Origin of the sequence: Pseudomonas sp. NPDC090208, assembly GCF_044746785.1 — a bacterium.
In the GTDB taxonomy this organism is placed as follows: Bacteria; Pseudomonadota; Gammaproteobacteria; order Pseudomonadales; family Pseudomonadaceae; genus Aquipseudomonas.
The window spans coordinates 1-57,671 of sequence record NZ_JBIVCU010000008.1 but is presented as its reverse complement, the minus strand read 5'-3'; the positions used below and the strand labels follow the sequence as shown (position 1 = coordinate 57,671).

40 protein-coding genes and 2 pseudogenes (1 of these 42 running past the window's edge) are annotated in these 57,671 nt (G+C 61.9%); 24 read left to right on the top strand and 18 right to left on the bottom strand.

Translation table 11 applies throughout. The features are described from left to right. Positions 1 to 1,898, bottom strand: partial view of a TonB-dependent siderophore receptor gene (locus ACIPL0_RS14990; RefSeq protein ID WP_400598223.1) — the 5' portion only. 208 nt of this gene lie to the left of the window's left edge; the window shows 1,898 of its 2,106 coding nt (coding positions 1–1,898); the start codon lies at positions 1,896 to 1,898; its stop codon lies beyond the left edge, outside the window. Positions 1,899 to 2,126: 228 nt separating this feature from the next. On the opposite strand from ACIPL0_RS14990, the gene ACIPL0_RS14985 reads away from it, so the two are divergent. From ACIPL0_RS14985 to ACIPL0_RS14975, 3 genes are all read left to right on the top strand, one after another. Then, positions 2,127 to 2,660, top strand: a complete 534-nt coding sequence (locus tag ACIPL0_RS14985) for a sigma-70 family RNA polymerase sigma factor (RefSeq protein ID WP_400598221.1) — start codon at positions 2,127 to 2,129, stop codon at positions 2,658 to 2,660. Continuing rightward, on the top strand, positions 2,657 to 3,634 hold the full coding sequence (locus ACIPL0_RS14980) for a FecR domain-containing protein (RefSeq protein ID WP_400598219.1): 978 nt from the start codon (positions 2,657 to 2,659) through the stop codon (positions 3,632 to 3,634). Before ACIPL0_RS14985 ends, ACIPL0_RS14980 begins: the two co-directional genes overlap by 4 nt. A gap of 87 nt (positions 3,635 to 3,721) precedes the next feature. Then, the gene (locus ACIPL0_RS14975) at positions 3,722 to 6,253 is read left to right on the top strand and encodes a TonB-dependent siderophore receptor (protein WP_400731546.1); all 2,532 of its coding nucleotides are present in this window, start codon (positions 3,722 to 3,724) and stop codon (positions 6,251 to 6,253) included. Between the two features lie 142 nt (positions 6,254 to 6,395). Here the strand turns inward: ACIPL0_RS14975 and ACIPL0_RS14970 are convergent, their stop codons facing one another. Continuing rightward, positions 6,396 to 6,620: a hypothetical protein gene (locus ACIPL0_RS14970; RefSeq protein ID WP_400598216.1), complete on the bottom strand. Its 225-nt coding sequence runs from the start codon at positions 6,618 to 6,620 to the stop codon at positions 6,396 to 6,398. Here ACIPL0_RS14970 and ACIPL0_RS14965 point away from each other — a divergent pair. The 6 genes from ACIPL0_RS14965 (at position 6,619) to ACIPL0_RS14940 (ending at position 18,493) form a co-directional block, all read left to right on the top strand. Then, a complete protein-coding gene (locus ACIPL0_RS14965) occupies positions 6,619 to 8,646 on the top strand; it encodes a TonB-dependent siderophore receptor (protein ID WP_400598214.1) in 2,028 nt (675 codons plus the stop codon). The two genes, ACIPL0_RS14970 and ACIPL0_RS14965, sit on opposite strands and share 2 nt — an antisense overlap. Before the next feature lie 263 nt (positions 8,647 to 8,909). Then, positions 8,910 to 10,151, top strand: a complete 1,242-nt coding sequence (gene mexE / locus ACIPL0_RS14960) for a multidrug efflux RND transporter periplasmic adaptor subunit MexE (RefSeq protein WP_400598213.1) — start codon at positions 8,910 to 8,912, stop codon at positions 10,149 to 10,151. Positions 10,152 to 10,163: 12 nt separating this feature from the next. Further along, positions 10,164 to 13,355: an efflux RND transporter permease subunit gene (locus tag ACIPL0_RS14955; protein ID WP_400598210.1), complete on the top strand. Its 3,192-nt coding sequence runs from the start codon at positions 10,164 to 10,166 to the stop codon at positions 13,353 to 13,355. Then, positions 13,355 to 14,752, top strand: coding sequence for an efflux transporter outer membrane subunit (locus tag ACIPL0_RS14950; protein WP_400598208.1), 1,398 nt, complete (start codon positions 13,355 to 13,357; stop codon positions 14,750 to 14,752). The genes ACIPL0_RS14955 and ACIPL0_RS14950 overlap by 1 nt, the downstream gene beginning before the upstream one ends. Positions 14,753 to 16,665: 1,913 nt before the next feature. Further along, complete coding sequence (locus ACIPL0_RS14945; protein WP_400598206.1) at positions 16,666 to 17,763, top strand: tetratricopeptide repeat protein; 1,098 nt, start codon at positions 16,666 to 16,668, stop codon at positions 17,761 to 17,763. 367 nt (positions 17,764 to 18,130) lie between these two features. After that, complete coding sequence (locus tag ACIPL0_RS14940) at positions 18,131 to 18,493, top strand: histone-like nucleoid-structuring protein, MvaT/MvaU family (RefSeq protein WP_400598204.1); 363 nt, start codon at positions 18,131 to 18,133, stop codon at positions 18,491 to 18,493. Between the two features lie 412 nt (positions 18,494 to 18,905). On the opposite strand, the gene ACIPL0_RS14935 is transcribed toward ACIPL0_RS14940, so the two are convergent. Further along, positions 18,906 to 19,457, bottom strand: coding sequence for a DUF4946 domain-containing protein (locus tag ACIPL0_RS14935; protein WP_400598202.1), 552 nt, complete (start codon positions 19,455 to 19,457; stop codon positions 18,906 to 18,908). 150 nt (positions 19,458 to 19,607) lie between these two features. On the opposite strand from ACIPL0_RS14935, the gene gloA reads away from it, so the two are divergent. Continuing rightward, positions 19,608 to 20,135, top strand: coding sequence for a lactoylglutathione lyase (gene gloA / locus ACIPL0_RS14930; RefSeq protein ID WP_400598201.1), 528 nt, complete (start codon positions 19,608 to 19,610; stop codon positions 20,133 to 20,135). Between the two features lie 214 nt (positions 20,136 to 20,349). Here the strand turns inward: gloA and ahpF are convergent, their stop codons facing one another. The 5 genes and pseudogenes from ahpF to galU form a co-directional block, all read right to left on the bottom strand. After that, the gene (ahpF, locus tag ACIPL0_RS14925) at positions 20,350 to 21,912 is read right to left on the bottom strand and encodes an alkyl hydroperoxide reductase subunit F (protein ID WP_400598200.1); all 1,563 of its coding nucleotides are present in this window, start codon (positions 21,910 to 21,912) and stop codon (positions 20,350 to 20,352) included. A 137-nt stretch (positions 21,913 to 22,049) separates the two neighbouring features. Then, positions 22,050 to 22,613 (bottom strand): alkyl hydroperoxide reductase subunit C, encoded by a 564-nt coding sequence (gene ahpC / locus ACIPL0_RS14920; protein ID WP_400598199.1) that lies wholly within the window; start codon positions 22,611 to 22,613, stop codon positions 22,050 to 22,052. A 587-nt stretch (positions 22,614 to 23,200) separates the two neighbouring features. Continuing rightward, positions 23,201 to 24,862: pseudogene (locus tag ACIPL0_RS14915) on the bottom strand (response regulator); the annotation flags it as partial. Positions 24,863 to 24,999: 137 nt separating this feature from the next. Continuing rightward, complete coding sequence (gene gorA / locus ACIPL0_RS14910) at positions 25,000 to 26,355, bottom strand: glutathione-disulfide reductase (RefSeq protein ID WP_400598198.1); 1,356 nt, start codon at positions 26,353 to 26,355, stop codon at positions 25,000 to 25,002. Positions 26,356 to 26,492: 137 nt separating this feature from the next. Further along, complete coding sequence (galU, locus tag ACIPL0_RS14905) at positions 26,493 to 27,335, bottom strand: UTP--glucose-1-phosphate uridylyltransferase GalU (RefSeq protein ID WP_400598196.1); 843 nt, start codon at positions 27,333 to 27,335, stop codon at positions 26,493 to 26,495. Between the two features lie 391 nt (positions 27,336 to 27,726). Here galU and ACIPL0_RS14900 point away from each other — a divergent pair, with 391 nt between their 5' ends. Next, positions 27,727 to 28,008 (top strand): hypothetical protein, encoded by a 282-nt coding sequence (locus ACIPL0_RS14900; protein WP_400598195.1) that lies wholly within the window; start codon positions 27,727 to 27,729, stop codon positions 28,006 to 28,008. Positions 28,009 to 28,015: 7 nt separating this feature from the next. Here ACIPL0_RS14900 and ACIPL0_RS14895 read toward each other — a convergent pair whose 3' ends face one another. Further along, the gene (locus ACIPL0_RS14895; protein ID WP_400598194.1) at positions 28,016 to 28,372 is read right to left on the bottom strand and encodes a hypothetical protein; all 357 of its coding nucleotides are present in this window, start codon (positions 28,370 to 28,372) and stop codon (positions 28,016 to 28,018) included. Between the two features lie 169 nt (positions 28,373 to 28,541). Between ACIPL0_RS14895 and ACIPL0_RS14890 the strand changes: the two genes are divergently transcribed. The 3 genes from ACIPL0_RS14890 (at position 28,542) to alkB (ending at position 29,799) form a co-directional block, all read left to right on the top strand. Further along, positions 28,542 to 28,850, top strand: a complete 309-nt coding sequence (locus ACIPL0_RS14890) for a DUF1883 domain-containing protein (protein ID WP_400598193.1) — start codon at positions 28,542 to 28,544, stop codon at positions 28,848 to 28,850. Positions 28,851 to 28,913: 63 nt separating this feature from the next. Further along, positions 28,914 to 29,093 (top strand): hypothetical protein, encoded by a 180-nt coding sequence (locus tag ACIPL0_RS14885; protein ID WP_400598191.1) that lies wholly within the window; start codon positions 28,914 to 28,916, stop codon positions 29,091 to 29,093. Between the two features lie 28 nt (positions 29,094 to 29,121). Beyond that, positions 29,122 to 29,799 carry a DNA oxidative demethylase AlkB gene (gene alkB, locus ACIPL0_RS14880; RefSeq protein ID WP_400598471.1) on the top strand — a complete coding sequence of 226 codons (678 nt, stop codon included), beginning with the start codon at positions 29,122 to 29,124 and terminating at the stop codon, positions 29,797 to 29,799. A 184-nt stretch (positions 29,800 to 29,983) separates the two neighbouring features. On the opposite strand, the gene ACIPL0_RS14875 is transcribed toward alkB, so the two are convergent. The 4 genes from ACIPL0_RS14875 to gnd form a co-directional block, all read right to left on the bottom strand. Beyond that, complete coding sequence (locus ACIPL0_RS14875) at positions 29,984 to 31,795, bottom strand: glycoside hydrolase family 15 protein (protein ID WP_400598190.1); 1,812 nt, start codon at positions 31,793 to 31,795, stop codon at positions 29,984 to 29,986. Between the two features lie 240 nt (positions 31,796 to 32,035). After that, positions 32,036 to 32,854, bottom strand: coding sequence for an HAD family hydrolase (locus ACIPL0_RS14870; RefSeq protein ID WP_400598189.1), 819 nt, complete (start codon positions 32,852 to 32,854; stop codon positions 32,036 to 32,038). Further along, positions 32,851 to 34,374, bottom strand: coding sequence for a glucose-6-phosphate dehydrogenase (gene zwf / locus ACIPL0_RS14865; RefSeq protein WP_400598188.1), 1,524 nt, complete (start codon positions 34,372 to 34,374; stop codon positions 32,851 to 32,853). The genes ACIPL0_RS14870 and zwf overlap by 4 nt, the downstream gene beginning before the upstream one ends. A gap of 12 nt (positions 34,375 to 34,386) precedes the next feature. Then, entirely contained in the window at positions 34,387 to 35,364 is a 978-nt protein-coding gene (gene gnd / locus ACIPL0_RS14860) for a phosphogluconate dehydrogenase (NAD(+)-dependent, decarboxylating) (RefSeq protein WP_400598185.1), read from the bottom strand. Between the two features lie 312 nt (positions 35,365 to 35,676). Here gnd and ACIPL0_RS14855 point away from each other — a divergent pair, with 312 nt between their 5' ends. Together ACIPL0_RS14855 and ACIPL0_RS14850 are read left to right on the top strand one after the other, a co-directional pair. After that, the gene (locus ACIPL0_RS14855; RefSeq protein WP_400598183.1) at positions 35,677 to 35,850 is read left to right on the top strand and encodes a DUF6026 family protein; all 174 of its coding nucleotides are present in this window, start codon (positions 35,677 to 35,679) and stop codon (positions 35,848 to 35,850) included. Positions 35,851 to 36,178: 328 nt separating this feature from the next. Next, positions 36,179 to 37,924 (top strand): phosphoethanolamine transferase CptA, encoded by a 1,746-nt coding sequence (locus ACIPL0_RS14850; protein WP_400598182.1) that lies wholly within the window; start codon positions 36,179 to 36,181, stop codon positions 37,922 to 37,924. A gap of 1,329 nt (positions 37,925 to 39,253) precedes the next feature. Here the strand turns inward: ACIPL0_RS14850 and ACIPL0_RS14845 are convergent. Then, the gene (locus ACIPL0_RS14845; protein ID WP_400598179.1) at positions 39,254 to 40,801 is read right to left on the bottom strand and encodes a transporter associated domain-containing protein; all 1,548 of its coding nucleotides are present in this window, start codon (positions 40,799 to 40,801) and stop codon (positions 39,254 to 39,256) included. 400 nt (positions 40,802 to 41,201) lie between these two features. Further along, complete coding sequence (locus tag ACIPL0_RS14840; protein ID WP_400598178.1) at positions 41,202 to 41,693, bottom strand: GNAT family N-acetyltransferase; 492 nt, start codon at positions 41,691 to 41,693, stop codon at positions 41,202 to 41,204. Positions 41,694 to 42,306: 613 nt separating this feature from the next. Here ACIPL0_RS14840 and glgA point away from each other — a divergent pair. The 6 genes from glgA to glgX all read left to right on the top strand — a co-directional run bounded on the left by glgA (position 42,307) and on the right by glgX (position 53,328). Next, positions 42,307 to 43,893 (top strand): glycogen synthase GlgA, encoded by a 1,587-nt coding sequence (glgA, locus tag ACIPL0_RS14835; protein WP_400598176.1) that lies wholly within the window; start codon positions 42,307 to 42,309, stop codon positions 43,891 to 43,893. Positions 43,894 to 43,919: 26 nt separating this feature from the next. Further along, positions 43,920 to 45,731 (top strand): malto-oligosyltrehalose trehalohydrolase, encoded by a 1,812-nt coding sequence (gene treZ / locus ACIPL0_RS14830; RefSeq protein ID WP_400598174.1) that lies wholly within the window; start codon positions 43,920 to 43,922, stop codon positions 45,729 to 45,731. Further along, on the top strand, positions 45,721 to 47,790 hold the full coding sequence (malQ, locus tag ACIPL0_RS14825; protein WP_400598172.1) for a 4-alpha-glucanotransferase: 2,070 nt from the start codon (positions 45,721 to 45,723) through the stop codon (positions 47,788 to 47,790). The genes treZ and malQ overlap by 11 nt, the downstream gene beginning before the upstream one ends. Further along, the gene (locus tag ACIPL0_RS14820; protein WP_400598170.1) at positions 47,787 to 50,573 is read left to right on the top strand and encodes a malto-oligosyltrehalose synthase; all 2,787 of its coding nucleotides are present in this window, start codon (positions 47,787 to 47,789) and stop codon (positions 50,571 to 50,573) included. Before malQ ends, ACIPL0_RS14820 begins: the two co-directional genes overlap by 4 nt. A 17-nt stretch (positions 50,574 to 50,590) precedes the next feature. Beyond that, positions 50,591 to 50,977: a DUF2934 domain-containing protein gene (locus ACIPL0_RS14815; protein ID WP_400598168.1), complete on the top strand. Its 387-nt coding sequence runs from the start codon at positions 50,591 to 50,593 to the stop codon at positions 50,975 to 50,977. Between the two features lie 164 nt (positions 50,978 to 51,141). After that, positions 51,142 to 53,328 (top strand): glycogen debranching protein GlgX, encoded by a 2,187-nt coding sequence (glgX, locus tag ACIPL0_RS14810; RefSeq protein WP_400598167.1) that lies wholly within the window; start codon positions 51,142 to 51,144, stop codon positions 53,326 to 53,328. Positions 53,329 to 53,678: 350 nt separating this feature from the next. Here glgX and ACIPL0_RS14805 read toward each other — a convergent pair whose 3' ends face one another. Continuing rightward, positions 53,679 to 53,942 (bottom strand): PDC sensor domain-containing protein, encoded by a 264-nt coding sequence (locus ACIPL0_RS14805; protein WP_400598470.1) that lies wholly within the window; start codon positions 53,940 to 53,942, stop codon positions 53,679 to 53,681. Positions 53,943 to 54,236: 294 nt separating this feature from the next. Then, positions 54,237 to 54,824 (bottom strand): annotated as a pseudogene (locus tag ACIPL0_RS14800) (methyl-accepting chemotaxis protein); the annotation flags it as partial. Between the two features lie 507 nt (positions 54,825 to 55,331). Between ACIPL0_RS14800 and ACIPL0_RS14795 the strand changes: the two are divergent. Continuing rightward, a complete protein-coding gene (locus ACIPL0_RS14795) occupies positions 55,332 to 55,871 on the top strand; it encodes an ester cyclase (RefSeq protein WP_400598165.1) in 540 nt (179 codons plus the stop codon). Between the two features lie 106 nt (positions 55,872 to 55,977). Continuing rightward, on the top strand, positions 55,978 to 56,907 hold the full coding sequence (locus ACIPL0_RS14790; RefSeq protein ID WP_400598163.1) for a LysR substrate-binding domain-containing protein: 930 nt from the start codon (positions 55,978 to 55,980) through the stop codon (positions 56,905 to 56,907). Between the two features lie 497 nt (positions 56,908 to 57,404). Here the strand turns inward: ACIPL0_RS14790 and ACIPL0_RS14785 are convergent. Next, positions 57,405 to 57,671, bottom strand: a 267-nt coding sequence (locus tag ACIPL0_RS14785) for a hypothetical protein (RefSeq protein ID WP_400598161.1), incomplete at its 5' end; no start/stop codon positions are given.

The following is a 57,671-nucleotide window of genomic DNA, read 5'->3' as shown; positions in this document are numbered from 1 at the left end:
CGGTCAGCCACATGGCGGACACCCAGCCCCAGGCCCAGGCCGTTGAGTTGGCCGTCGTGGAACTCGTAGACGTTCAGCAGGTTGTAGCTGCTGCGCGGAATGTTGGCCAGACGGGTGCCGGTCTCCAGCGAATTGTCCTTGACCACTTCGGCGTCCACCCAGGAATAACCACCGAGCACGCGCCACTCTGGCGTGATGTTGCCGGCCACATTGAGGTCGAAGCCACGGCTGCGCACGCGGCCGGCCGCCACGCTGTAGTTGGAGTCGACGGGGTCGAGGGTCAGCACGTTGTCCTTGATCGTATGGAAGATGGCGGCGTCGACGGTGAGTTGGTCGTCCAGCGTCTTCCACTTCACGCCCAGTTCGTAGGACTTGCCTTCTTCGGCATCGAAACCGCCGCCCTGACGCGACGCACCGGTGTTGGGCTTGAACGACTCTGAGTAACTGCCGTACAGCGCAACATCCGGCGTCAGGTCGTAGACCAGACCGTAGCGCGGGGTGACGGCACTCTCGCTTTTGTTCCAGTCCACCGAGTTGGGCAGCTTGTTGTCGTAGTCGTGCTCGTCACGCTCGATCCGCGCGCCCACCAGCAACTTCAGCCGCTCGGTCAGGCGCATCTGGTCCTGGACGAAGGCTGCCGTGCTTTTGAGCTTTTCGTGGTCATGGGTGGTGGTACGGGTCAGCGCAGGCCGTGGCTGGCCCAGCACCGGGTTGAAGATGTCGATCGGGTACGCGGTCAGCGCGCCGCTGGAGCGCAGGATGATCGACGTGTAGTCGTACTCCTCGTATTCCAGACCGGTCAGCAGGGTGTGTTCGATGCTGCCGGTGTTGAAGGTGCCGGACAGGTTCAGTTGATAGTCCTGATCGTTCCAGTCCAGCTTGCGCCAGTTGAAGTTGCGCCCCAGCGTGCGACCGTCGGCCTGTATGCCGTTGGCTTCCACCGCATTGCCCTTGAGCTGGCCATCGAGCCACTGCACGCCGCCGCTCAGCTTCCAGTTGTCGTTCAGCTGGTGCTCGAAGCGCAGCTGGCTGACGTTGTTGTCGTTGTGCAGCAGGTTGTCCGAGCCTTTTTCCCACACGTAGGTGTCGCGGCTGCCGACGCCGATCTGGCTGCCGTAGTGGGTGTTGCCGCGGTCCAGCGGATGGTTGTTGCGCATGTAGTCACCTTCAAAGGTGATGCGCGTGTCGTCGGTGGCCTGCCATTCGATCACCGGGGCCACGTCGTAACGCTCGGTCTCGACATGATCGCGGAACGAATCACCGCCCTCGCCCAACAGGTTCAGGCGATAGGTCAGGGTTTTCGCATCGTTCAGCGCGCCCGTGGTGTCGAGGGTGCCGCGGTACATGCCCTGATCGTCCATCTGCCCGCCGATGGTGGTCTTCTGCTCGACTTCAGGCTGCTTGGTCACCACGTTGAAGGTGCCGCCCGGGTCGCTGCGGCCGTACATGGTGGCGGCCGGGCCACGCAGGATGTCGACGTGATCGATGGTGTTGGCGTCTGGCGCGTTGGGGTAGCCACGGTTGACCGGGAAGCCGTTGCGGTAGAACTCGCCCGTGGTGAAGCCGCGAACGGTGTAGGTGGTCAGCCCCTGCCCGCCGAAGTTGTTGGCCCGGCCGATGCCGCCACCGTAGTCCAGCGCATCCTGCAAACGGGTGACGTTGCTGTCTTCCAGCACTTTGCGGGGGATGACCGACACCGATTGCGGCACTTCGTGGATGTCGGTCTCGGTTTTGGTCGCGCTGGACGTGCGCGTGGCACGGTAACTGTCGCCCTCGTCGCCTGCCAGATGGCTGGCCTGAATATCGATGGCGGGCAACGCCATTTCTTTCGAATCGGCAGCCCATACAGCAGGGGAAAAAACGTTAAGCAGGCACAGCGAAGTCAACGCGTAGCGCATCAAAAAACTCTCGGATGTTGGTATACCAAAAAACGTGTCGCGCATGATACAGAGAGTCCTGCGGATTTCTACATCTTTATGCAAATCGTTTGCATTACCGACATCGAATGACCGTCCAGCCAACCCTCCCGGCCACGTGCCATCACTGCAGTTGCCCTGTAACGGGCTTATCGCTTATCTTGATAAGAGTTCGCATTTGCGAATCCTTCAATATTCGCACGGCCCTTCATGACTCTACATATCGCCTGCGCCCATCGCGCCAAAGTGGCAAGCCTCTACGTCGAAAACCACAGCTGGATCCAGCACTGGATCGCCCGCCGTCTGGGTAACGCCAGCGATGCGGCGGAACTGGCGCAGGATGTGTTTGTGCGCCTGCTCGCCAAACCCCGCGAGTTCGAAAGCGACGCGCATGCGAAGGCGTATCTGAGCCGCGTCTCGCTGCATTTGTGCGTGGATTTCTGGCGGCGAAAACAGCTGGAGCGCGCCTGGGCCGAAGCGCTGGCACAACTGCCGGAGAGCCATTGGCCGTCGATGGAACATCAGGCGATCATTCTGGAAACCCTCGGGCAGTTGCAGGACATGCTGGAACGCTTGCCGCCCCGGGTCGCCGAAGCCTTCACCCTGTCGCAACTGCACGGCATGGGTTATCGCGAGATCGCCCTGCATCTGGGCGTGACCGAACGCTCGGTGACCAAATACATCGCCCAGGCCATGTTCAGTTGCGCGCTGCTTGAAGCGGAACTGGACGGTGCCCTGAAGTGAGCGAAGGTGCCGCGATCGACCACGCCACGCTGGAATGTGCCGCGCAGTGGTATGCCCTGCTGCAAGCCTCGCCCGACGATGCCGCGCTGCGCATGCAGTGGCAGCAATGGCTGGAGCAAGGCCCGGCACAGCGACTGGCGTGGGGTTATGTCGAGCGCGTCAGCCAGCGCTTCGACGGTCTGCGTCAGCAAGGGCCGGCCGCTCATCAGACGCTGACCGGCCTGCGTGCCCACGAGCACTCGCGGCGTCAGTTGCTGAGCCGCTTCGGCCTGCTGGCCGGCGTCGGCGTGCTCGGCTGGCTGGGTTGGCGCAGCGCTGGCCTGGACCGGCTGCAGGTCCTTCGCGCGCAGTACAGCACCTCGGTCGGCGAACGTCGCAGCGAGCAGTTGAGCGACGGCACTCGGCTGTGGCTCAACACCGGCACAGCGCTGGACGTGCGCTTCGAGGCCGACACTCGCGACCTGATCCTCTATGCCGGCGAAGTGCTGATCGAAACCGGCCATGGCGACAGCCGACCGTTGCGCGTACGCAGCCGCGAAGGGTTGCTGGAACCGCTGGGCACGCGCTTCAGCGTTCGCGAAAACGACGCGGCCACGCAACTGAACGTGTATCAGGGCGCGGTGCGGATCACCTGCCGCGACAGCCGCCAGAGCCTCACCGTGCAGGCCGGGCAACAAGTGCAGTTCGACCCTCGACAGCCAGCTGTGGTGACCCGGGCCGAAGCCCGGCGTGAAGCCTGGAGCCGTGGTTTGCTGCTGGCCGAGGACATGCCGCTGGGGCAGTTCCTTGCCGAGCTGGGCAGCTATCGCCGCGGCCATCTGGGCGTTGACCCGGCCGTGGCCGACCTGCGGGTCATGGGCAGCTTTCCGCTGGCGGACACCGACAAGGCACTGGCGCAACTGGAAGAGGTGTTGCCGGTGCGCGTGCAGCGTCGTTTCGACTGGTGGGTCAGCGTCGTGCCCCGGCTGCGGTGAAATTTTTTTCGGTCAGGCGTTCCGGTTTTCCGTGCTCATTCGGATTAACAGGAAACACCCCTGTTCACCGGACGCCAAGGAACCGGAATGCCACGCCACAACCAGCACTTTCCCAGCCGCCCTGCCCCCCTGTTTTTCGCCATCGCCCTGAGCCTGAGCACTGTCGGTTCACTGGCCTTGCCCGGCGCCGCCATCGCCAGCGAGACGCAACGTCAGTCTTTCGACATCCCCGTCGGCCCGCTTGCCCAGCGCCTCAACGAACTGGCCGCACAGACCGGCCTGCTGCTGGCCGCCGATGCCAACCTGACCCGAGATCGTCAAAGCCGGGCCGTCCACGGCACCTACAGTGCCGAGGAGGCGCTGGAAAGAATGCTGGCCGGCAGCGGCCTCACCGCTCAACGCAATGGCGACCGCTACCAACTCGTCCCCGCTGCGCAAGCGGCGACCACGCTGGAGCTGGGCGAAACCACGATCATGGGCCAGGGCATGGGTCAGGCCACCGAGAACACCGGCTCCTACACACCGGGGCTGACCAGCGTCGGTTCCAAGACCCCGTCGTCGCTGAAGGAGACGCCGCAATCGGTGTCGGTCATTACCCGTCAGGTCATCGAAGATCGCCAGTTCAGCGACATCAACGACGCCATGAAGGCCGTGCCGGGCGTGACCACGCAAAACAACACCTTCCGCATCCAGGACTTCTACTCGCGCGGCTTCCCGATCCAGAACATCCAGCTCGACGGTGCGGCGCCCATGGCGCTGGGCACCACCGCCGGCAGTTTCTATGCCTCGAACATCTATGACCTCGCCGAGTTCGACCACGTCGAAGTGCTGCGTGGCTCCAGCGCGCTGTTCGGCGGCACCGGCGATCCGGGCGGCATCATCAACCTGGTGCGCAAGCGTCCGCTGGATTTCTACCAGCTCAAGTTCAGCGCCTCCGCCGGCAGCTGGGACAACTATCGCAGCGAGCTGGACGTGACCGGCCCGCTGGGTTTCGATGGCAAATTGCGCGGCCGCATGGTGATGGCCTACCAGGACCGCCAGTACTTCGTCGACAACCGGGGCACGGAAAAACCGCTGGTGTACGGCGTGCTCGAAGCCGACGTCAGCGACGACACCATGCTCACCGCCGGCCTGCGCTTCAATGAAGTCCACGAAACCGGCACCGCCTCTGCCCTGCCGCGCTACAGCAACGGCGCCGACCTGGGCCTGCCGCGTCACACCGGGCTGTCGACCAAGTGGGCGTACGCCGACGGATATTCCCGGGAATACTTCGCCAAACTCGACCATCGCCTGAACGACAACTGGAAGCTCAACCTCAGCTACACCAACATTTACGACACCATCGACACCAACAACGCGACCACCCTGGGCTCGGTCAACCCGGTCACCGGCAGCGGCGTCACCCGCTACGGTACCTACGTCACCCAGTGGAGCGAGCAGAACCTGTGGGATGCCAACCTCTCCGGCGACTTCAGCCTGTTCGGCCTGAACCACCGTCTGGTGGTCGGCGGCGACTGTCAGGACATCGACAGCCGCTGGCAGGGCACCGGTCGCTTCACCACCGCCGGCGGTGCGGTGAACGTGTTCGATCTCGACTCGACACCGTGGAACGACCCCGGCGCCCGGCCGATCTTCAGCCGTGACTACAAGCCCAACAGCCAGACCCAGTACGGCCTGTACACCAACCTCAATCTGCAGCTGGCCGAGCCGCTGCACTTGATCGTCGGCGCCCGCGCGCAGCGCTACAAATTCGACCAGACCTACCAGACCGCCAACGCCACCGGCACGGTGTGGACCCAGCAGTCGCGGGTCGATATGCACGAGCCGACCAAGGTCACGCCCTTCGCCGGCATCGTCTATGACCTGACCGACGAATGGGCGGCCTACGCCAGCTATGCCGAGATCTTCAAACCGCAGCAGAACCTGCTCGCCGGCCCGGCCACGTCCGGCAGCCCGCTGGACCCGATGACCGGCAAGACCTACGAAACCGGCCTCAAGGGCGAACTGTTCGGTGGCGCGGTCAACACCAGCATCGCGTTGTACTACACCAAGCGCGAAGACCAGGCGGTGCAGGACGCCCGCTACCCGCTCAGCCAGGTGCTGTTCGGCGGCAACTGCTGCTACGTCAACGGCGGCGAGACCATCAGCAAAGGCATCGACATGGAGGTGTCCGGCGAAATCCTGCCGGACTGGATGCTGATGGCCAGCTACACCCTCAACCTCAACAAGAACCGCGACACCGGCTCGGCACTGAGCACCATCACGCCCAAACACATGGCCAAGCTGTTCACCACCTATCGTTTGCCGGGCGCACTCAACGACTTCCGCGTCGGCGGCGGTGTGGACATGCAGAGCGCCACCCACGTCAGCGGCACCGCATCGACCTACGACAGCCTGGGCAACGTGGTGCAGAGCGACGTGCCGTTCGAGTACAAACAGGGTGGCTACGCGATCTGGAACGCGATGGTCGACTACCGCATCGACGAGCACTGGAACGTGGCACTCAACGGCAACAACCTGTTCGACAGAACCTACTACCAGACCGTCGGCACCTCGACCTATGGCAACTCTTACGGCGACCCGCGCAACTTCATGCTGACCGTGCGAGCGACCTATTGAGGCGGTGAACCGACCCGGCCAAACGCCGCCAGGGGTGAAAAAAGAAGGCGAGACACGCAACGTGTCTCGCCTTGTTGTTTTGCGCAGGAGTCAAACCTCCCGCCATCGCGCGGACCAGACCGGTTGCAGCCCGAAATACCCTTCAAGATCCCCCCTGCCCCGGCAAACCATTCAGATGGCGGCCAAATGTGAAAAAATCGTCAAGAATTTGTTGTAGATACATCTGGTTATGCTTCTCATCTTCATTCAGAATTGCGATTCCTATCCACTCATCAGGAATCTCGATAGTGAATCCGCGTTTCCCCGCCTCATTCTTGTTCGTCGGTGCCGTCAGCGTTCTACCTGTGGCCCATGCTGTCGATGACATGACGCTCCCCGCAACGCAAATTCAGGACACTGCTGCTCAGGACGACGCGCAGAGCGAGGGGTACGTAGGGAAACCCGCTTCAAGCACCACCAAGCTGGGGTTGAGCAACCGGGAAACGCCGCAGGCGATCACCACCATCACCCGCGCGCAGATGAACGACTACAAGACCAACAGCGTCAAGGACGCCCTGCGTTCCGCGCCGTCGGTCACCGTCGAGCAAAGCGAAACCGACCGCACCGAGTTCACCTCGCGGGGTTTCGAGATCAACAGCTTCGAATTCGACGGCATGAACATGCCCTTCACCCAGACCATCCTCAACGGTGACCTGGACATGGCCGAATACGAGCAGATCGACATTCTTCACGGCGCCAACGGTTTGATGAGTGGCACCGGCAACCCGTCGGCCACCGTCAACTTCGTGCGCAAGCGTCCGACCCGCGACTTCCAGGCGCAGATCAACACCAGCGTCGGTTCGTGGGACAGCCGTCGTGTCGACGTGGATGTTTCCGGGCCACTGACCGACAGCGGCAACGTGCGCGGTCGCTTCATTTATGCCCACGACAAGGGCAATTCGTGGATGGACCGCTACAGCCACGAAAAGAACGTCGCCGCAGGCCTCCTGGCATTCGACCTGTCCGACGCCGACACCGTGACCGTGGGCTTCTCGCAGCACAACAGCGACTCCAACGGCAGCACCTGGGGCAACCTGCCGCTGGTGGACAGCAACAACAACCCGATCCACTACTCCAGCCGCAGCTCCAACGTCGGCCAGCCGTGGTCGTACTGGAACATCCACACCCAGCGCGTGTTCGCTGAACTCAAGCATGATTTCGGCAACGGCTGGAACGCCACCGTGACCGGCACCGGCATCACCGAGTACCAGGACACCAGCATGCTCTACGTCGCCAGCGTCACCGATGACGACGCGCTGGCGTTCGCCGCGAACACCTCGGGCCGCTCCCACCAGTTGATCGGCGAGGCGAAAGTCTCCGGCCCGTTCAGCCTGTTCGGCCGCGACCACGAAATCACCTTCGGTGCCAGTTATGGCCGCACCCACCAGAAGGCGCGCGAGTACGATGCCGCCGAGGCCGGCTATTACAACACCTCGTTCTCCAGCATTCTGGCGGGCACCGAAACGCCGCCGCAGTTCATCTACACCAGCGACCTCAACACGCAGAACATCATCGACCGGCAGAAGAGCCTGTTCGCCGGCGCCCGCTTCAGCCTGGCGGACGACCTGCACTGGATCGCCGGCGCACGCATGCTCAGCACCGACGGCACCGGTGACAGCTACGGCGTCGACCACGCCCAGCGCGAACACGGCAAGGTCACGCCGTACACCGGCCTGGTGTACGACCTGAACCAGGACTGGAGCCTGTACACCAGCTGGACGCAAATCTATAACCCGCAATTCGGCATCGTCGGTGTCGACGGCAAAGGGCTCGATCCCCTCGAAGGCAAAAGCCTGGAAGCCGGCGTCAAAGGCAGCCTGCTGGACAATCGCCTGAACGTCACCGCGGCGGTGTTCAAGACCCAACAGAGCAACGTGCAGTCCGCCGACTTCATTCAGGTCGGCTCGCAATTCCGCTATTTCACCGAAGACGTCAAGAGCCACGGTGTCGAGCTGGAAGCATCCGGCGAAGCGCTGCCGGGCCTCGACGTGCTGGCGGGTTACACCTACGTGCGCATCGACGATGACGACGGCGACAAGACCCGCCGGTTCATTCCGACCCACAGCTTCCATGGCATGGCGACTTACCGTCTGCCAGGGCTGCCGCAGGCACGGATCGGCACCCGTGTCAGCTGGCAGAGCGGCATTCAGAACACCACCAACAGCGTCATTCGCCAGAATGCCTACGCGCTGGTCGATCTGATGGCCAGTTACGACATCGACAGCCACTGGAGCACGGCGCTGAACCTCAACAACGTCACCGATCACAAGTACCTGACGTCGTTGTACAGTGGCACCGCCAGCAACTACGGCGCGCCGCGCAACGTCACCGCGTCGCTGAGCTGGAAGTACTGATTTCACCCGCTGTCGATGGTCGTGAGCCGCCGTTTCGGGGGCTCATGCCAGCCTGATTTGCCCTCCCCGAATACGCTGATCCGGCATGCGTGCTGCCATCACCTCGTCACATTGTTCTGAGTTGAGCCCTATGGCTTGGTCTAGAGCGGTTCTCGCCGCTCAATATCATTCCCGCTGATATTTACCTTCGTCGTATTCGATTCGTGCAATAAAACCCCCGGGAACAGAATCCGCCAATCTCAATAACATTGGCGGATTTTCCCATGGTTCAGTCACTTACTCCTTTGCGCTTCCCCCTTGCCATGCTGGCGCTGGTGGTGATCAGTGCGTGCGGCCGGACCCCAGAAGCGACCGTTGCTCCATCGGCGGCCAAGGTCAATGTGGCCAAGGTGCTCGAACAGCCGGTCAACGAATGGGATGAAGTAACCGCGCGTCTTGAGGCGCCCGAAACCGTGCAGGTCCGTCCGCGGGTTTCCGGGCAGATCGATTCGGTGGCATTCACCGACGGTGAGCTGGTGAAGAAAGGCGATCTGTTGTTCCAGATCGACCCGCGTCCGTTCGAGGCCGAAGTGCATCGTCTGGAAGCACAACTGCAACAGGCCAAGGCCGCGTCGGTACGCAGCAACAACGAAGCCCAGCGTGGCGAGCGTCTGCGCACCAACAACGCGATTTCCGCAGAACTGGCTGACTCGCGGACCACCACCGCCCAGGAGTCCAAGGCAGCCGTGGCGGCGATCCAGGCGCAACTCGATCTGGCCCGTTTGAACCTGAGCTTTACCCGCGTCACCGCGCCGATCACCGGCCGCGTCAGCCGCGCGGAGATCACCGCCGGCAACATCGTCACCGCCGATCAGTCGATCCTCACCAGCCTTGTGTCGACCGACAAGGTCTACGCCTACTTCGACGCCGACGAACGTGTGTTCCTCAAGTACAACCAACTGGCTCGCGACGGCAAACGCGGCGCGACCACGCCGGTGTACATGGGCCTGTCCAATGAAGCCGAAAACCCGCACCTGGGCCAGATGAACTTCGTCGACAACCAGGTCAACCCGCGCACCGGCACCATCCGTGGCCGCGCCGTGTTCGACAACAGCAAGGGCGAATACACCCCGGGTCTGTATGCGCGTCTGAAACTGGTCGGCAGCGGCACCTACACCGCCATGCTGATCAAGGACGAAGCCGTCGGCACCGACCTTGGCAAGAAATTCGTGCTGGTCGTCGACAAGGACAACAAGGCCACTTACCGCAACGTCGATCTGGGGCCGAAGCTGGAAGGCCTGCGCATCGTGCGCAGCGGTTTGCAGAAAGATGACCGCATCGTCGTCAACGGCCTGCAGCGCGTGCGTCCGGGCTCGCCGATCGACCCGCAGGACACGCCAATGGCCAGCGCCGAGACACTCGCCGCCCTGCAACAACAACGTCAGGCACTTGAGGCCAGCAACGCACCGAAGGCTCAGAGCAAACTGGACGCCAAGGTCGCCGCTGCAGCTACCCCACGCGGTTAAGGGACAGACTCGATGAATTTTTCCAGCTTCTTCATTACCCGGCCGATCTTCGCAGCGGTGCTATCGCTGCTGATCCTGATCGGCGGCGCGATCTCGCTGTTCCAGCTACCGATCAGCGAATACCCGGAAGTCGTGCCGCCGACCGTGGTCGTGCGTGCCAACTTCCCCGGCGCCAACCCTAAAGTCATCGGTGAAACCGTGGCCGCTCCCCTGGAGCAGGCGATCACCGGCGTCGAGAACATGCTCTACATGTCCTCGCAGGCCACCGCCGACGGCAAACTGACCCTGACCATCACCTTCGCCCTGGGCACCAACCTGGACACCGCGCAGGTACAGGTGCAGAACCGTGTGACACGGACCGAACCGAAGCTGCCTGAAGAGGTGACGCGCATCGGTATCACCGTGGACAAGGCCTCCCCCGACCTGACCATGGTGGTCCACCTGACCTCGCCGGATCAGCGCTACGACATGCTCTACCTGTCCAACTACGCCGTGCTCAACATCAAGGATGAGCTGGCGCGGCTGAACGGTGTCGGCGACGTGCAACTGTTCGGTATGGGCGACTACTCGTTGCGTGTCTGGCTCGACCCGAACAAGACTGCGTCGCGCAACATCACCGCCACCGACGTGGTCAACGCGATCCGCGAGCAGAACCGTCAGGTCGCTGCCGGTCAGCTGGGTGCCCCGCCCTCGCCGAGCGCCACCAGCTTCCAGATGTCGATCAACACCCAGGGCCGTCTGGTCACCGAGGAAGAGTTCGAAAACATCATCGTGCGCTCCGGCGAAAACGGTGAGATCACCCGCGTCAAAGACATTGCCCGGGTCGAACTCGGCTCCAGCCAGTACGCCCTGCGCTCGCTGCTGAACAACCAGCCGGCGGTCGCCATCCCGATCTTCCAGCGTCCAGGCTCCAACGCCATCGACATTTCCAACGAAGTGCGCGATGAAATGGAACTGCTGAAGAAGAACTTCCCGGAAGGCATGGACTACAGCATCGTCTATGACCCGACCATCTTCGTGCGCGGCTCCATCGAGGCGGTGATCCACACCCTGTTCGAAGCGCTGATCCTGGTTGTACTGGTGGTGATTCTGTTCCTGCAGACCTGGCGTGCCTCGATCATCCCGCTGGCCGCCGTGCCGGTGTCGCTGATCGGTACGTTCGCGGTGATGCACCTGTTCGGCTTCTCGCTCAACGCCCTGTCGCTGTTCGGGCTGGTACTGGCCATCGGTATCGTCGTGGACGACGCCATCGTGGTGGTGGAGAACGTCGAGCGGAACATCGAACTCGGCCATCAGCCGATGGAAGCCACCAAGATCGCCATGAGCGAAGTGACCGGTCCGATCATCGCGACCGCGCTGGTACTCTGTGCGGTGTTCGTACCGGCGGCGTTCATCTCCGGTCTGACGGGACAGTTCTATAAACAGTTCGCGTTGACCATCGCCATCTCGACGGTGATCTCGGCCTTCAACTCGCTGACCCTGTCGCCGGCGCTGGCTGCCGTGCTGCTCAAGGGCCACGACACCCCGAAAGACGGTTTCTCGCGCTTCCTCGACAAGCTGCTGGGCGGCTGGCTGTTCCGTCCGTTCAACCGCTTCTTCGTCAAGGCGAGTAACAAGTACGTCGGTACCGTCGGCCGCGTGATCCGCATCAGCGGTGTGGCCCTGGTGGTCTATGCCGGTCTGATCGTGCTGACCTGGCTGGGCTTCACCACCACGCCGACCGGTTTCGTGCCGCAGCAGGACAAGCAGTATCTGGTCGCCTTCGCGCAACTGCCGGATGCCGCCAGCCTGGACCGCACTGAAGCGGTCATCAAGGAAATGTCCGACATCGCCCTGAAACAACCGGGTGTGGCCAACTCCGTCGCCTTCCCTGGCCTGTCGATCAACGGTTTCACCAACAGCCCGAACTCCGGCATCGTGTTCACCCCGCTCAAGCCGTTCGACGAGCGCAAGGACCCGAGCGAGTCGGCCGGTGCCATCGCTGCTGCGCTGAACCAGAAGTTCGCCGGCATTCAGGACGCCTACATCGCGATCTTCCCGCCGCCGCCGGTACAGGGCCTGGGCACGATCGGCGGTTTCCGTCTGCAGATCGAAGACCGTGGCAACCTGGGTTATGACGAGCTCTACAAAGAGACGATGAACATCATCACCAAGAGCCGCAGCGTGCCGGAACTGGCTGCCCTGTTCACCAGCTACACCGTGAACGTGCCGCAAGTGGATGCTGCCATCGACCGTGAAAAGGCCAAGACCCATGGCGTGGCGATCAGCGACATTTTCGACACCCTGCAGGTCTACCTCGGTTCGCTGTATGCCAACGACTTCAACCGCTTCGGCCGGACCTATCAGGTCAACGTGCAGGCTGAACAGCAGTTCCGTCAGGACGCCGAGCAGATCGGTCAGTTGAAGGTGCGCAACAACCTCGGCGAGATGATCCCGCTGGCGACGCTGATCAAGGTCACTGACACCTCGGGCCCGGACCGCGTGATGCACTACAACGGCTTCATCACGGCAGAGATCAACGGCGCAGCCGGCCCTGGCTACAGCTCGGGTCAGGCGCAGGCGGCAATGGAAAAACTGTTGAAGCAGGAACTGCCTAACGGCATGACCTTCGAGTGGACCGACCTGACCTACCAACAGATCCTGTCGGGCAACACCGCGCTGCTGGTCTTCCCGCTCTGCGTACTGCTGGCGTTCCTGGTACTGGCGGCCCTGTATGAAAGCTGGAGCCTGCCGCTGGCGGTCATCCTGATCGTACCGATGACCCTGCTGTCGGCCATTGCCGGCGTGATCATCGCCGGTAGCGACAACAACATCTTCACCCAGATCGGCCTGATCGTACTGGTGGGCCTGGCGTGCAAGAACGCGATCCTCATCGTCGAGTTCGCCAAGGACGAACAGGACAAGGGCAAGACTCCGCTGGAAGCCGTACTGGAAGCCTGCCGTCTGCGTCTGCGGCCGATCCTGATGACCTCCGTGGCGTTCATCATGGGCGTGGTGCCACTGGTGCTGTCCAGCGGTGCCGGTGCCGAGATGCGTCATGCCATGGGCGTGGCGGTGTTCTCCGGCATGTTGGGCGTGACCTTCTTCGGTCTGCTGCTGACCCCGGTGTTCTATGTCCTGATCCGTAACTACGTGGAACGCAAAGAGGCCCGCAAAGCGGCCAAGGCTCAGCGCGTTCAGTCGATTTCTCCGGAGGCTCATTGATGAAGGCTGCAAAACTGTTCCTGCCGAGCCTGCTGGTGATGGCGCTGGCGGCCTGCACCGTCGGCCCGGACTATAAAAAGCCGGACACCGCGGCGGCCGATATCCAGGCCGCCGCCCAGGGCAACTACGACCGCAGCCGCACCGAGACCATCTGGTGGCAGCAGTTCGAAGACCCGACCCTGAACAAGCTGGTCGCCCAGTCACTGCAGGGCAACCGTGAATTGCGCGTGGCCTTCGCCCGTCTCAAGGCGGCCCGCGCCATCCGCGACGACATCAGCAACGACGCCATGCCGGTGGTGACCAGCCGTGCCAGCAGCCAGATCGGCCGAGCCCAGGTGCCGGGTGAAACCGAGCACCGGGTCAACCAGGAACGCTACGACCTGGGCCTGGACATGGCCTGGGAAGTCGACCTGTTCGGTCGCATCCAGCGTGAACTGGAAGCCAGCGAAGCCGACCAGCAGGTGGCCGAAGCCAACCTCTATCAGTTGCAGGTGACGATGATCGCCGAACTGGTGGATGCCTACGGTCAACTGCGCGGCGCGCAACTGCGTGAAGACATTGCCCGGGCCAACCTGAAAAACCAGCAGGAATCCCGTGGCGTCACCGTGCAGCTGCGTGACGAAGGCGTCGGCAACGAGATCGACGTGGTACGTGCCGATGCACGTCTGGCGGCGGTCGAAGCGACCATTCCGCAGTTGCAGGCCGAACAGATTCGCGACCGTAACCGTATCGCCACCCTGCTGGGCGAGCGTCCGGAAGCCATGACCGTTGACCTGAGCCCGGCGAAGCTGCCGGCGATCTCCAAGGCCCTGCCGATTGGCGATCCGACCAAGCTGCTGGAAAACCGTCCGGACGTGCGCAGCGCCGAGCGGCAACTGGCGGCGCAAACCGCGCGGATCGGCGTGCAGACTGCCGATCTGTTCCCTCGGGTCAGCCTCAGCGGCTTCCTTGGCTTCACCGCCAGCCGTGGTTCGCAGATCGGTTCGGGCGCGGCACAGGCCTGGGGCCTCGGCCCGAGCATCACTTGGGCGGCGTTCGACCTCGGCAGCGTGAAAGCGCGGATTCGCGGCGCCAACGCCGATGCCGAAGGCGCGCTGGCCAACTATGAGCAGCATGTGTTGCTGGCGCTGGAAGAAACCGAAAACGCCTTCAGCGATTACGACAAGCGTCAGCAGCGTCTGGTGTCGCTGGTACGCCAGAGCGAGTCGAGCCGCAAGGCAGCGGATCTGGCCAATATCCAGTACCGCGAAGGCACGGCGGACTTCCTCGTGTTGCTGGATGCCGAGCGTGAGCGTCTGGCGGCGGAAGACAGCCAGGCTCAAGCGGAAATCGAGTTGTATCGTGGCATCGTGGCCATCTACAAAGCGCTGGGTGGTGGCTGGCAGCCGAACGCCTGATCGTTTGCAATCCTGCGGCGTCGCTTACCGGCTGCGCCGTACGAGCCCCGGACTCACAAGGCCCGGGGCTTTTTTATCGGGGGCTGAAACCGCCCTCTCCCGCGCCCGACTGTAGGAGCGCGCTTGCCCGCGATCGGCGAGGCACTCGTCGTAAAACCTGTGCACTCGGTTCGTCTGATGTACTGATGGTCTGCTAACGCAGCCCTGTTTCGCCTTCGGCGAGTCACGCGGAGCTGGCTTGTCCTGCGAGCGGCGACGAAGTCGTCGTAAAACCTGTGCACTCGGTTTGTCTGGTCTTGCGCTGTAGCTGCTAACGCAGCTGGTTTCGCCTGACGGCGAGTTACGCGGCCCCTTGTAGGAGCTGGCTTGTCCTGCGAGCGGCGACGCAGTCGTCGTAAAACCTGTGCACTCGGTTTGTCTGGTCTTGCGCTGTAGCTGCTAACGCAGCTGGTTTCGCCTGACGGCGAGTTACTTGGAAAAGCCCCAAGTAACCAAAGGCTTCTTACCCCGCCATACGGTGCCTCGCCTTGGCTCGGCATACCCTCACTCCGGCAATGCTCCGTGGGCACGCCGCGAATGGGCCATCCATGGCCCACGCGGCTCTCGCGACATCCTGTCGCTCGACCCACTGCGCATCGCCTGCGTTCGGCCTTCTGGGATGGGGCCCCAAGATCAAAAACAGATCAAAAGCCAGGCAAAAGCTGGCGCTCCCCCTGTAGCAGTCCGGCTTGCCGGCGGTTGTGATCTTTCGGGCGCCACCGCCGGCAAGCCGGACTGCTACAGGTTTTGGCGGTGTACTGAGACTTGCCAGACACCCTAAAACCTTGTGGGAGCGAATTCATTCGCGATGCGATGTTCCTGACGATGATTTCGTTTCGCCTGGATGATCATCGCGAATGAATTCGCTCCCACAGTAGATTGATCGCACAACCAGACGGCTACGGATCAACGCCCCGCTCTCCACTTCTGCTTCTGGCCGAAGGCCGTGGGAGGGAGCCCTGCTCGCGATCGGCAACGAAGTCGTCGTGAATCCTGTGCATACGGTGCGTCTGACGGATTGCATTGGCTGCTAACGCAGCCCTGTTTCGCCTGGCGGCGAGTTGCGTAAACCTGTAGGAGCGTGGCTTGCCCGCGACCGGCGACGCAGTCGTCGTAAAACCTGTGCCCTCGGTTTGTCTGGTCTTGCGCTGTAGCTGCTAACGCAGCTGGTTTCGCCTGGCGGCGAGTTACTTGGAAAAGCCCCAAGTAACCAAGGGCTCTCTACCCCGCCATACGGCACCTCGCTAATGCTCAGTGTACCCGCACTCCGGCAATACTCCGTGGGCCCGCCGCGAATGGGCCATCCATGGCCCACGCGGCTCTCGCGACATCCTGTCGCTCGGCCCACTGCGCATCGCCCGCGTTCGGCCTTCTGGGACGGGGCCCCAAGATCAAAAGCTGAAAAGCAAAAGCCAAGCGAGCGCGTTCCCTGTAGGAGCGGGCTCGCCCGCGAAGGCATCCTCAAGATCACCACCACCGGCAAGCCGGACTGCTACAGGTTTTGGCGGTGTACTGAGACTTGCCAGACACCCTAAAACCTTGTGGGAGCGAATTCATTCGCGATGCGGTGTTCCTGACGATGAATTCGTGTCACCTGGATGATCATCGCGAATGAATTCGCTCCCACAGTCAGTCGATCACACAGCCAGACGGCTACGGATCAACGCCCCGCTCTCCACTTCTGCTTCTGGCCAAAGGCCGTGGGAGGGAGCCCTGCTCGCGAAAGCGATCTGGCAAGCGCCTCTCTCTCTCGCAGGCCGGAACGCTATCTGTCAGCACAACGAATTTTCCTTCAATCCCGCTGTCAGAAATTGCCGTTTGACACCTGCCCTTCACTCCCCGAAGCTTCCCCGCACGCAAAAACGGATTTTGTCATGTCGAAAGCGTCTGTACCGCGCACTCCCAGCCAGATCAAGGCCCGCCGTCGCTGGCAGGTAGCGATTGCGCTCGCGTTGGTGCTGGGACTCATCGGCATGGGCCTGCTGGTGCGCAGCTGGCGTGCGCCGCCTCCGCCACCGGTGGTCAATCACAGTTACAGCGAAGCGCTGGAGTTGGCGCACAACGGCAAACCGGGCGCTGCGCGAATTCTGTATCAGCAGCTCAGCCGCACCGATCTTTCGGACATCCGCCGGGCCGGGTTGTTGGCCGAGCTGGTCAATTACCCGAGCACACAAGCCTTGCGAATCCTGCGCGGCGATCTCAAGCGCCCTGCTCCGTTGATCCAGCAGGCGGCCATCGACAGCGTGGTGGCCATGGTGCCCGAAGCGCAACGCAGCATGCTGATCGGCCCTTCGCTGGACGACCCCGACAGCGGCGTGCGTTTTTGTGCCGTGCGCGCGTTACTGGGCCTGTCGCCCGATGATCTGGGCCTGTATTACAGCGGCCTGCAAGAGGTCGCCGAACAATACGAAAAAACCCTGACCAGCCAGCCGCCCAACGGACAAAGCCAGTTGCAACTGGCCAACCTCTACATCAACCGCGGCGCCATCGATAAAGCCTTCGACGCACTGGCGCTGGCCCTGAAGCTGGAACCGCACAACATCGAAGCCGGTCTTGCCCAAGTGCAACTGCTTGACCGGCAAGGCCAGACCGATGCGTCTCGCGAACAACTGGCGCGCCTGCTGGAAAAACATCCGCAATCGTCGCTAGTGCAGCACGCGTTGGGTAAATGGCTGTTGCGCCACCAGCAAAATGAATATGCATTGCTGGCACTGGCCAAGGCCGTGGAACTGGAGCCGGAGAACACCGCTTATCGCTACGACCTGGCGTTGACGTTGCACGATCTGCAACAGCAAGAGCCGGCGCAGCGACAGCTGGAAGATATCCTGCAGCGCCAACCAGCCAACCGTCGCGCACGCATTCTGTTGATCGCTTACTGGAAAGAAACAGGCCAGCTACAGAAAGTGCAGGTGTTGCTCGCCGAACTGGAGCAGTTGAATCCCGACGATCCGGCATTGCAACAGGGGCTCTAGGCTTTCCAGCGAAGGGCTTTCAGCACGCCGCGATATTTTCCGATATAGATATAGTTTCAGAAATTACTTACACGGGTTTTCACCTGACACGGCAAATTTTGTCAGATCACGTTATCTACACATTGCTCTTCCATATAACAAATGCACGCAGGCTATTTTCCCGGTCGAAAAAAACGTGCATTATTTACCCCCGTTACACATCACAACTACCCCGAACAGGAAGAAAGTGCCTCTGTCGACGGTCACTGTTTCGTTCCTTCAGACGCTTAAGGTACCGGGGTAGTACACAATGAGCAAAGCAACGCTGTTTACCTACGTGTTGCCTGCATTGGGCTGACAGCAGCCGTTTACCGCCGGAGTACTATTTTTGTCCAGACTTGCCGAATTTCGCGCCGCAGAAAAAGCCCTTCAGGAACAGCTGGCTCAGCTGGAAAGCCTGAAGAACGATGCCGGACTTAAAAAGGAGATTGAATTCGAGCAGAAGCTGCAGGCTTTGATGAGCACCTACGACAAGAGCCTGCGCGACGTCATCGCCATTCTCGATCCGAACCCGTCGGCCACCACCGCTGCACCGGCCGGTCCAAAGCGCCGCCGCGCCCGCGTGGTCAAGGTCTATCAGAACCCGCACACCGGCGAGCTGATCGAAACCAAAGGCGGCAACCACCGCGGCCTGAAAGCCTGGAAAGAACAGTACGGTGTTGAAACTGTCGATTCCTGGCTGCGCGGCTGATTGGCCCAACGGCGACAGTAATACCTGTAAAGAGCCCCGTTTTTCGGGGCTTTTTTATATATGTGCTATTAATCGAATGATTCGGCCAGCCGTGGCTGATCGGAAATATCCATGGCTGCATTGTTGCAGCGCGACGTGTCGGCCATCGCCACCGGATATACATGTGACGCACACGACGGCGTTAATGTGTCATGTCTGCGCAACAATCACCGGCGTATCAAGGAATGCAGCGCTGTTATAACTATCCGCACAAAGCGACACTATCAGCCGATAACGACAGGCGATGGCCACTGGGGTACCTCTTCACATTTTTTTCACATCGTTTTCTACAGGATGAAGGCTGCTAAAGGACTAGCGCCCCAATGCCCGCTTCGGCGGGCTTCTTTATGCTCGTCACTCCCGAATTGTCGACTCAGGGACTGCTGTTGAGCCTGAGGCTGTCCCGAATCCGCAGCACTTCATCCTTGTTCGCCGCATAACCGTCTGCCGATCCGGCATACGACAACGACCATGCCGTTTCCCGATTCGCCGCCGCCACCAGTGTCTGGGTCATGACGTGCGCACCGTTCTGGGTAATGGTGCAAGTGGTCTCCATGGCCGGCACTTCGCTCAACGTGCTCTCCTTCATCTGCGTGCAGACACTCTGAAAGCCGCCGCGCACGAAATTGACCTGCACCGCCTTGCGCATTTCCAGCAACACGCCCTGCACGTTGACCGCGTGACCGGCCTGCAGACGGGTCTGGGTCAGCTCGACGACCATGGCCGGGTCGCCGTTGGCGTCGTTTTTCACCGCGCGCTGGCGGATCTGCACGGACGGTCGATCGGCGCTGGCTTCCTGCTGTGGCATGGACTCGACTTCCCAGTCGCTGGGCCAGACGATCATCGCGTCGGCCGCGGTTGCGCTGTTCAATCCCGCCCAGCACAGGGCACCGGCGAGGATCAGAGGGCGAAAGCTGGAAAACATGGTCATTACCTGAACGTCGAGCCGCAAAGTGTGAGCCAGAGACGCCCGGCCCACAAGGCCCGGGGCGGGTTTCATGCACATTCGGGTTTGGCTCGGGCAACATGTCCCCGTATCATTCGGTGACATTTACAGGATTACCCGGAGACATCCATGAGTCTGCACGAACTGAACACTTTCCCCGGCGTCACCGCGCAACCGGACGCTGCCACGGCGCAATTCGTGTTCAACCACACCATGCTGCGAGTCAAGGACATCACCGCATCGCTGGACTTCTACACCCGCGTACTGGGCTTCAGCCTGGTCGAGAAGCGCGACTTCCCGGAAGCCGAATTCAGCCTGTACTTCCTGGCGCTGGTGGACAAGGCACAGATCCCGGCAGACGACGCCGCGCGCAACGTCTGGATGAAAGGCATCCCCGGCATTCTCGAACTGACCCACAACCACGGCACCGAGAAAGACCCGGCGTTCAGCTACCACAACGGCAACACCGACCCGCGCGGTTTCGGTCACATCTGCATTTCGGTGCCTGACGTGCAAGCGGCTTGCGCGCGTTTCGAAGAGCTGGGCGTGGACTTCCAGAAGCGCCTGAGCGACGGCCGCATGAAGAGCCTGGCGTTCATCAAGGACCCGGATGGCTACTGGGTCGAGATCATTCAGCCGATGCCGCTGGCCGAATAATCCTTCGCCGGACTGGTCACTGGTTCTGGCCGAAGGCCGTGGGAGCCGGCTTGCTGGCGAACGCATCAGGTCAGCCAACATGGCGTTGAATGAAACATCGCATTCGCCAGCAAGCCGGCTCCTACAGGTTCGAGAGCATTGCGAATCTGCTGAAAACAAAAAACCTCATGATTGCTCATGAGGTTTTTTTGTTTTCAAACGGCTCACGCCATTATCACGCCGGAGCGCTGGTGCGGATCAGGTGGTCGAAGGCGCTGAGGGAAGCCTTGGCGCCCTCGCCCACCGCGATCACGATCTGCTTGTACGGCACGGTGGTCACGTCGCCGGCAGCGAACACACCCGGGATCGAGGTTTCACCACGCTGATCGACCACGATTTCGCCGCGTGGCGACAGCTCGATGGTGCCCTTGAGCCATTCGGTGTTCGGCAGCAGGCCGATCTGTACGAAGATACCTTCCAGCTCGACAGCGATTTCCTCACCGCTCACGCGGTTCTTGTAGCGCAGACCATTGACTTTCTGCCCGTCGCCGGTCACTTCAGTGGTCTGGGCGCTGGTCAGCACGGTGACGTTCGGCAGGCTGTTGAGCTTGCGTTGCAGCACCGCATCGGCACGCAACTGACCGTCGAACTCCAGCAGGGTCACGTGGGACACGATGCCGGCCAGGTCGATGGCCGCCTCGACGCCGGAGTTGCCGCCGCCGATCACCGCCACACGCTTGCCTTTGAACAGCGGGCCGTCACAGTGCGGGCAGTAAGCCACCCCCTTGTTGCGGTACTGCTGCTCGCCAGGCACGTTCATTTCGCGCCAGCGGGCACCGGTGGCCAGAATCACGGTCTTGCCTTTGAGCACACCGCCGCTGGCGAATTTGACCTGGTGCAGTTCGCCATCCTTGCCAGGGATCAACTGATCGCCACGCTGCAGGTTCATGATGTCGACTTCGTACTGTTTGACGTGCTCTTCCAGGGCAACGGCCAATTTCGGGCCTTCGGTGTGCTGAACGGAGATGAAGTTCTCGATGGCCATGGTGTCCAGCACCTGACCGCCGAAACGCTCTGCAGCCACACCCGTGCGGATGCCTTTACGAGCGGCGTAGATCGCCGCAGCCGAACCGGCCGGGCCACCGCCGACCACCAACACGTCAAAGGCTTCTTTGGCGTTGAGCTTCTCGGCCTGACGATCACCGGCGCTGGTGTCGATCTTGGCGAGGATTTCTTCCAGGCCCATGCGGCCCTGGCCGAACAGTTCGCCGTTCAGGTAGATGCTTGGCACCGACATGATCTGACGGTCACTGACTTCCTGCTGGAACAGGCTGCCTTCGATGGCAACGTGTTCGACGTTCGGGTTGAGCACGGCCAAAAGGTTCAGCGCCTGGACCACGTCCGGGCAGTTCTGGCAGGTCAGCGAGAAGTAGGTTTCAAACTTGAACGCACCGCTCAGGGCACGGGCCTGTTCGATGGTTTCTTCGCTGGCCTTGGACGGGTAGCCGCCGACTTGCAGCAGTGCCAGTACCAGCGAGGTGAATTCGTGGCCCATGGGCAGGCCGGCAAAACGCAGTTTGATGTCCTGGCCCGGGCTGTTCAAGGCGAAGGACGGTTTGCGTGCATCGTTGCCATCGGTGTTGAGGGTGATGCGGTTGGAGCTGCTGACGATGTCATTGAGCAGGGCCAGCATTTCCTGGGATTTCGCGCCGTCATCGAGGGACGCGACGATCTCGATCGGACGGGTGATCCGTTCCAGGTACGACTTCAATTGTGCTTTGAGGTTGGCGTCCAACATGATCCGGCTTCCTTTTCACTTTCGGGGGGCAAAAAAAAACGCCCAGGCGGCGACCGCCCGGGCGTTTTTTGGGGGCGATGCGGTTTACTTGCTCAAGAGCTCATCGCTCCCGGTCCTGCGACAAATCCCATAGGGACTTAGATCTTGCCGACCAGGTCCAGGGACGGAGCCAGAGTGGCCTCGCCTTCTTTCCACTTGGCTGGGCAGACTTCGCCCGGGTGAGCAGCAACGTATTGAGCAGCCTTGATCTTGCGCAGCAGCTCGGAAGCGTCACGGCCAACGCCGCCGTCGTTCAGTTCAACGATCTTGATCTGACCTTCAGGGTTGATCACGAAAGTACCGCGGTCAGCCAGGCCAGCTTCTTCGATCAGCACGTCGAAGTTGCGGGAGATGGTCAGGGTCGGGTCGCCGATCATGGTGTACTGGATCTTGCCGATGGCTGGCGAGGTGTTGTGCCAGGCAGCGTGGGCGAAGTGGGTGTCGGTCGAAACGGAGTAGATTTCAACGCCCAGGTCGCGGAACGCAGCGTAGTTGTCAGCCAGGTCTTCCAGTTCAGTCGGGCAGACGAAGGTGAAGTCGGCTGGGTAGAAGAACACCACAGACCATTTGCCTTTCAGGTCAGCGTCCGACACTTCGACGAAAGCGCCGTTCTTGAATGCAGTGGCTTTGAACGGTTTAACTTGGCTGTTGATGATGGGCATCGGGTGAATCTCCTTGGGTTGTAGAAGCGGGTTAAGAATTCGATGGGGAGGATACTACTGACAATCGCCGGTGATGGCTCATTGGCAAAGCTCATGCTGACGATTGGTTTTCACTATCAACGTACGTAATTAATAGAAGAAACCTGTGACAGGTTTTCGCGTGCGCCGGTAGGCACATGGTCTGTCTGACGTTCTGTATCCCGATGAGTTCACCGCGTCCGTAGCAGCCTGGCTTGCTGGCGGTGGCAATTTCAAGACCGCTGCCGCCGGCAAGCCGGGCTGCTACGGGTTGCGATGCTTGATCAAAGCCCCAAGGACACCACAAAACTGTAGGAGTGAGCTTGCTCGCGATAGCGTCCTTCCAGTCACTGCTGCACCGACTGCGCCACCGCCTTCGCGAGCAGGGCTCCCTCCCACAAGAGCAATCCGCAGCGCCTGCATGCGGCGTATCACCGAAATCCCGCAGACACTACACGCACCGTGGGAGGGAGCTCTGCTCGCGATAGCGTCCTTCCAGTCACTGCTGTACTGACTGACCCGCCGCCTTCGCGAGCAGAGCTCCCTCCCACAAAAGCAAACGGGCGCCGTCAGCCGCCCGATTCCAGCAACCCACGCACCCGCTGTGCAAGGTCGTCGATGCTGAATGGCTTGGTCAGCATGTCCATGCCTTCTTCGAGGAAATCGCCACGAATTTCGGCGTTACGTGCGTATCCGGTGACGAACAGCACCGGCAGACCCGGTCGCTGCTGCCGGGCGATTTCTGCCAGTTGGCGGCCATTCAGCCCGGGTAAACCCACGTCCGTCACCAGCAGATCGATCCGCCCCTGCCCCTGCAGAACAGGCAACGCCTGCTGTCCATCCGCAGCCACTTCCACCGAATACCCCAGCTCGCGCAAAACGTCGACCACCAGCATGCGCACGTCCGGTTCGTCTTCCACCACCAGCACGCGCTCGCCCTGACTGGCGCGCGGCGGCACGCTGTCCTCGCTGACCGGCACCTGCCGCCGGCTCGATTCGAAATGACACGGCAGATACAGGTCGATACGGGTGCCCTTGCCCTCGGTGCTGTCGATCTGCACCTGGCCGCCGGTCTGATTGATGAAGCCGTAGACCATCGACAGCCCGAGCCCGGTGCCCTGGCCGATCGGCTTGGTGGTGAAGAACGGATCGAAGGCACGGGCGATCACCTCGCTGGACATGCCACTGCCGGTGTCCTGCACCCCCAGTCGCACATAGTCGCCCGGCTCCAGCGAGTCATGGGCGACGGCGACGTGGGTGACTTCGGTCTGAATCAACAGGCGCCCACCGTCGGGCATGGCATCCCGGGCGTTGATCACCAGATTCAACAAAGCATTTTCCAGCTGATGCTCGTCGGTGTTGGTCAAACGCATCGGCGTGCTCAGGTCGACTTCCAGCTCGATGCTCTCGCCCACCGTGCGCCGCAGCAGTTCCTCCATCGACACCACCATGCGGTTGACGTCGACCGGACGCGGATTCAGCGATTGTCGCCGGGCAAACGCGAGCAGGCGGTGGGTCAGCGACGCCGCGCGGTTGGCCGAACTCATGGCCGCATCGATGTAACGGCCGATCTCCGACACCCGCCCGGCCGCCACCCGCCGCTGGATCAGGTCCAGCGCACCGAGCACGCCGGTCAGCATGTTGTTGAAGTCGTGGGCGATACCACCGGTCAACTGGCCGATGGCGTCCATTTTCTGCGCATGGCGCAACGCTTCTTCAGCCTGGGCGCGTTCGCTGATCTCGATCTGCAGGCGTTCGTTGATCTCGGCCAGCTCGCGGGTCCGCTCGGCCACCCGCCGCTCCAGGCTCTCGTTGAGTTCGCGCAGCGCGTCCTCGGCCTTGACCTGGGCGGTGACATCAGTGCTGGTGCCCAGCCAGTAGGTGATCCGGCCGATGTCGTCACGAATCGGCAGCGCACGGCAGAGGAACCAGCGATACAGGCCATCCTTGCCACGCAACGGAAAGGTGTCCTCCCAGATCGAGCCGGTGGCGAAACAGCGCTGCATGCGCGATTCGACCCGCTGCACATGGTCGGGATGGTGCAACGAGCGCCAACCCAAGGCCATCATCGCTTCGTGGGAGGTGCCGGTGTAGCTGTACCAGCGCGCGTTGTACCAGTAGATCTGCCCGTCAGGGTCGGCGATCCAGGCGAGCTGGCTCATGTTGTCGGCAAGAGTGCGAAACTGGCGCTCGCTTTCGCGCAGCGCGTCGGTTCGGGTGACTTCCTGGTCGTCGGGTCCAGCGGGATTCAGAGGCATGGCTGCCGGATAACTCGTGCTGATCAAAAAGTGGGTCCGTCCCTTCAAACCTGTGACCTGCCCGACCGCCATCCTTGCGGCCGGGTTCGTGCGTCAAAGCCTGTATCCCGTCAACGGGTCGCGGTGCGCATGGTGACGAACTCTTCCGCTGCGGTCGGGTGTACACCGATGGTGTCGTCGAACACCTGCTTGGTCGCCCCCGCCTTCAGCGCAATTGCCAGGCTCTGGATGATTTCCCCGGCATCCGGGCCGACCATGTGGCAGCCCAGTACGCGGTCGGTCTTGCCGTCCACCACCAGCTTCATCAAGGTGCGCTCCTGATTGCCGGTCAGCGACAGTTTCATCGGCCGGAAGCGGCTTTCGAAGACCTGCACCTCATAGCCGTCCTTGCGCGCCTGCTCTTCGCTCAGCCCAACCGTGCCGATGTTCGGCAGGCTGAACACCGCCGTCGGGATGTGGTTGTAATCCACCGCGCGGTATTGCTCGGGCTTGAACAAGCGTCGCGCCACCGCCATGCCTTCGGCCAGCGCCACCGGGGTCAGTTGCACGCGACCGATCACGTCACCAACGGCAATGATCGATGGCTCCGAGGTCTGGTAGTTGTCGTCGACCTTGATGAAGCCTTTGTCGTCCAGTTCGACGTTGACCGTGTCCATGCCCAGGTTGTCCAGCATCGGCCGGCGCCCGGTGGCGTAGAACACGCAGTCGGTGTTGACGCTGCTGCCGTCGTTGAGGGTCAGTTGCAGGGTGCCGTCGGCGAGCTTTTCGATTCGCTCGACCTCGGTCTTGAAGCGGATGTCCATGCCGCGCTTGGTCAGCTCTTCGTGCAGGTGGGTGCGCACGCCGTTGTCGAAACCACGCAGGAACAATTCACCGCGATACATCAGGCTGACATCGGCGCCAAGGCCGCCGAAGATCGAGGCGAACTCCACGGCGATGTATCCGCCGCCGACCACCACGACGCGCTTGGGCATCTGTTCGAGGAAGAACACTTCGTTGGAAGTGATGGCATGCTCACGCCCCGGGATGTCCGGGGTCTGCGGCCAGCCACCGGTGGCGATCATGATGTGCTCGGCGGTGTGTACCTGGCCGTTGATCTCGACTTCATGGGGCCCGCGCAACTTCGCGTGGCCTTCCATCAGCGTCACGCCGCTGTTGGCCAGCAGGTTGCGATAGACGCCGTTGAGACGGTTGATTTCGTGATTCTTGTTGGCGATCAGGGTCGGCCAGTCAAATTCCGCCTCACCGCTGCTCCAGCCAAAACCCTTGGCCTGTTCGAAGTCCTCGGCGAAATGAGCGCCGTACACCAGCAGTTTCTTCGGCACGCAACCGACGTTGACGCAGGTGCCTCCCAGATAGCGGCTTTCGGCAACCGCCACACGGGCACCGAAACCGGCAGAAAAACGCGCAGCGCGGACGCCGCCGGAACCGGCGCCGATCACAAAAAGGTCGAAGTCGTAAGTCATGTGGTTACTCCTGGGCAGTGAGCTAGCATAACCGCTTGCGCGCGTCGGGCAAGGGTTTGCGCCAGAAACGACAAAGCCACCCGAAGGTGGCTTTGCCAGACAGAACAGATCCCGGATTGTTTACCGGTGCAGTGGCATCACTGCGTCGATTTGCCGGTCTTGTAGAAGTGTTCGAAGCAGAAGTTGGTCGCTTCGATGTAGCCTTCGGCGCCACCGCAGTCGAAACGCTGACCCTTGAACTTGAACGCCAGCACGTTGCCTTCGGCGGCCTGTTTCATCAGGGCGTCGGTGATCTGGATTTCACCGCCTTTGCCTGGCTCGGTCTGTTCGATTTTCTCGAAGATGTCCGGGGTCAGGATGTAGCGACCGATGATCGCCAAGTTCGACGGCGCATCTTCCGGCTTCGGCTTTTCAACCATGTCGGTCACGCGGAACAGGCCCGGCTTGATCTCTTCACCCGCGATCACACCGTACTTGTTGGTTTCCTGCGGATCGACTTCCTGAATGGCGACGATCGAGCACTTGTACTGTTTGTGCAGTTTGACCATCTGCGCCAGAACGCCTTCGCCTTCCAGGTTCACGCACAGGTCGTCCGCCAACACCACGGCGAACGGCTCGTTGCCGATCAGCGGACGACCGCTGAGGATGGCGTGGCCCAGGCCTTTCATTTCGGTCTGACGGGTGTAGGAGAAGCTGCACTCGTCGATCAGTTTGCGGATGCCGACCAGGTATTTTTCCTTGTCGGTGCCCTTGATCTGGTGCTCCAGCTCGTAGCTGATGTCGAAGTGGTCTTCCAGCGCGCGCTTGCCGCGGCCGGTAACGATGGAGATTTCATTCAAACCCGCAGCAAGAGCTTCTTCCACGCCGTACTGGATCAGTGGCTTATTGACAACCGCCAGCATTTCTTTAGGCATGGCCTTGGTCGCTGGCAAAAAGCGAGTGCCGTAACCGGCAGCAGGGAACAAGCATTTCTTGATCATATAAGTCCTTGATGGAGCTGGGGGTGTTGCGGCGCAGTCTAATCAGGCGGCGATCACCTTACAATGCCCGACACTGGCCGTTCGCTGCCATGGTAGAGGAACAGTTGCGCAGATAGTTCCGCTCACCTGCCGATAATACGACCACCGACCGGCCACGGTTTGCCATGGGACAAGCCGCAACGAGGGCACGGACGGTAATCGGTCCTTGGGTCAGATCACGCGCTCGAAGGCTTCCAGTCCGTTGAAACGACGGTGAAAAGACAGAGGCAAGCGTAGCCGTATTCACTGGATTGCGTAGGAAAATTGTACATTTGCGCTTTATGATGGCGCTTCGGGTTCATCCGCCCTGCGATGCCCCCTCCTCCCGCCTCTCATTGCGAAGCTGTCGAACATGATTAAGAAGCTGTCCATCATTGCCATCCTCGGTCTGACCGGCTGTGCCACCGCGCAAAACACGTACACGAAGGACGGTCAGCAGGCGCTGAGCATCGACTGTTCCGGCGAGGCCATGTCGTGGGCCGCCTGCTACGAAAAGGCCGACGCCTCATGCGCAGGCACCGGTTACAACATCGTCGGCACCAACGGTACGCCGCAACCCGGCGCCGCCGACAAGACCCTCGGCGCCGATGTCGGCAACTACAAGACCCGCACCGTCATGGTCACCTGCAAATAAACGGCAATCACTCGCCGGAAATGCAATCGTTCACGGCGTGCTGAACATCCCTGGACCGCAGCGGGTTGTTGCCGTTGCGCTCGAACAGCTTGATCGAGCTGCCGCCGGAGCGCTGTTCGATCATGACGACGGCCGCCGGCGCACTGTCGAACAGTTTCTGCGGCACGATGATGCGCAGCCCCTCATGGTGCGGTTCGATCTGCGGCGACTTGCGGCTTTCGGCGATGCGACCAAGGAAACACGCGGCATACCGGCTGGGGCTCTTGCCGGACATCACGTTCATGGTCGCGGGCGTGCGCTCGATGTCGTTGACGGTCGCACAACCGGTCATCGCCAGAGCCAGGACAACAACGGCCAGTTTCATACAATCCTCCGGTAAAGCTGCTTGTGACAGGCAGGCCCGCGATTAAATCCCGCCACCCGGCACTTTTTGCCGGCCGCCGGGCGAATTACCCGAGGCGCCGATGCGAAACGCCCGCGCGCCGTGGTATCTTTCCGCGTTTTTCGCGAATGCCAAGTCCCCGGAGACACCCATGAAATTCGTACACCAGCGCGAGCACCTCAACGAAGACGACATGGTCGTCATCGAGTGCTCCCAGCTCTGCAATATCCGCCTGATGAGCGACGCGAATTTCCGCAGCTTCAAGAATGGCGGGCGCCACACCTATCACGGCGGCGCCTTCGACCGCTTCCCGGCGAAGATCACCGTGCCCAGCACCGGTTTCTGGAACATCACCATCGACACCGCCGGGCGCAAGATGGACAGCCATGGCGGCGGCCGCAAGACCAACTTCACCCATTCGATCAAGATCGTCCGGCGCACATCTTCGCGCCTGAGCTGATCGTCATTCAACACCGGCGCGCGTGAAAACCCCGTGTTTTCGCACCCTGCCCAAGGAGTCAACGTGAGCACCCCTGCCCCAGTCGTCAAATACGCCATCAGCTACAAACTCAACGGCGAGCGCCGTTTCGAGTTCGCCCTGCTGCAATCGCCGTCCGCCGAAGAAGCTCTGGCCGCCCTGCAGAAAATGCACGGAGACAGCGGCGACGTGATCAGCGACGTCAAGGTCAGCAAGGCCCTGTAACCGTAGCAGCTCCGGGCATGCCGCGATGATGCACCGCAAAGGCACCACCCCCGCCACGCTCGATCTGTTCGCCGACGACGCGCCGCAAGATGCGGGTCGCGAACAGATCGGCCCGCAGTCCGTCGTGCTGCGTGGCTTCGCCCTGCCGCGGGTCGAACAGTTGCTGCCGGCACTGGAATCGATCCTGCGTCAGGCGCCGTTCCGCCACATGACCACCCCCGGTGGTTACAGCATGTCGGTGGCGCTGAGCAGTTGCGGCTCCCTGGGCTGGACCAGCGATGCCCACGGCTATCGCTACAGCCCGGTCGATCCCCATGGCGGCCAGCCTTGGCCGGCCATTCCCGAGGTGTTTCTGCAACTGGCCGAGACCGCTGCAGAGGCGGCCGGTTTTCCCGGTTTTGTGCCGGATGCCTGCCTGATCAACCGCTACATCCCCGGCGCGAAGCTGGCCCTGCACCAGGACAAGGACGAACGCGACCTGCGCTGGCCGGTGGTGTCGGTGTCACTGGGCATCGCCGCGATGTTTCTGTTCGGCGGCCACAAACGCAACGACCCGACCCAACGCGTGCCGTTGTTCCATGGTGATGTGGTGGTCTGGGGCGGCGCGGACCGCCTGCGCTATCACGGCGTGATGCCGATCCGTCAGGCCGGACATCCGCAACTGGGCGAACAGCGCATCAACTTCACCTTTCGCAAGGCGGGGTGAGTTCGGCAGTCCTGTAGGAGCTGGCTTGCCCTGCGACCTGCCGGGCACCGGCAGTAAATACGGCGAATGTGGTCTGTCTGGCACACCGTGCTCACCGACTTTACGACTGCTGCGCAGCCGCTCGCAGGACAAGCCAGCTCCTACAAGATCGCGGGCAAGCGCGCTCCTGCGGACGTCAGGACCGCTACGAAGCCACCTCCGCCGCCGCGCGGGTTTTCACCGGGCAGACCACCCGGTGCAGGTTCAGCGCTGTGTTGATGATGCCGATATGGCTGAACGCCTGGGGAAAGTTGCCGAGCATGCGCCCTTCCCTGGGATCATATTGTTCGGCCAGCAGGCCAACGTCGTTGCACAGCCCGCAAAGTCGCTCGAACAACGCTGCGGCCTCTTCGTCGCGCCCTTGCAGCACGTACACGTCGGCCAGCCAGAACGAACACACCAAAAACGTGCCTTCACTGCCGGACACACCGTCGTGGCTGCGCTCGCTGTCGTAGCGCAACAACAGGCCGTCCTGCATCAATGACTGTTCGAGGCGGGTCACAGTACCGATCACCCGAGGGTCGTCTGCCGGCAGAAAACCGGTCAGCGCGATCTGCAGCAGGCTGGCATCCAGTTCCTTGCCGCCGTAGGTCTGCACGAAGCTGCCCAGTTCGGCGTCGTAGCCAAGGGCGCAGACATCGGCGTGAATCTCGTCGGCAATCCGCCGGTAATGCCGACCGCGCTCGCGCTCTTGCGGGTCATCGCTCTGCGTCAGTACCCCGGCGTTGCGGTCGAACGAGACCCAGGCCATGACCTTGGAATGGGTGAAATGCCGAGGCTCGGAACGGATCTCCCAGATACCCGCATCGGGCTGGTGCCAGACCTTTTCCAGAAACGGCATGATCACCTTCTGGATTTCCGTGCTGCGCGGCAGACGTGGCAGGCCGTTTTTCAGCGCCTGAGTCATGGCGTCGGCGACTTCGCCGTAGACATCCAGCTGCATCTGCGTGGCGGCGGCATTGCCGACCCGCACCGGGCGCGAGCCCTCATAACCCGCCAACCACGGCAATTGGTACTCGGCCAGGCGTCGCTCGCCACCCAGACCGTACATGATCTGCACCTGCTCGGGGTTGCCCGCCACTGAACGCAGCAGCCAGTTGCGCCAGGCATCGGCCTCCTCGTAATAGCCCAGGTTCATGAACGCCAGCAGGGTCATGGTCGCGTCGCGCAGCCAGCAGAAGCGGTAATCCCAGTTACGCTCGCCACCCAGTTCTTCCGGCAACGAGGTGGTCACGGCGGCGACGATGCCGCCGGTGGGCGCATAAGTCATGGCCTTGAGGGTGATCAGCGAGCGCTTGACCTGCTCGCTCCACGGCCCGACATCAGGGCAGCGGTCGGAAAATTCGCGCCAGTAGCGCTCCGTCTGTTGCAACGCCTGCTCGATGTCGAACGCCTTGCGCCGCGGCTCGTGGGACGCCTGCCACGACAAGGCAAAGCCCAAGCGCTGTCCGGCCTTGACGCTGAACAGGCTCTCGGTGTGGTGATCCATCGGGTGCAACTCGGCCGGAGTGCGCAACACCAGCATGTCCGGCCCAGCCACGGCGGTCATGGTGTGCGGGTCTTTCTTTTCTACCCAGGGCACCGTGCTGCCGTAGTCGAAACGGATCGCCAGGTCCATGGTGAAATCGACCTGCCCTTTGACGCCGACCACCAGCCGCACCACGGTACTGTCGACATCCATGGGCATGAAGTCGATCAACAGGGCCTGGCCGCTGTCGGTGGTGAACAGGGTTTCAAGGATCAGGGTGCCGTCGCGGTACTGGCGACGAGAAGCGAAGTGGCCATCACTCGGGGCGATCTTCCAGCGACCGTTGTCGCTGTCGCCCAGCAGCGCGGCGAAACAGGCAGGTGCGTCGAAACGCGGAAAACACAACCAGTCCAGCGACCCGTCGCGGGCCACCAGCGCTGCGGTGCGGCAATTGCCGAGCAGCGCGTAGTCTTCAATCAATACAGCCATGGGGTGATGATCCCTCCCGGTGTTTGAAGAAATCCGTAACCGCCTGACGAAGCTGCGATGGCGATCTTGCGTACGTCACCACTGGCAAACCAGGCTGCTACAGATGGGGCAACGACGCCCCGTGGGAGGGAGCCCTGCTCGCGAAAGCGATGGGTCAGACAACACAACAGCGTCGGTGATGACGCCTTCGCGAGCAGGGCTCCCTCCCACAAGAAAAGCGAAGCCAGGCACCACGCCAGATCAGCGCGGCAGTATGTAACGTTCGATGGCCGTCGCCAGCCCGTCCTCCACATTGTTGCCGGTGACGTAATGGGCCTTGGTCTTGACCCCGACTTCGGCCTGCCCCATCGCGATCGACAGCCCTGCACGCAGGAACATCGCCACGTCGTTGCCGGCATCGCCGATGGCCGCCGTCTGCACCAGCGGTACATTCAGCGCTTCGGCGAGGGTCGCCAGTGCCGTGCCCTTGTTGGCATCCCGCGCGGTGACATCCAGGTAATACGCCTGCGAACGAGCCGCCAGGGCGGTGTCGGCAATCAGCGGGTTGAGCTGGAGTTCCAGACGCTTGAGCAACTCGAAATCGGTACTGGCGGCGACGATCTTGTCGATGCGCTCGATGTAAGCATCGAAGCGTTCGACCTGAACGAAGTCGTAACCCAGCGTGGTGCGCTCGTGCTCGACGTAATCCCCTTGCGGATCGAGCAGCAGCCACTGATCGTCGGCAAACACCCACACCGACACCTTCTCGCCAGCAAACAACTCAAGACTGGTCCGCGCCGCCTCAGGGTCGATGCGGTGAGCCTTGAGCAGACTGCCGTCGGGGTTGACGATGTTGGCGCCATTGAAGCCCACGGTCGGCACATCGATGCCCAGGGCTTCGATCTGCTGACGCATGGCCCGCGGCGGGCGGCTGCTCGCCACCGAGAACTGAATCCCGGCGGCACGCAGCCGACGCACGGCATCGATATTGGCCTGGCTCAGACTGTGGTCGGGTCGCAACAGCGTGCCGTCGATATCGGACAGCATGAAACGGATGAGGGGTTGCGCAACCTCACTCATCCGAGACGTTGCCAACTGCGACCGTCACGGCCGAGCAACTCGTCGGCACCCGCCGGCCCGTCCTCGCCCGCCTTGTAGAACTCGACGTGCGGATCCTTGGCCCAGGCATCGATGAACGGCTGCACGGCACGCCAGCCGTTTTCGATGTTGTCGGCACGCTGGAACAGGGTCTGATCGCCGGTGAGGCAGTCGTAGATCAGGGTTTCATACCCGGTCGACGGCTGCATTTCGAAGAAGTCCTTGTAGGCGAAACCCAGCTCGATGGTCTGCATGTCCAGGGTCGGCCCCGGCTTTTTCGCCTGCAGGTCGAACCACATGCCTTCGTCGGGCTGGATCTGGATCTTAAGGAAGTTCGGCGCGACGCGGTCGACCTCGGTGTCACGGAACTGCGCGTACGGCGCCGGCTTGAAGCAGATGGCGATTTCCGTGTCACGGATGCTCATGCGCTTGCCGGTGCGCAGATAGAACGGCACACCGACCCAACGCCAGTTGTCGACCATGACCTTGAGCGCCACATAGGTTTCCGTGTTGCTGTCCGGGGCAACCCGGTCTTCTTCACGGTAACCGGTGACGCTCTTGCCGCCGATGTTGCTCTCGGTGTACTGGCCACGCACGGAGTTGGCCAGCGCTTCCATTTCCGACCAGGGACGGATCGCGCCGATCACCTTGGCCTTTTCGCCACGCACCGCATCGGCGCCGAACGCGGCCGGCGGCTCCATGGCGACCATCGCCAGCAGCTGGAACAGGTGGTTAGGTACCATGTCGCGCAGCGCGCCGGTGGTTTCATAGAAGCTGCCGCGGGTTTCGACACCCACGGTTTCCGCCGCCGTGATCTGCACGTGGTCGATGTAATGGTTGTTCCAGAACGACTCGAACAGACCGTTGGAGAAACGGCTGACCAGAATGTTCTGCACCGTTTCCTTGCCCAGGTAATGGTCGATCCGGTAGATCTGGCTCTCCTTCATCGCCTTCAGCAAGCAGGTGTTCAGCGCCACCGCGCTGGGCAGGTCGTGGCCGAACGGCTTCTCGATCACCACCCGACGGAAGTAATCGTCATCCTCCACCATCAGCCCGGACGAGCCGAGGCGCCGGGTCACTTCACTGAAGAAACGCGGTGCGGTCGCCAGGTAGAACACGGCATTTTGCGTGCCGGTGCTCTTGATCTTCTCGCCGATGGCCGCGTAGGTGCCATCGTCGAGAAAATCGCCGGTAATGTAGGTGATGCGCTCGGCCAGACTGCCCCACAGTGCCGGGTCCAGAGGTTCTTCTCCGCCCTGGGCGACCTTGCTGGCCGCCTCCTGACGAATGAAGTCCTCAAGCTTTCTGGCAAAGTCAGCATCGCTCACGGTGTTGTGGTCAACGCCGACGATGTGCAGGTCCTCACCCACCAGTCCGTCACGGAACAGGTTGTAGAGGGCCGGCATCAACAGGCGCTTGACCAGGTCACCGTGTGCGCCGAACAGGAACAGCGTGGTCGCCGGAGCGACCGGGGCTTTCTGCTTGCTGCGGGAGAGACCCATTACAGTGCTTCCTTATTTAGGTTCCTTGTGACCACCAAACCCGAAGCGCATGGCCGACAGCATCTTGTCGCCATAGGTGCTTTGTTGACGGGAGCGGAAGCGTGCGAACAGCGAACTGGACAACACAGGGACCGGCACGGCCTGCTCGATGGCGGCCTCGATGGTCCAGCGACCTTCGCCGCTGTCGGCAACCGAGCCGGAATAGGCATTGAGTTGCGGGTCGGTCGCCAGCGCGTCGGCGGTCAGGTCCAGCAGCCAGGACGATACCACGCTGCCACGACGCCAGACTTCGGCGATGTCGCCCAGGTTCAGGTCGAAACGCTGGTCGGCCGGCAGGCTGTCCGAGTTCTTGGTCTTGAGGATGTCGAAGCCTTCGGCGAAGGCCTGCATCATGCCGTACTCGATGCCGTTGTGGATCATCTTCACGAAGTGCCCCGAACCTGGCGGGCCGGCGTGAATGTATCCCTGTTCGGCACGCGGGTCGGCGTCCTTGGCGCGGTCCTTGGTGCGCGGGATGTTGCCGATGCCCGGCGCCAGGGTGGCGAACAGCGGGTCCAGACGATCGACGACCTCGGTTTCACCGCCGATCATCATGCAGTAACCGCGCTCCAGGCCCCAGACGCCGCCGGAAGTGCCGACGTCGACGTAGTGCAGGCCTTTTTCACGCAGAGATACCGAACGACGGATGTCGTCCTTGTAATAGGTGTTGCCGCCGTCGATGATCACATCGTCCGGCTCCAGCAGTTCAACCAGTGCGTTGATGGTGTCTTCGGTCGGTGCGCCAGCCGGCAGCATGACCCAGACGGCACGCGGTTTTTCCAGTGCAGCCACCAGGGACGCAAGGTCCTTGGCTGGCGTCGAACCCTCGTTGGCGAGCACGGTGCGAGACTGCTCATCGCGGTCGTAGACCACAGTGGTGTGGCCATTGAGCATCAGTCGACGTGCGATGTTGCCGCCCATGCGGCCTAGTCCGACAATCCCGAGTTGCATGTAGAGGTGCTCCTTAATTCGTAAACAGGTGGGTCATTTTATAGCCCAGCGCCGCTTTCAGGGTTAGTCCGGAAGAACAAACGATGGTTTCCCGGTGAAAAATGTTTCATCTGTGAGGTGAGAAAACCGCTCTAAGATGCCGTCTGTCGCATAGCGCGCACCTTAGCGACAATCAAAAATAAAAAAGTTCACTTTTCAGACAAAAGAATTCAGAATCCGCGCCGATGAAGAGAGGAGCACGGACAAGTCGGGTGGCGACAGTCTCACTGCTTGAATCTTCCAGGTTGAATCCCGCCATTTGCGAGGTGAGCAATGGGCACTGTACTACCGGCAAGCGCTCCACAGACTCTCTACGTTACCGTCCGTCGCGACGAGCTGCGCCAGCTCAAGGAAGAACGCGAACAACTGCTGAAAAAGGTCGCCCAGCTGAGCATGCTGCTGCAACACAGCCAGCTCGCAGCCCCAGGCACTGCCCTGCAGGCCTGATCTTCACCGGTTGTTTCTCTCCGCGCGGCAAGCCCGATTCGCTGGCTTGCCCGCACGATGCACTCCCCCTCGTGACTCGCCATATTCCCCTCGGTTTCTGTTCGCGGCTGTCATGGCTCGGACCTGACACATCCGGCAACGTTCCGCTTGCTTGCAAAATCACTTTTTTGCGCTTCTCCATGCACTTCTGACACCGCACTCACATTTTTTTCACCTGTTCATCACCATACTGTCGCCCCTCTGTGAAACGTCTGTCGGCTGTCAGTCGCTACAGGCAAGATGTGGCGACCGTTCAGGCCGCCCGAAAGATCCATAGCGGGAGTGCCTGATGGCAACTACACAACGGAGCACCACAGCTCCGAAAGGTTTCGACTGGGCCGGTCTGGTCTGGCTGTTCGTATTTTTCTGGTATTTCTCTGGCATTACCCAACTGCTGATCCAGCTGACCGACACGTCCGGTTTCGCCGGTTTCCGTCAGGCGTTCGTCATGAGCGGCCTGTGGCTGGCGCCAATGCTGCTGTTTCCGAAAAAGACCCGACTGATGGCCGCAGTGATCGGCGTCGTGCTGTGGGCCTGTTCGATGGCCAGTCTGGGTTACTTCTTCATTTATCAGCAGGAGTTCTCCCAGAGCGTCATCTTCATCATGTTCGAGTCGAACATCTCTGAAGCCGGCGAGTACATGACCCAGTACTTTGCCTGGTGGATCGTGCTGGCCTTCATCGCCCATACCGCTTTCGCCATTTTCCTCTGGACCCGCCTGCGCCCGGTGTACATGCCGCGCAGCCGCGCCTGGATCACCGCGTTCGCTCTGGTGCTGGGCATCATCGGTTACCCGCTGGCCAAGCAGATGTCTCGTCATGAAGGCATGGCTGCGGGCATCGAAGCCTTTGAATCGCGTATCGAGCCGGCCGTGCCATGGCAGATGCTGGTGGCCTACCATCGCTATACCCAGCAGCTGGACACCATGCAGGACATGCTCACCAGCAGCAGCAACATTCCCCCGCTGAAGAACCTGCAGGACCAGCAGGCCAACCTGCCGACCACGCTGGTGCTGGTGATCGGCGAGTCGACCAACCGCGGTCGCATGCATCTATATGGCTATCCACGGGAAACCACGCCGAACCTGGACGCCATGAAGGACCAGCTGGAAGTGTTCAACAACGTGATCACTCCGCGTCCTTACACCATTGAAGCGCTGCAGCAGGTCCTGACCTTCGCCGACGAAGAGAACCCGGACCTGTACCTGAAGACGCCGTCGCTGGTCAGCGTGATGAAACAGGCGGGTTACAAGACCTTCTGGATCACCAACCAACAGACGATGACCAAGCGCAACACCATGCTCACCACCTTCTCCGAGCAGGCGGACGAGCAGGTGTACCTGAACAACAACCGCAACCAGAACGCCCGTCAGTACGACGGCGACGTGATCGAGCCGTTCGCCAAGGCGCTGAACGATGCAGCACCGCGCAAGCTGATCGTGGTACACCTGCTGGGTACGCACATGAGCTACCAGTATCGTTACCCGCCAAGCTTCGAGAAATTCACCAATCATGACGGTGTGCCGGCCGGTATCGATGACAGCAAGCTGGAGCTGTACAACAGCTACGACAACGCCGTGCTGTACAACGATTTCGTGGTGTCCAGCCTGATCAAGACCTACAGCAAGGCCGACCCGAACGGCTTCCTGCTCTACCTCTCCGATCACGGTGAAGACGTCTACGACTCGCCGACCCATGACGTGCTGGGACGTAACGAGGCCAAGCCGACGATTCCGATGTACACGGTGCCGTTCATCGCCTATGCCTCGCCGAAATGGCGCGAAACCCACAACTGGAATTTCGACAGCATTCACAACCGTGCCTACTCCAGTTCCAACCTGATCCACACCTGGGCACAGCTGGCCGGGCTGAGTTTCGACGAGCTGGACACCACCAAGAGTCTGGTCAGCCTCGACTTCAAGGCGCGCCCACGCTTGATCGGCGATCCGTACGCCCAGAAAGGCTTGAGCGATTTCGCCACCATGGAAAAGACCGCCAACGATGCTCCGGCAGTGCCGAAAGTGGCCAACAAGTAAGCGATCGATCGCGGTAAGCGGTAAATAAAGAAGGCCTGCGTAATGCAGGCTTTTTTTATGACAACCGAGAAGTCGGACGGCTACGGGTAGTTCTGCGCTGCACTTGTAGGAGCTGGCTTGCCCTGCGAGCGCGCCGGGGTCGCGTCCGACCGCAGTCGTCGTAAAACCTGCGCACTCGGTGTGTCTGGTCTTGCGCTGTAGCTGCTAACGCAGCTTGGTTTCGCCTGGCGGCGAGTTACTTGGAAAAGCCCCAAGTAACCAAGGGCTTCTTTCCCCGCCATACGGCATCTCGCCTAGGCTCGATGTGCCCTCACTCCGGCAATGCTCCGTGGGCACGCCGCGAATGGGCCATCCATGGCCCACGCGGCTCTCGCGGCATCCATGCCGCTCAACCCACTCCACATCGCCTGCGTTCGGCCTTCTGAAACGGGGCCCCAAGATCAAAAGCCAGATCAAAAGCCGGATCAAAGCCCGCGCCGAGGCGGACTAACGTCCGATCTGGCTGGCCGAACACAATCTCCTGTAGGAGCTGGCTTGCCCTGCGAGCGGCTGCGTAGCAGTCGTAAACCCTGACGCCTATGCATTTCTGACACACCGCGTTCACCGTTTTTACGACGAGTGCCTCGCCGGTCGCAGGGCAAGCCAGCTCCTACAGACAGGCAGTGATCATCCCGGTTGTATTGCCATGCCAAGATCCCACAAACACGATAATCCGTGGGAGGGAGCCCTGCTCGCGAAAGCGTCATTTCAGACAATGCTGTGTCACCTGACCGACCGTCATCGCGAGCAGAGCTCCCTCCCACAATGATCTGTAGTGACCTCAACCTTGTTTGGCGTCCACACATCCGTAGCAGTCCGGCTTGCCGGCGGTGGCGATCTTGAGGACGCCTTCGCGGGCGAGCCCGCTCCCACAGGGAATGCGCTCTCTTGGCTTTTGCTTTTCAGCTTTTGATCTTGGGGCCCCGTCCCAGAAGGCCGAATGCAGGCGATGCGCAGTGGGTTGAGCGACAGGATGTCGCGAGAGCCGCGTGGGCCATGGATGGCCCATTCGCGGCGTGCCCACGGAGCATTGCCGAAGTGAGGGTATGCCGAGCATTAGCGAGGTGCCGTATGGCGGGGAAAGAAGCCCTTGGTTACTTGGGACTTCTCCAAGTAACTCGCCGTCAGGCGAAACAGGGCTGCGTTAGCAGATCAGCAATCCATCAGACACACCGCATGCACAGGATTTACGACTACTTCGTCGCCGCTCGCAGGGCAAGCCAGCTCCTACAGGGTTCGCGGAACGTGCTGGGGGCAAAACAGGGCTGCGTTAGCAAACTCGTCAGATCGCTAAACCCTGCGCAACAACACCCGGGTCACCCGCCGCTCCTGCACCTGTACCACCTGCAGGCGCCAGCCTTCCCACTGCAACTCGTCGCCGATCACCGGCAAACGGTCCAGCAGGCTCATGACCAGCCCGGCCAGGGTCTGATAATCGTCGGTGGCGGCCGCCTTGAAGCCGATCCGTTCGCGCAGGTGGCTGAGATTCATGGTCGCATTGACCAGCACACCGTCCCCTTCCTCCACCAGATCCGGGCCGTCGATCTCGCTGGCATCGGGCAACTCACCGGCGATGGATTCAAGAATGTCGGTCATGGTCAGCACGCCGGCAAAATCGCCGAACTCATTGACCACGAAGGCGATATGCGTGGACTGTGCACGCATCTGCTCCAGCGCATTGAGGATCGAAAAGCTTTCCAGCAGGTTCACCGTCGGCCGCACCAGGTGCTCCAGATTCGGCTGAACGCCGGCCAACAGTGCTGTGAGCATTTCCTTTTTATGCACGAAACCCAACGGCTCGTCGACGCGGCCGCCACGGATCAGCGGCATCCGCGAGTAGGACGAATTCATCAGACGCTGACGAATGCTTTCCGCATCGTCGTCCAGATCGATCAGGTCGACATCGTTACGCACGGTCATCACGGCGCGAATCGGGCGCTGTGCCAGTTGCAGCACACCACTGATCATCACCCGCTCGCGGCGGTCGAACACCACTTCCTCGGCATCGCCGTCGAGCATGTCGGCGATTTCTTCACCGACCTCTTCGGCACCGGGCTTGCGCCCGCCCATCAGGCGCAGCACGGCGTGGGCCAAGCGTTCACGACGCGGCAGGTTGCCCTTGAGGCTGCGCTTGCGCCGGGAACGGGCGATCTGGTTGAAGATCTCGATCAGGATCGAGAAGCCGATGGCCGCGTACAGGTAGCCTTTGGGGATATGGAAACCCAGGCCGTCGGCGGTCAGGCTGAAGCCGATCATCATCAGGAAGCCCAGACACAACATGATCACCGTCGGGTGCGCGTTGACGAAGGACGTCAGCGGCTTGCTGGCGATGATCATGATGGCGATGGAGAAGATCACCGCGATCATCATCACCGACAGTTCATCGACCATGCCCACCGCCGTGATCACCGCATCCAGCGAGAACACCGCATCGAGCACGACGATCTGCGCCACGATGGGCCAGAACAGTGCATAGCTGGTGCTGCCGGAACGCTGGGCAACATGCCCTTCCAGCCGCTCATGCAACTCCATGGTCGCCTTGAACAGCAGGAAGATACCGCCGAACAGCATGATCAGGTCACGACCAGAGAAGCTCTTGCCGAACACCTCGAACAGCGGCTCGGTCAGGGTGACCATCCACGAGATGCTCGCCAGCAGGCCCAGGCGCATGATCAGCGCCAGCGACAGACCGAGCACCCTCGCGCGGTCGCGCTGCTCGGGCGGCAATTTGTCGGCGAGGATGGCGATGAACACCAGGTTGTCGATGCCCAGCACCAGTTCCAGAACGATGAGCGTCAGCAGGCCAAGCCAGGCCGTGGGATCCGCAAGCCATTCCATAGGATCAGTGTTTCCTTTTCAGCGAAGCGAAGACGACAGGCATGGCAACGCCCGACGCATCATGGGATGAATCGAGACAGGCAAGTGTCGGCGAGGAGAAGAATAGATCAGTGAGAACGCGACCCGCGCTCACGGCATGGGGTCGGCAACTGGGAGGTTCCAGTGAGAGAGGCATGAAGGTCCTGAAATCAATACGGGAGGCGATCCTATCTTGCTCACGGAAGATTCTTACAGGACGGAACTGTTACAAATGTTTTGAAAGGTGTTGCCGGGGCAACAGCCATATCGAATCTCACCCTGTAGGAGCCGGCTTGCTGGCGAACCCGCCGTGTCAGCCAATGCAACCCGTGCAGACACCCCGCATTCGCCAGCAAGCCGGCTCCTACAGATCGCTGAACCCTTACAACGCCTTCTGCCAGAACATCGCCCGGCCCATCTGCGGGTCCAGCTCGTAACCGGCGTAACCCAGCTTGCGGTAGGCGCCCTGGGCGACGGTGTTGCCTTCCAGCACTTCCAGCGTGATCTTGCAGCAGCCGCGCTGACGGGCGATTTCCTCGACCTTGGTCAGCATCTTCTGGCTGATGCCCTGACCACGGCACGCAGCGGTGACCACCACGTCATGGACATTGACCAGCGGGCGGCAGGCAAAGGTGGAAAAGCCCTCGAAGCAATTGACCAGTCCCACCGGCTCGCCGGCGATGAACGCCAGCACACTGAAGGCATGGGGCCGCTTGGCCAGTTCCAGGGCCAGTTGCGAACGCGTATCCAGCGACAGCGATTCGCCGCCACCCATGACGTCTTCGGCGTACTGGTTGAGCAGGAAACCGATGGCCTCAGCATGAACGGGGTTGCTATAGCTGGCTTGCAGTACCAGAACCTCAGGGGCTTGCATTGACATCCTCTACAACTGAAAGACAAACAGGCGACCGGCCGTTGATCCGGTACGCCGCGTGGCGGCAATTGTACCGTGTCACGCACCGAAACATCCCCATACAGATGTAGGTAATTTCCTTAGATGCACAGCTTTCGTGCCCTCCTGCACCGAGAAAAGGCGAAGACGCTCACTTTCTGACCAAATGGTCTTAGAAAATTTTGCGATTCAAGCTACCTTCATAAAGCTCTGGTTTGATTGTCGAACAATCCGACCAGCGGCAGTCGAATCGCATGTTGCACAAGGGTGTGCGCCAGAAAGGCGCATCGGACGGTCATAAGGATCATGTAGCGTTATGAAAGTTTTCCTACAGCGTGCCGCCATCCCGCATGCCAGACATTTCCTAGAAAAAAATTCGAAACTTCTACAAACGCACCCGGTCAGCACAATAGAGCGCCTATGCTGTTGGACGAAGTCCGTTCAGAGGCTGCTTTCACCCTGTCCTTCCCTGTGCAGTCGGTAAATGGGTATCGATTTTGCGTAGGTCTTGTGTGCCCGGCCATAGGACATGGCCCATAACAACTCAAGTGCGTTATCTGCGTTACCAACACTGCGAATCGAATGGGAGAAAACGATGATTAGTGCCGCTGTCAAAACCCAGAAGGGAGAGAGTTTTAACCAGCCGGCCAGCGAGCTGACCCATCTGCCGGTCTTCGCAACGACGAGCGTTCCTCTGCTGCAACTGCCCCCTGTACAACCAGGCATGTCGACGGCGAACCGGAAGAAAATCCTGTTCGTCACTTCGGAAATGGCCGATCTGGTGAAAACCGGCGGCCTGGGCGATGTGTCTGCTGCACTGCCGCGCGCCATGCGCCACCTGCACGATGTACGCGTGCTGATTCCCGGCTACCCACAGGTCATCAATAGCGGAAACCCGATCTACATCATCAGTGAACTGAGCGGCCACGCGGCCCTGCCACCCTGCAAGATCGGCCGTATGGACATGAAGGACGGGCTGGTCATCTATGTGCTGATCTGCCCCGAGCTGTACGAGCGCGAAGGTACGCCTTATGGCGACAACCATGGCCGCGACTGGTCGGACAACCACATCCGCTTCGCCCGCCTGGGACTGGCGGCGGCCGATTTTGCTGCCGGTGCCGTGAAGACCCAGTGGTGCCCCGAACTCGTGCACGCCCACGACTGGCCGGCCGGCCTGGCCCCGGCGTACATGAAATGGCGCGGTCAGACGACGCCGTCCATTTTCACCATTCACAACCTCGCCTATCAGGGCTTCGTCAGTACCGCGTCGAGCCGCGAACTGGGCATTCCCGATGAAGCGCTGGGCCCGGACGGCATGGAATTCTACGGGCGTCTGTCGTTCATCAAGGCCGGCATGGCCTACGCCAGCCACATCACCACGGTGAGCGCCACCTACGCCAAAGAAATCACCACCTCTGACTTCGGCTGTGGCCTGGAAGGCTTCCTGCAGAGCAAGGCCGACAAGGGCCAACTCAGCGGCATTCCCAACGGCATCGACGAAAGCTGGGACGCGGCCACCGACGATCACCTGATCTGCCGGTTCGCCCCCAACGAGTGGACCCGCAAAGAGATCAACGCCGATCACGTGCGCGAACTGTTCGAACTGGAGCCGTCCACCGGGCCGCTGTTCGCCGTGGTGTCGCGGTTGGTTTATCAGAAGGGTCTGGACCTGACCATCGGTGTCGCCGAGATGATCGTCGAGAACGGCGGCCAGATCGCGATCATCGGTCGCGGCGAACCCGAGGAAGAAGACGCCATGCGTGCGCTGGCGGCGCGCTTCCCGGGTCAGATCAGCGTGCGGGTCGGTTTCAACGAAACCGATGCGCGGCGCATGTTCGCCGGCAGCGACTTCCTGCTGATGCCGTCGCGTTACGAGCCTTGCGGACTGAGCCAGATGTACGCCCAGCGTTTCGGTTCATTGCCGGTAGCCCGCCGCACTGGCGGTCTGGCCGACACCATCGAAGACGGCTGCACCGGCTTCCTGTTCGATGAATCCACCGTCGAGAGCTACGCCGACGCGCTGACCCGTGCATTCAAGGTCTTCGCCAATCCGCCGCTGCTCAATGCCATGCGCTGCCGGGCCATGGCCGCACCGTTCGACTGGCACAAAGCCGTCGAGCCTTACGCCGACCTTTATCAGGAGCTGTTGAAAAAGAACGCGGGCGCCGCGCTGCAGTACTGATTCATGAACCGAGAAAGGGGTAACGGATGCCTTCGCGCACGGATGAGAGCTGGCGCCACGGTGCCGTCTTGCTGGATCCCGAACACACCCGGTTTGCCCTCTGGGCACCGGACGCCTGGTACGTCAGCGTCGAGCTAGAGAACGGGCCGTCACTGGCCCTCCTGCCACAGGATGATGGCTGGTTCGTGCTCGACACACGCTGCGCGGCAGGCACACGCTACCGCTACATCATCGATGACAACCTGCACGTACCTGACCCGGCTTCCCGGGCTCAGGTCAGTGAGGTGCACGGCTTCAGCCTGGTCGTCGACCCGACCGCCCACACCTGGCGCCACGACGCCTGGCGCGGCCGGCCATGGCATGAAGCGGTCATCTACGAATTGCACGTCGGTGCGCTCGGTGGTTTCACCGCCGTCGAGCAGCGCCTGCAACATCTGGTCGACACCGGCATCACCGCCATCGAGCTGATGCCCATCGCCCAGTTTCCCGGCGAGCGCAACTGGGGCTACGACGGCGTATTGCCCTACGCGCCGCAGTCGTCCTATGGTACGCCGGAACAGCTCAAGCACTTGATCGACACCGCCCACGGCCTGGGTCTGGCGGTGATTCTCGACGTGGTCTACAACCATTTCGGCCCGGACGGCAACTATCTCGGGGTCTACGCCAAGCAGTTTTTCCGCGAGGACAAAAAGACCCCGTGGGGCGATGCCATTGATTTTCGCCGTCCGGAAGTGCGGGATTTTTTCGTCGACAACGCGCTGATGTGGCTGCTGGATTATCGCTTCGACGGCCTGCGCTTCGATGCGGTACACGCCATCGACGACCCGACCTTTCTGCACGAACTGGCCCAGCGCGTGCGTCAAGAGATCGCGCCTGATCGCCACGTCTGGCTGATGCTGGAAAACGAGTTCAATGAAGCCCGGCGCATGCAGCAGGGTTTCGACGCGCAATGGAACGACGACGGCCACAACACCCTGCATGTGCTGCTGACCGGGGAAACCGACGCCTACTACACCGACTTCGCCGAGCAGCCAACCCACAAGCTGGCCCGTCTGTTGAGCGAGGGCTTCGTCTATCAGGGCGAAGCCACCCGCCATGGGCATGCCCGTGGCGAACCCAGCGCTCACCTGCCGCCCAGCGCCTTCGTGCTGTTTCTGCAAAACCACGACCAGATCGGCAATCGTGCCCTCGGCGAACGGTTGGTGCAGCTGTGCCCGCCTCAGGCGTTGCGCGCCGCCACCGCCCTGCTGCTGTTGTCGCCGATGATTCCGTTGCTGTTCATGGGCGATGAATGGGGCGCCAGCGAACCGTTTCTGTTCTTTACCGACTTCCACGACGAACTGGCCGACGCCGTGCGCGAAGGTCGTCGTGGCGAGTTCGCCGACTTCGCCGCGTTTGCCGATCCCGAGCAGCGCGAGCGCATCCCCGACCCGAATGCCTTGAGCACCTTCGACGCTTCGCGCCCCGCCTTCGACGCCCTGCTGCTGGAAACCGACAAAGGCCAGGACCACCGCAGCTGGCTGGCGCTGTACCGCGAACTGTTGCGTCTGCGCCACGCACACATTACTCCGCGTCTGCCGGGAGCGAAGGCGCTCGGCGCTGAAGTGCTGGCCGACAAGGCGGTCACCGCGCGCTGGCAACTGGGCGATGGCAGCACCCTGCGCATCGACCTGAACCTGAGTGCCCATCACGTGCGCGTCGACGAATACCACGTGCAGCAGGTTGTTCACGAAAGCACGGCAAAATCGGCCGAACTTTCAAGACACGGCAACCTCAATCCCTACACGGCCATTGTCAGCCTGATATCGAGCGATGTGGAGGAACAGGATGAGCAATGAGCAACTGGAACGGCTGGCGGTCGAAGCCGGGCTGTCGGTCGACTGGAAAGACGCCAACGCCAGACCGCAACGGGTCAGCCCCAAGGTCCTGCGCCGGGTCCTCGACAGCCTGGGTTTCCCTGCCGAAAACGAGAAACAGATCGCGGCCGGCCTCAAGCGCCTGCAAGCGCTGAGTCAGTCGACCACACCGCCACCGCTGCTGACCGTCGACCACGGCAGCAACCTCGACCTGTCGGCCTGGTTCAAGCCGGAAACGCCCTTCGTGCTGGAACTGGAGGACGGTTCGCGCCTCGACGCCCGCCTCACCGCCAACGCCGAGCTGCCCGCACTGGCGACGGTCGGCTATCAGCAACTGGCCATCGACGGTCAGCACCTGACCATCGCGGTGGCGCCGAAAACCTGTTTCAGCCTGGCCATGGCCGCCGATGTCAGCACCCCGCGCAGTTGGGGCCTCACTTTGCAGCTGTATTACCTGCGCCGTGACGGCGACGGCGGTTTCGGTGACACCCAGGCCCTGGAAAGCTTCGTGCGCAGCGCTGGTGAACACGGCGCGGCGGCGGTCGCCATCAGCCCGGTCCACGCGATGTTTGCCAGCGACCCGCAGCGCTACAGCCCCTACTCGCCCTCCAGCCGCCTGTTTCTCAACGCGCTGTACGCCGCGCCGGGGGTGATCCTTGGTGAACGCGCGGTGCGTGCGGCCATCGAGCAGACCGGTCTGGGCGATGAACTCAAGCGTCTCGAAAGCCTGCCGTTGATCGACTGGCCCGCCGCGGCGGCGGCCAAGTGGACGCTGTTGCGCACCCTGTACGCCAGCTTCATCGGCAGCGATCATCCGTTGCAGGAAGACTTCAACAGCTTCCGCCATGCCGCAGGCGAAGCGCTGGAAAACCATTGCCGCTTCGAGGCCCTGCGCGATCAGTGCGACAGCCTGGGCATCAGCGGCAACTGGCACGAATGGCCCGACACTTATAAAGACCCGCGCAGTCCGACCATCAGCGAATTCGCCACCCGCCACAGCGAGCAGATCGGCTTCCATGCGTTCGCCCAGTGGTTGATCGCCCGGGGTCTGCAACGGGCACAGAGCGCCGCGCGCAGCAGCGGCATGAGTGTCGGCCTGATCGGCGACCTGGCGGTGGGTGCCGACGGTGCCGGCAGCCAGGCCTGGAGCCGCCAGGACGAACTGCTCTCGGCGCTGACCGTGGGTGCGCCACCGGACATCCTCAACCGTTCCGGGCAAAGCTGGGGCATCTCGGCGTTCTCGCCCACCGGGCTCAAACGCAACGGTTTCCGTGCCTTCATCGAAATGCTGCGGGCCAACTTTGCCTGCGCCGGCGGCCTGCGCATCGACCACGTGATGGGCCTGCAACGGCTGTGGGTGGTGCCGCTGGGTTCGCCGCCGAGCGAAGGCGCGTACCTCAATTACCCGCTGGACGACATGCTGCGCCTGCTGTGTCTGGAGTCGTGGCGGCACAAGGCCGTGGTGCTCGGCGAAGACCTCGGCACCGTGCCCGACGGCCTGCACGACAAGCTCTCGGCACGGCAGATTCTCGGCATGCGCGTGCTGCTGTTCGAACAGGACAACGCGCACTTCAAGCCGATCATCAAATGGTCCGACGACGCACTGGCGACCACCAGCACCCACGACTTGCCGACTCTGACCGGCTGGCTCAGCGAGCTGGACATCGAATGGAACAAGCGCCTCGGGCACATCGACGCGGACGGCGAGCGGCACTGGCGCGAGGGCCGCGAACGCGAACGTCAGGGCCTGCGTGCCGCGCTGCGCGACAACTACGGCATGCATGACAGCAACGCCAGCGACATCCTCGACGGCAGCGTGCGCTACCTCGGCCATACCCGTGCGCCGCTGGTGCTGCTGCCCATTGAAGATGCGCTGGGCATCGAAGAACAGGCCAACCTGCCCGGCACCATCGACAGCCACCCCAATTGGCGACGGCGTCTGCCGGGCGACAGCGCGGCACTGCTGGACGATGCCAATGCCGTGCGGCGCATGCAGATTCTGGCCCTGGCGCGGCGACAGGCTGCGGAGCGTGATCAATGAGTCGAGCGCTTCAGCCCCTGCGCGCGACTCAGCGTCTGCAGTTCCACAAGGACTTCACCCTCGACGACGCAGCGGCGTTGGTGCCCTACTTTGCCCGCCTCGGCGTCAGCCATATTTATGCTTCGCCACTGCTCAAGGCCCGCGCCGGCTCGATGCACGGTTACGACGTGGTCGACCCACGCGTGATCAACCCCGAGCTTGGCGGCGAGCCGGCTTTGAAACGGCTGGTAGCGGTGCTGCGCGAGCACGGCATGGGCCTGATTCTGGACATCGTCTCCAACCACATGGCGGTCGGCGGCGATGACAACCCGTGGTGGCTGGACCTGCTGGAATGGGGTCGACGCAGCCCCTATGCGAAGTTCTTCGACATCCAGTGGAATTCCCCCGACACGTTGCTCAAGGGCCAGTTGCTGCTGCCGTTCCTCAGCACCGATTACGGCACGGTGCTGCAGAACGGCGACGTGACCCTGCGCTTCGACAATCAGGCCTGCAGCTTTTACGTCGAACACTATCAGCACCGCTTCCCGATCAACCCCGGCAACTGGGCGCCGCTGCTCAAGGCTGCGCAACGGCCCGAGCTTGACGAGCTGGCCCAGCGCTTCGGTCAGCTGGATTACCAGCCTCAGGCCTATGAGCAGGCGGTGCAGGCCAAGGCCGATCTGCTGGCGCTGCTCAAGGCTGATCCCGGCCTGCTCGCGGCCATCGAAAAAGGCCTGAAACAGTTCGATTCACGCCAGCCCGACGGCTTCAATCGCCTGCATCAATTGCTCGAACAGCAGGACTATCGCCTCGCCAGTTGGCGCACCGCCGGTGATGACATCAACTGGCGGCGCTTCTTCGACATCAACGAACTGGGCGGGCTGAAAGTCGAGCGCTCGCAGGTGTTCGAAGCCACCCACGCCAAGATTTTCCAGCTGATCGCCGACGGCCTGGTGGACGGTCTGCGCATCGACCATATCGACGGTCTGGCCGACCCGCGCGGCTATTGCCGCAAGCTGCGGCGCCGGGTCGACCGCCTGCTCAAACTGCGCCCGACCGGTACCGAATTGCAGCACCTGCCAATCTTCGTCGAGAAGATCCTCGGTGCCGACGAGCCGTTGCGCAGTGACTGGCAGGTCGACGGCACCACCGGCTATGAATTCATGAATCAGGTGTCGCTGCTGCAACACGACCCACGGGGCGAAGCCGTGCTCGGTGAGTTGTGGAGCCGCATCAGCGGGCGCACCGCCGACTTTGAACAGGAGGTGCGCGAAGCCCGTGATCTGGTGCTGCACGGCACCCTCGCCGGCGACTTTGAGAACCTTGCCCAGGCCTTGCTGCAAGTGGCGCGCAGCGACGTCATGAGCCGCGACCTGACCCTCGGCGCCATCCGCCGTGCGCTGCTGGCGCTGGTGGCGAATTTCCCGGTGTACCGCACCTACATCACCGCCTGCGGCCGCTCGGCCGAGGACGAGCGTTTCTTTCAGCAGGCCATGGCCGGCGCCCGCGACATGCTCGGCGAAGGCGACTGGCCGGTGCTCGATTACCTGCAGACCTGGCTCGGCGGTGAAAGCCTGCGCGACTATCCCCACGGCCCGCTGCGCGAGATGCGGCGCAAGGCCTGCAACCGCTTCCAGCAACTGACCTCGCCGGTGGCGGCCAAGTCCGTGGAAGACACCTCGTTCTATCGCTCGGCGGTGCTGCTGTCGCGCAACGACGTAGGCTTTCATCCGCAACATTTCAGTGCACCGCTGGCCGATTTTCATCAGGCGTGCATCGAACGTGAGGCACGTTTTCCGGACAATCTGCTGACCACCGCGACCCACGATCACAAGCGCGGCGAAGACACTCGCGCACGTCTGGCGGTCCTCAGCGAACAGGCCGGCTGGTACGCCGAGCAGGTCGAGCGCTGGCTGCAACTGTCGGCGCCGCTGAAGCGCGGCGACACCGCCATCAGCCCCGGCGACGAATTGATGCTGTACCAGGCCATGCTCGGCAGCTGGCCGCTGGGGCTGGAGGGCGACGCCGCCTTCGAAGCCTATGCCGCACGCCTGGTGCAATGGCAGGAAAAGGCCCTGCGCGAAGCCAAGTTGCAGAGCAGCTGGAGCGCGCCGAACCAAGCCTACGAAAGCGCCTCCCGGGAATTTCTGCAGCAACTGTTGTTGAGCCCGGACGCCCTCGCCCTGCGTCAGTCGATCGGTGCCACCGCGCATCGCATTGCCCCCGCCGGCGCGCTCAACAGTCTGGCGCAAACTTTGCTGCGAATGACCGTGCCCGGTGTGCCTGATCTGTATCAGGGCACCGAATTCTGGGACTTCAGCCTGGTGGATCCGGACAACCGTCGTCCGGTGGATTACCCCGCCCGGCAGCAGGCGTTGAGCGCGGCCGCACCGCTCGCCGAATTGCTTGCCCAGTGGCAAGACGGTCGAATCAAACAAGCGTTGATCGCGCAAGTGCTCGCCCTGCGCGCTCGACACACCGAACTGTTCAGTGATGGACGCTACCAACCGCTTGAAGTGGTGGGCGAACACGCCGGACATGTCATGGCATTTGCCCGGGCCAGGGAGGATCAGCGGGCTATTGTCGTGGTTCCACGTTTGCCGGCTGAACTATTGGGCACCGCGCAAACTCCATTCATCAATGCAGCACATTGGGGCGATACACGCATCATCCTGCCGTTCGCTGATTCAGATCCAAATTGGAAGGGACTTTTTTCGCAGGCTACAGTCACAACCAACAAGGAAATGTTGCTCAGCGCAGCGCTCAAGGAATTGTCTGTCAACCTGCTTCTTCAAACCTTGTAATACCCGGGAGTGTCGAGATGAGTGCCGACGAGAAACGAATCAGCGAGCTGGCCCACCAGATCTGGGAAACGGAGGGCAAACCCCATGGTCATGATGCGCGCCACTGGGAGATGGCCCGCAAACTGGCTGAAGCCGAGGCCCTGGCCCCGGACAAATCCGCTGCGCGCAAAGCTGCAAAACCCAAGTTGCCCAAGGTAGAAGGCAAGGCCGAAGCCAAGGCGCCGGCCAAACCGAAAGCCGCAGCAAAACCGGCTGACAAGCCGGCCGCCAAACCTGCGGCAAAACCGGCGGCCAAGCCGAAAGTCGCGGCCAGCGCTGCAGAACCTGCGACGGCCAAACCGGCCAAGCCTGCTGCCAAGCCGTCCAGCAAAAAACCACCGGCGGCCAAGCCGATTGCGCCCTGAGTGACTGTGGTCACTTGATAAGGCCTCAACCTGCCACAGGGGCTGCCTGACCGCCGTCAGCACCCCTGGGGCCATTTACCCGCCTGTTCTCATCGATGGCGCAGCTTTGCTGCGACACAGGCTGTGTTCTGTCCTCAGGAAATCACCGAACGTCAGGAATCCCCATGAGCAAGCAAGACAAGAAAACCGCCCCGCAGACTGAGTCCGGCAAGGCCTATACCCCGGAAGTCAGCGCCTCGCGCATCCGCGAAGGCCTGCCCTTCCCGCTGGGCGCCAACTGGGACGGCCTGGGGGTGAACTTCGCGATTTTCTCGGCCAACGCCACCAAGGTCGAACTGTGCCTGTTCGACGCCAGCGGCGAGCAGGAACTGGAACGCATCGAACTGCCGGAATACACCGACGAAATCTTCCACGGCTACCTGCCCGACGCCCATCCCGGACTGATTTATGGCTATCGCGTGTATGGCCCGTACGACCCGAAAAACGGTCATCGCTTCAACCACAACAAGCTGCTGATCGACCCCTACGCCAAGCAACTGGTGGGCAAGCTGAAGTGGTCCGAAGCGCTGTTCGGCTACACCATCGGCCACCCCGACGGCGACCTCAGTTTCGACGAGCGCGACAGCGCGCCGTTCGTGCCCAAGAGCAAGGTCATTGACCCGGCCTACACCTGGGGCCGCGACCAGCGTGTCGGGGTGCCGTGGGAAAAGACCATCCTCTACGAAACCCACACCCGCGGCTTCACCATGCGCCATCCGGCGGTGCCCGACGAACTCAAGGGCACGTTCTCCGGGCTGATGGTCGATGAAGTGATCCAGCACATCCGCAGCCTCGGCGTGTCGTCAGTGGAACTGCTGCCGATCCACGGTTTCGTCAATGACCAGCATTTGCTGCAAAAAGGCATGACCAACTACTGGGGCTACAACAGCATCGCCTTCTTCGCCCCCGACCCGCGCTACCTGGCCCACGGCAAGATCGCCGAGTTCAAGGAAATGGTCGCGCACATGCACCATGCCGGCCTTGAGGTGATTCTCGACGTGGTCTACAACCACACCGCCGAGGGCAACGAGCTGGGCCCGACCCTGTCCATGCGCGGTATCGACAACGCCTCCTACTACCGCCTGATGCCCGACGACAAGCGCTTCTACATCAACGATTCCGGCACCGGCAACACCCTCGACCTGAGCCACCCGTGCGTGCTGCAGATGGTCACCGACTCGCTGCGCTACTGGGCCACCGAGATGCACGTCGACGGCTTCCGCTTCGACCTGGCGACGATTCTGGGCCGCTATCACGACGGCTTCGACGAGCGTCACAGCTTCCTCGTCGCCTGCCGACAGGACCCGGTACTGCGTCAGGTCAAGCTCATCGCCGAGCCCTGGGACTGCGGCCCTGGCGGCTATCAGGTCGGCCGTTTCGCGCCGGGCTGGGCCGAGTGGAACGACAAATTCCGCGACACCGTACGCGCCTTCTGGAAAGGTGACGAGGGCCAGCTCGCCGACCTCGCCAGCCGCCTGACCGCCTCGGGCAACATGTTCAACCAGCGCGGTCGCCGGCCTTATGCGTCGGTCAACTTCGTCACCGCCCACGACGGCTTCACCCTGCACGATCTGGTGTCGTACAACGACAAGCACAACGAGGACAACGACGAAAACAACCAGGACGGCAGCAACGACAACCGCTCCTGGAACCACGGCGTCGAGGGCCCGACCGGCGACCCGGACATCAACGCGCTGCGTCTGCGGCAGATGCGCAATTTCTTCGCCACGCTGCTGTTTTCCCAAGGCACGCCGATGGTGGTGGCCGGCGACGAATTCGCCCGTACCCAGCACGGCAACAACAACGCCTACTGTCAGGACAGCGAGATTGGCTGGGTCAACTGGGACTGGGATGAAGACGGCAAATCGCTGCACAAATTCGTCAAGCGCCTGATCAAACTGCGCCTGGCCTATCCGATCCTGCGGCGCGGACGTTTTCTGGTCGGCGATTACAACGAGGAGCTGGGGGTCAAGGATGTCACCTGGCTGTCACCCAGCGGCGAGGAAATGACCATCGAGCAATGGCACGACCGCAACGCCCGTTGCCTGGGCATGCTGATGGACGGCCGTGCTCAGGAAACCGGTATCCGCCGTCGCGGCTCGGAAGCGACCCTGCTGCTGGTGGTCAACGCCCACCACGAAGGCGTCAACTTCACCCTGCCGGAAGTCCCGGAAGGCGTGCAATGGACCTGCCTGATCGACACCAACCAGCCGGACATCAAGGGCAAGGAAACCTTCGCCTTCGACAGCGAATACACCGTCTCGCCGCGTTCGCTGCTGTTGTTCGAGTTGCAGAAAGAAGAGCAGAACTGAACGTCCTGCGCTGCCCGGATGGACGCCTTCGCCAGCAAGCCGGCTCTTACAAGGCTATGGAACGCGGCACCAGCCGCTTCTGCCCGAAGGGCGTGGGAGCCGGCTTGCTGACGAAGACTCTGTAGCAGTCCGGCTTGCCGGCGGTGGCGATTCCGGGGACGTCATCGCGAGCAAGCTCACTCCTACAATGTTTCGGCGCCGCTATCCACGATCTGCGTCAGACGCAATCTTTGTAGGAGTGAGCTTGCTCGCGATTGTGCCCGCCCAGGCACCTTGATATCGACTGACTGAACGCCATCGTCCGAATGCGGATCAGACCTGGCAAACGCCAACAGGTTTTTCAACCTTGTTTACATCAACGCCGACAACCGCACATCCGCCGCCAGCACCCGGTGCAATTGCCCGTTGGCGGCGAAGATCGGCACCGACACGGTGATGCAGAACGCGTCGGTAGCGGTCGAGCGGTACACCGGGGTGATGTGGCTCGCCAACTGCTCGGCGACCTCGCGGAACCACGGCCGCTGTGACCAGTTACGGCCCTTGCAGCTGGCGCCCTTGCCATCATTGCCCAACCCGACGTTTTCACTGATCTGCGTGCCGTTGCGGTCGACCATGTAGAACAGCTCGAAACGCTGATCGCGCTGCAACACCTCGGCCATGAAACGTTCGACGCCGCCGATATCGCCCTGCATCGCCGCTTCGCCGGCCAGTTGCTCGACACTGGCCTGAATGGTCTTGTGCATCTGCAGACGAAACGCCCCCAAGCCGTCGAGCAGATGATCACCGCTGCTGCGCACCGCCTCGCTGTGGGTCAACACCTGGCTGGCATTGCCGAGCAGCTCGGCGGCCACTCCGGCGATGTTCTGCACGTCACGGTTGATCTGATGTACGGCGATGCCGATGTGTTCGGTGCCCGAGGCGATATGGCCGACGCGTTGATCCAGTTGGTCCATCGCCGCCTGCGTGCCAAGCAGGTCTTCGCCCATGCGCGTCATGCCCGCACGACCGTCGGCCACCGCCGCGTGCATGGTCTTGCCCGCCGCGCCCAACTGATCCATGTCGGCGCGAAAACGCTCGATGATCTGACTGACCCGCCCCGTGGATTCGGTGGTGTGCCCGGCCAGCCTGCGCACCTCGTCGGCGACCACAGCGAAACCGCGCCCGTGTTCACCGGCCCGCGCCGCCTCGATCGCAGCGTTGAGCGCCAGCAGGTTGGTCTGCTGGGAGATGCTGGCAATCACGCCCAACACCTGGCTGACCTCCTCCAGCTGGCCGAACAACTGACTGATCACCTCTTCCAGCTTCTGCTCGCTGGTGCCGATGGCGTCGACCTGAGCCAGCACCTGCTCGCCGGTCTGCTGGCACTGACGCAGGGTCAGGGTGACTTCGCTGGACAGCTTGGCGACCTCGGCCGCGCCGGGCACCAGTTCGGTGTCCAGCGAGGTACTGACCTGTTCGCTGGCGCTGGCGATCAGCTCCGACGCCTGGGCCAGCATCTGCCCGCTCTGCTCGGTGGCGCGGGCGATGCGCGCCAGTTCAGGTGCATGGGCGGCGATGTCCACCGATGCGGTCAGACTGTCGCCCAGGCGTCGATGCAGGGTCTGGCTGAAGCCATTCAACCGCGCATTCAGCGGCGAATGCGCCGACAGTTGCACGGTCAGGTCCAGATCGTCGAACAGCAGATTCAACGCATCGTCGTCGAGAACCCGCTGTTTGTTGGCGCGCAGTGAAAACATTCGGCAGCTCCTTCGCTTAAGTGCCCAAAGCGTTGCAAGCACAGTGCCATCACTTGTCCCGGCGCAACCCGTGCCGTGCCGGGCGGCGCCACTTCAAAAACGCACCGTTTGCAGCATTCCGGCGTTCAGCCCGACCGTTTTGGTGCGCGGCGTCGGTCATTTTCAAAAATCTTTGAAAAGTGCATCCCGTTCCAGGCCATTTTTCTTGAAGAACAATACGCGCATGCTTTCTCCACCCCTTGGCCACTGACCCCGGAGACACTTGCCATGACCCTTCTGTATCGCACCCTGCGCAACGCCGCCCTCGCCCTGGCCGTGGTTCTGCCGGTTTCAGCCTGGGCCGCCGACGAACACCTGGTCGTACCGAAAAGCCTGACCGTCGACAGCAGCCTCAGCGTCGAACAGCGCCAGGCCGCCGAGCTCGCCGCACGCCGTTACGACACCTTCTGGAACACCGGCGAAGAAGCACTGGCCAAGGCGGCGCTGGCGCCGAACTTCGTCGACATGACGCCACCACCCGGCCGCGTGCAGGGCCCCGAAGGCCCGTTACTGGCGTCCAAAGGCTTCCGTACCGCCGTGCCGGACCTCAGTTGCGAAGTCGAACAGATGATCATCGCCGGCGACCGGGTCATCACTCATCTGCATTTCCGTGGTCACTTCACCGGGCATTTCGACAAACTGCAGGGCAAGGGCCAGACCGTGGACTTCATCGCCACCGATATCTATCGCATCGAAAATGGCCGCATCGCCGCCAACTGGCACATCGAAGACAACCTGACCCTGATGAAGCAACTGGGCGCCCTGTAAGCCGGCGCACAAGCCGATCGGCTGAGCCATCGCCGCGCCGGAACAGCGTGTACACTGCCCCGCGCGGCACCGGCGCCGCCTTGTCCAACCCCGGGGAGCGTGCGTCTTGGAACTGCGGCAACTGCGTTATTTCGTGAAGATCGTCGAACTCGGCAGCCTGGGCCGCGCGGCGCTGGAACTGGACGTCGGCGTCTCGGCCCTGAGCCAGCAGATCGGCAAGCTTGAAAGCGAACTGAGCACGCGCCTGCTCAACCGCACCAGCACCGGCGTCACCGCGACCAGCGCTGGCCTGGCCTTCCTGCACCACGCACAACTGACCCTGCGCCAGGCCGACAACGCCGTGCTCGCCGCCCATCGCGGGCGCATGAGCGGCTACGTCAGCGTCGGCCTGCCGCCAACCACCGCGACCGTGCTGGCCCTGCCGCTGATCAATGCCATGCGTGAACGCTACCCGGACATTCAACTGCATCTGGTGGAAATGCTGTCGGGCCATCTGGCGACGCAACTGAACGCACGGCAGATCGATCTGGCGATCCTGTTTCAACTGGAGGGCGGCAAGCGCTGGAGCGTGACGCCACTGCTGGACGAAAAACTGTTCGTCATCGCCTCACCGTCACTGCCCGATGCGCCGCAAGGCGACAGTGTGTACCTGGCCGACCTCGGCCACCTGCCACTGGTGGCGCCCAGCCTGCAGCACGGTTTGCGTTCAACCCTGATGACCGCCTTCGAACGCGCCGGAGTGGTGCCGAACATCATCATGGAAGTCGACGGCCTGGCCGTGTTGATGAACGCCGTACGCGCCGGCCACGCCGCCACCATCCAGCCCGGCGCGGCGGCGGCACTGAAAGGCGAGTCGGGTCTGTCACTGGTACAGATCGCCGACAGCCACGTCGGCCGACGCAACCTGCTGGCAACCCTGGCCGACGACGAACTCACCCCGGCTGCGCTCGCTGCGCGGGTAGTGATCACCGATGTAGCGCGGCAACTGGTCAACAGCGGGCAATGGCCGGGGGCGAGTTGGGTTGAAGAGCGCTGACGCTACAGGGTTTGACGGCATGTCGAGATTCGCCGGAAACCACAAAAATGGTGGGAGCGAATTTATTCGCGATGCGGTGTTCCTGACGAAGGATTCGTGTCGACTGTACGGACATCGCGAATGAATTCGCTCCCACAGTGGATCTTCGTCAGATCAAAAATGTGGCGGCGCCAGGCAGACCGCCTGCGGCCAGAGTCAAAAGCAGATGGTATGCACTGACCTGTAGCAGTCCGGCTTGCCGTAGGAGCGCGCTTGCCCGCGATGACGTCCGTCCTGCCAATACATCATTGCCTGACACGCCGCCATCGCGAGCAGAGCTCCCTCCCACGGGTAAGGTGGTGTTTGGTAGATCTGGGCAAACCGGCGCAATTTGCTGGAAAAACACATAATCCTGTGGGAGGGATCCGAGGTCACGAGGGTCGCGAAGACAATCTGTCTGACACTCCGCCTTCGCGACCCTCGCAAGCTCGGATCCCTCCCACGGCCTGCGGCCAGAATCAAAAGCAGATGGCACACACCACCCTGTAGCAGTCCGGCTTGTCGGCGGTGGCGATTCCAAGGACGCCTTCGTCCGAATGCGGCCCAGACCAAGCCCGCTCCCACAAGGGTTTTGTGTTTCGCCGGCTTTTGATCTGGCTTTGGATTTTGATCTTGATCTGGGGCCCCGTTCCAGAAGGCCGAACGCAGGCGATGCGCAGTGGGCCGAGCGGCATGGATGCCGCGAGAGCCGCGTGGGCCATGGATGGCCCATTCGCGGCGGGCCC

Bases quoted from the DNA above. Each gene is read 5' to 3' on its own strand.
- ACIPL0_RS14985 (WP_400598221.1), top strand. From the start codon at position 2,127: ATGACTCTACATATCGCCTGCGCCCATCGCGCCAAAGTGGCAAGCCTC.
- ACIPL0_RS14975 (WP_400731546.1), top strand. From the start codon at position 3,722: ATGCCACGCCACAACCAGCACTTTCCCAGCCGCCCTGCCCCCCTGTTT.
- ACIPL0_RS14965 (WP_400598214.1), top strand. From the start codon at position 6,619: ATGACGCTCCCCGCAACGCAAATTCAGGACACTGCTGCTCAGGACGAC.
- ACIPL0_RS14970 (WP_400598216.1), bottom strand. From the start codon at position 6,620: ATGTCATCGACAGCATGGGCCACAGGTAGAACGCTGACGGCACCGACG.
- mexE (WP_400598213.1), top strand. From the start codon at position 8,910: ATGGTTCAGTCACTTACTCCTTTGCGCTTCCCCCTTGCCATGCTGGCG.
- ACIPL0_RS14955 (WP_400598210.1), top strand. From the start codon at position 10,164: ATGAATTTTTCCAGCTTCTTCATTACCCGGCCGATCTTCGCAGCGGTG.
- ACIPL0_RS14950 (WP_400598208.1), top strand. From the start codon at position 13,355: ATGAAGGCTGCAAAACTGTTCCTGCCGAGCCTGCTGGTGATGGCGCTG.
- ACIPL0_RS14945 (WP_400598206.1), top strand. From the start codon at position 16,666: ATGTCGAAAGCGTCTGTACCGCGCACTCCCAGCCAGATCAAGGCCCGC.
- ACIPL0_RS14935 (WP_400598202.1), bottom strand. From the start codon at position 19,457: ATGTTTTCCAGCTTTCGCCCTCTGATCCTCGCCGGTGCCCTGTGCTGG.
- gloA (WP_400598201.1), top strand. From the start codon at position 19,608: ATGAGTCTGCACGAACTGAACACTTTCCCCGGCGTCACCGCGCAACCG.
- ahpF (WP_400598200.1), bottom strand. From the start codon at position 21,912: ATGTTGGACGCCAACCTCAAAGCACAATTGAAGTCGTACCTGGAACGG.
- ahpC (WP_400598199.1), bottom strand. From the start codon at position 22,613: ATGCCCATCATCAACAGCCAAGTTAAACCGTTCAAAGCCACTGCATTC.
- gorA (WP_400598198.1), bottom strand. From the start codon at position 26,355: ATGACTTACGACTTCGACCTTTTTGTGATCGGCGCCGGTTCCGGCGGC.
- galU (WP_400598196.1), bottom strand. From the start codon at position 27,335: ATGATCAAGAAATGCTTGTTCCCTGCTGCCGGTTACGGCACTCGCTTT.
- ACIPL0_RS14900 (WP_400598195.1), top strand. From the start codon at position 27,727: ATGATTAAGAAGCTGTCCATCATTGCCATCCTCGGTCTGACCGGCTGT.
- ACIPL0_RS14895 (WP_400598194.1), bottom strand. From the start codon at position 28,372: ATGAAACTGGCCGTTGTTGTCCTGGCTCTGGCGATGACCGGTTGTGCG.
- ACIPL0_RS14890 (WP_400598193.1), top strand. From the start codon at position 28,542: ATGAAATTCGTACACCAGCGCGAGCACCTCAACGAAGACGACATGGTC.
- alkB (WP_400598471.1), top strand. From the start codon at position 29,122: ATGCACCGCAAAGGCACCACCCCCGCCACGCTCGATCTGTTCGCCGAC.
- ACIPL0_RS14875 (WP_400598190.1), bottom strand. From the start codon at position 31,795: ATGGCTGTATTGATTGAAGACTACGCGCTGCTCGGCAATTGCCGCACC.
- ACIPL0_RS14870 (WP_400598189.1), bottom strand. From the start codon at position 32,854: ATGAGTGAGGTTGCGCAACCCCTCATCCGTTTCATGCTGTCCGATATC.
- zwf (WP_400598188.1), bottom strand. From the start codon at position 34,374: ATGGGTCTCTCCCGCAGCAAGCAGAAAGCCCCGGTCGCTCCGGCGACC.
- gnd (WP_400598185.1), bottom strand. From the start codon at position 35,364: ATGCAACTCGGGATTGTCGGACTAGGCCGCATGGGCGGCAACATCGCA.
- ACIPL0_RS14855 (WP_400598183.1), top strand. From the start codon at position 35,677: ATGGGCACTGTACTACCGGCAAGCGCTCCACAGACTCTCTACGTTACC.
- ACIPL0_RS14850 (WP_400598182.1), top strand. From the start codon at position 36,179: ATGGCAACTACACAACGGAGCACCACAGCTCCGAAAGGTTTCGACTGG.
- ACIPL0_RS14845 (WP_400598179.1), bottom strand. From the start codon at position 40,801: ATGGAATGGCTTGCGGATCCCACGGCCTGGCTTGGCCTGCTGACGCTC.
- ACIPL0_RS14840 (WP_400598178.1), bottom strand. From the start codon at position 41,693: ATGCAAGCCCCTGAGGTTCTGGTACTGCAAGCCAGCTATAGCAACCCC.
- glgA (WP_400598176.1), top strand. From the start codon at position 42,307: ATGATTAGTGCCGCTGTCAAAACCCAGAAGGGAGAGAGTTTTAACCAG.
- treZ (WP_400598174.1), top strand. From the start codon at position 43,920: ATGCCTTCGCGCACGGATGAGAGCTGGCGCCACGGTGCCGTCTTGCTG.
- malQ (WP_400598172.1), top strand. From the start codon at position 45,721: ATGAGCAATGAGCAACTGGAACGGCTGGCGGTCGAAGCCGGGCTGTCG.
- ACIPL0_RS14820 (WP_400598170.1), top strand. From the start codon at position 47,787: ATGAGTCGAGCGCTTCAGCCCCTGCGCGCGACTCAGCGTCTGCAGTTC.
- ACIPL0_RS14815 (WP_400598168.1), top strand. From the start codon at position 50,591: ATGAGTGCCGACGAGAAACGAATCAGCGAGCTGGCCCACCAGATCTGG.
- glgX (WP_400598167.1), top strand. From the start codon at position 51,142: ATGAGCAAGCAAGACAAGAAAACCGCCCCGCAGACTGAGTCCGGCAAG.
- ACIPL0_RS14805 (WP_400598470.1), bottom strand. From the start codon at position 53,942: ATGGTCGACCGCAACGGCACGCAGATCAGTGAAAACGTCGGGTTGGGC.
- ACIPL0_RS14795 (WP_400598165.1), top strand. From the start codon at position 55,332: ATGACCCTTCTGTATCGCACCCTGCGCAACGCCGCCCTCGCCCTGGCC.